At 71.7% G+C, this 56,433-nt stretch carries 52 protein-coding genes and 2 riboswitches (2 of these 54 cut by a window edge); of the genes, 31 read left to right on the top strand and 21 right to left on the bottom strand.

Features of this window, described 5'->3' with window-relative positions:
* The 5 genes from AB2U05_RS11635 to AB2U05_RS11655 form a co-directional block, all read left to right on the top strand.
* On the top strand, positions 1-1,801 hold the end of the coding sequence (locus AB2U05_RS11635) for a multifunctional oxoglutarate decarboxylase/oxoglutarate dehydrogenase thiamine pyrophosphate-binding subunit/dihydrolipoyllysine-residue succinyltransferase subunit (RefSeq protein ID WP_369183160.1). It extends 1,952 nt beyond the left edge of the window; only the last 1,801 of its 3,753 coding nucleotides appear in the window; its start codon lies beyond the left edge, outside the window; its stop codon occupies positions 1,799-1,801.
* Positions 1,802-2,061: 260 nt separating this feature from the next.
* Entirely contained in the window at positions 2,062-4,014 is a 1,953-nt protein-coding gene (locus AB2U05_RS11640; protein WP_369183161.1) for a protein kinase, read from the top strand.
* Between the two features lie 46 nt (positions 4,015-4,060).
* Entirely contained in the window at positions 4,061-4,240 is a 180-nt protein-coding gene (locus AB2U05_RS11645; RefSeq protein WP_030235677.1) for a DUF6104 family protein, read from the top strand.
* 209 nt (positions 4,241-4,449) lie between these two features.
* Positions 4,450-5,367: a DUF4097 family beta strand repeat-containing protein gene (locus tag AB2U05_RS11650; protein ID WP_045699905.1), complete on the top strand. Its 918-nt coding sequence runs from the start codon at positions 4,450-4,452 to the stop codon at positions 5,365-5,367.
* 1 nt (position 5,368) lies between these two features.
* Positions 5,369-6,397 (top strand): helix-turn-helix transcriptional regulator, encoded by a 1,029-nt coding sequence (locus AB2U05_RS11655; RefSeq protein ID WP_369183162.1) that lies wholly within the window; start codon positions 5,369-5,371, stop codon positions 6,395-6,397.
* A 69-nt stretch (positions 6,398-6,466) separates the two neighbouring features.
* Here the strand turns inward: AB2U05_RS11655 and AB2U05_RS11660 are convergent, their stop codons facing one another.
* Entirely contained in the window at positions 6,467-7,429 is a 963-nt protein-coding gene (locus AB2U05_RS11660; protein ID WP_045699903.1) for a quinone oxidoreductase, read from the bottom strand.
* Positions 7,430-7,534: 105 nt separating this feature from the next.
* The gene (locus AB2U05_RS11665; protein WP_045699902.1) at positions 7,535-8,731 is read right to left on the bottom strand and encodes an NADP-dependent malic enzyme; all 1,197 of its coding nucleotides are present in this window, start codon (positions 8,729-8,731) and stop codon (positions 7,535-7,537) included.
* 897 nt (positions 8,732-9,628) lie between these two features.
* On the opposite strand from AB2U05_RS11665, the gene AB2U05_RS11670 reads away from it, so the two are divergent.
* From AB2U05_RS11670 to AB2U05_RS11685, 4 genes are all read left to right on the top strand, one after another.
* Complete coding sequence (locus tag AB2U05_RS11670; RefSeq protein WP_369183163.1) at positions 9,629-10,567, top strand: ABC transporter substrate-binding protein; 939 nt, start codon at positions 9,629-9,631, stop codon at positions 10,565-10,567.
* Positions 10,568-10,603: 36 nt separating this feature from the next.
* Positions 10,604-11,575: an amino acid ABC transporter permease gene (locus tag AB2U05_RS11675; RefSeq protein WP_369183164.1), complete on the top strand. Its 972-nt coding sequence runs from the start codon at positions 10,604-10,606 to the stop codon at positions 11,573-11,575.
* Entirely contained in the window at positions 11,572-12,375 is an 804-nt protein-coding gene (locus AB2U05_RS11680) for an amino acid ABC transporter ATP-binding protein (protein ID WP_369183165.1), read from the top strand. The genes AB2U05_RS11675 and AB2U05_RS11680 overlap by 4 nt, the downstream gene beginning before the upstream one ends.
* Before the next feature lie 124 nt (positions 12,376-12,499).
* Positions 12,500-13,087, top strand: coding sequence for a CGNR zinc finger domain-containing protein (locus AB2U05_RS11685; RefSeq protein WP_045699896.1), 588 nt, complete (start codon positions 12,500-12,502; stop codon positions 13,085-13,087).
* On the opposite strand, the gene sodX is transcribed toward AB2U05_RS11685, so the two are convergent.
* Positions 13,084-13,536 (bottom strand): nickel-type superoxide dismutase maturation protease, encoded by a 453-nt coding sequence (gene sodX, locus AB2U05_RS11690; protein WP_045699894.1) that lies wholly within the window; start codon positions 13,534-13,536, stop codon positions 13,084-13,086. The genes AB2U05_RS11685 and sodX overlap by 4 nt on opposite strands.
* 177 nt (positions 13,537-13,713) lie before the next feature.
* Here sodX and sodN point away from each other — a divergent pair, with 177 nt between their 5' ends.
* The 7 genes from sodN to AB2U05_RS11725 all read left to right on the top strand — a co-directional run bounded on the left by sodN (position 13,714) and on the right by AB2U05_RS11725 (position 19,654).
* A complete protein-coding gene (gene sodN / locus AB2U05_RS11695; RefSeq protein ID WP_045699892.1) occupies positions 13,714-14,109 on the top strand; it encodes a superoxide dismutase, Ni in 396 nt (131 codons plus the stop codon).
* A gap of 86 nt (positions 14,110-14,195) precedes the next feature.
* A riboswitch (cobalamin riboswitch) is annotated at positions 14,196-14,344 on the top strand.
* 98 nt (positions 14,345-14,442) lie between these two features.
* Positions 14,443-15,519 (top strand): iron ABC transporter permease, encoded by a 1,077-nt coding sequence (locus tag AB2U05_RS11700; RefSeq protein WP_045699890.1) that lies wholly within the window; start codon positions 14,443-14,445, stop codon positions 15,517-15,519.
* Positions 15,519-16,298, top strand: a complete 780-nt coding sequence (locus AB2U05_RS11705) for an ABC transporter ATP-binding protein (protein WP_369183166.1) — start codon at positions 15,519-15,521, stop codon at positions 16,296-16,298. Before AB2U05_RS11700 ends, AB2U05_RS11705 begins: the two co-directional genes overlap by 1 nt.
* Positions 16,299-16,315: 17 nt before the next feature.
* Positions 16,316-17,308, top strand: a complete 993-nt coding sequence (locus tag AB2U05_RS11710) for an ABC transporter substrate-binding protein (RefSeq protein ID WP_369183167.1) — start codon at positions 16,316-16,318, stop codon at positions 17,306-17,308.
* 67 nt (positions 17,309-17,375) lie between these two features.
* On the top strand, positions 17,376-17,855 hold the full coding sequence (locus AB2U05_RS11715) for a GNAT family N-acetyltransferase (protein ID WP_045699885.1): 480 nt from the start codon (positions 17,376-17,378) through the stop codon (positions 17,853-17,855).
* Positions 17,856-18,085: 230 nt separating this feature from the next.
* Positions 18,086-18,496, top strand: a complete 411-nt coding sequence (locus AB2U05_RS11720; protein WP_045699882.1) for an anti-sigma regulatory factor — start codon at positions 18,086-18,088, stop codon at positions 18,494-18,496.
* Between the two features lie 165 nt (positions 18,497-18,661).
* Positions 18,662-19,654 carry an RNA polymerase sigma factor SigF gene (locus tag AB2U05_RS11725; protein ID WP_244178898.1) on the top strand — a complete coding sequence of 331 codons (993 nt, stop codon included), beginning with the start codon at positions 18,662-18,664 and terminating at the stop codon, positions 19,652-19,654.
* Positions 19,655-19,726: 72 nt separating this feature from the next.
* Here AB2U05_RS11725 and AB2U05_RS11730 read toward each other — a convergent pair whose 3' ends face one another.
* Positions 19,727-20,140: a hypothetical protein gene (locus tag AB2U05_RS11730; RefSeq protein WP_045699880.1), complete on the bottom strand. Its 414-nt coding sequence runs from the start codon at positions 20,138-20,140 to the stop codon at positions 19,727-19,729.
* 50 nt (positions 20,141-20,190) lie between these two features.
* Between AB2U05_RS11730 and AB2U05_RS11735 the strand changes: the two genes are divergently transcribed.
* Positions 20,191-21,162: a diacylglycerol kinase family protein gene (locus tag AB2U05_RS11735; protein WP_045699878.1), complete on the top strand. Its 972-nt coding sequence runs from the start codon at positions 20,191-20,193 to the stop codon at positions 21,160-21,162.
* Positions 21,163-21,526: 364 nt separating this feature from the next.
* On the top strand, positions 21,527-21,778 hold the full coding sequence (locus AB2U05_RS11740; RefSeq protein ID WP_014138019.1) for a WhiB family transcriptional regulator: 252 nt from the start codon (positions 21,527-21,529) through the stop codon (positions 21,776-21,778).
* Between the two features lie 424 nt (positions 21,779-22,202).
* Here the strand turns inward: AB2U05_RS11740 and AB2U05_RS11745 are convergent, their stop codons facing one another.
* The 7 genes from AB2U05_RS11745 to AB2U05_RS11775 form a co-directional block, all read right to left on the bottom strand.
* Positions 22,203-23,723: a sensor histidine kinase gene (locus AB2U05_RS11745; RefSeq protein ID WP_208615514.1), complete on the bottom strand. Its 1,521-nt coding sequence runs from the start codon at positions 23,721-23,723 to the stop codon at positions 22,203-22,205.
* Positions 23,724-24,204: 481 nt separating this feature from the next.
* Positions 24,205-25,257 carry an SIS domain-containing protein gene (locus AB2U05_RS11750; RefSeq protein WP_045699869.1) on the bottom strand — a complete coding sequence of 351 codons (1,053 nt, stop codon included), beginning with the start codon at positions 25,255-25,257 and terminating at the stop codon, positions 24,205-24,207.
* Positions 25,258-25,405: 148 nt separating this feature from the next.
* A complete protein-coding gene (locus tag AB2U05_RS11755) occupies positions 25,406-26,713 on the bottom strand; it encodes an extracellular solute-binding protein (RefSeq protein WP_045699866.1) in 1,308 nt (435 codons plus the stop codon).
* A 363-nt stretch (positions 26,714-27,076) separates the two neighbouring features.
* A complete protein-coding gene (locus AB2U05_RS11760) occupies positions 27,077-28,630 on the bottom strand; it encodes a glycoside hydrolase family 3 protein (protein WP_045699864.1) in 1,554 nt (517 codons plus the stop codon).
* Positions 28,631-28,636: 6 nt separating this feature from the next.
* A complete protein-coding gene (locus tag AB2U05_RS11765) occupies positions 28,637-29,467 on the bottom strand; it encodes a carbohydrate ABC transporter permease (RefSeq protein WP_045699862.1) in 831 nt (276 codons plus the stop codon).
* Positions 29,464-30,489 (bottom strand): carbohydrate ABC transporter permease, encoded by a 1,026-nt coding sequence (locus AB2U05_RS11770; protein WP_369183168.1) that lies wholly within the window; start codon positions 30,487-30,489, stop codon positions 29,464-29,466. Before AB2U05_RS11770 ends, AB2U05_RS11765 begins: the two co-directional genes overlap by 4 nt.
* Positions 30,490-30,579: 90 nt before the next feature.
* Positions 30,580-31,860 carry an extracellular solute-binding protein gene (locus AB2U05_RS11775; protein WP_369183169.1) on the bottom strand — a complete coding sequence of 427 codons (1,281 nt, stop codon included), beginning with the start codon at positions 31,858-31,860 and terminating at the stop codon, positions 30,580-30,582.
* Between the two features lie 338 nt (positions 31,861-32,198).
* Here AB2U05_RS11775 and AB2U05_RS11780 point away from each other — a divergent pair, with 338 nt between their 5' ends.
* The 5 genes from AB2U05_RS11780 (at position 32,199) to AB2U05_RS11800 (ending at position 36,764) form a co-directional block, all read left to right on the top strand.
* A complete protein-coding gene (locus AB2U05_RS11780) occupies positions 32,199-32,990 on the top strand; it encodes a GntR family transcriptional regulator (protein WP_078860363.1) in 792 nt (263 codons plus the stop codon).
* Between the two features lie 275 nt (positions 32,991-33,265).
* The gene (locus AB2U05_RS11785; protein WP_045699923.1) at positions 33,266-33,559 is read left to right on the top strand and encodes a DUF3311 domain-containing protein; all 294 of its coding nucleotides are present in this window, start codon (positions 33,266-33,268) and stop codon (positions 33,557-33,559) included.
* A complete protein-coding gene (mctP, locus tag AB2U05_RS11790) occupies positions 33,556-35,172 on the top strand; it encodes a monocarboxylate uptake permease MctP (RefSeq protein ID WP_369183170.1) in 1,617 nt (538 codons plus the stop codon). The genes AB2U05_RS11785 and mctP overlap by 4 nt, the downstream gene beginning before the upstream one ends.
* A gap of 156 nt (positions 35,173-35,328) precedes the next feature.
* Positions 35,329-36,186 (top strand): histidine phosphatase family protein, encoded by an 858-nt coding sequence (locus AB2U05_RS11795; RefSeq protein WP_369183171.1) that lies wholly within the window; start codon positions 35,329-35,331, stop codon positions 36,184-36,186.
* Positions 36,187-36,272: 86 nt separating this feature from the next.
* Positions 36,273-36,764, top strand: a complete 492-nt coding sequence (locus tag AB2U05_RS11800; protein ID WP_045699853.1) for a GNAT family N-acetyltransferase — start codon at positions 36,273-36,275, stop codon at positions 36,762-36,764.
* A gap of 7 nt (positions 36,765-36,771) precedes the next feature.
* On the opposite strand, the gene AB2U05_RS11805 is transcribed toward AB2U05_RS11800, so the two are convergent.
* The 3 genes from AB2U05_RS11805 to AB2U05_RS11815 form a co-directional block, all read right to left on the bottom strand.
* Positions 36,772-38,448, bottom strand: coding sequence for an ArnT family glycosyltransferase (locus AB2U05_RS11805; protein ID WP_369183172.1), 1,677 nt, complete (start codon positions 38,446-38,448; stop codon positions 36,772-36,774).
* 129 nt (positions 38,449-38,577) lie between these two features.
* Positions 38,578-39,951: a LamG-like jellyroll fold domain-containing protein gene (locus AB2U05_RS11810; protein WP_369183173.1), complete on the bottom strand. Its 1,374-nt coding sequence runs from the start codon at positions 39,949-39,951 to the stop codon at positions 38,578-38,580.
* Positions 39,952-40,069: 118 nt separating this feature from the next.
* On the bottom strand, positions 40,070-41,287 hold the full coding sequence (locus tag AB2U05_RS11815; RefSeq protein ID WP_369183174.1) for a ricin-type beta-trefoil lectin domain protein: 1,218 nt from the start codon (positions 41,285-41,287) through the stop codon (positions 40,070-40,072).
* Positions 41,288-41,744: 457 nt separating this feature from the next.
* Here AB2U05_RS11815 and AB2U05_RS11820 point away from each other — a divergent pair, with 457 nt between their 5' ends.
* From AB2U05_RS11820 to AB2U05_RS11840, 5 genes are all read left to right on the top strand, one after another.
* Positions 41,745-43,163, top strand: coding sequence for a glycosyltransferase family 2 protein (locus AB2U05_RS11820; protein ID WP_369185939.1), 1,419 nt, complete (start codon positions 41,745-41,747; stop codon positions 43,161-43,163).
* 5 nt (positions 43,164-43,168) lie between these two features.
* A complete protein-coding gene (locus AB2U05_RS11825; RefSeq protein ID WP_369183175.1) occupies positions 43,169-44,242 on the top strand; it encodes a glycoside hydrolase family 26 protein in 1,074 nt (357 codons plus the stop codon).
* The gene (locus AB2U05_RS11830) at positions 44,242-45,870 is read left to right on the top strand and encodes a glycosyltransferase family 39 protein (RefSeq protein ID WP_369183176.1); all 1,629 of its coding nucleotides are present in this window, start codon (positions 44,242-44,244) and stop codon (positions 45,868-45,870) included. The genes AB2U05_RS11825 and AB2U05_RS11830 overlap by 1 nt, the downstream gene beginning before the upstream one ends.
* Before the next feature lie 72 nt (positions 45,871-45,942).
* Positions 45,943-46,076: riboswitch (cobalamin riboswitch) on the top strand.
* 190 nt (positions 46,077-46,266) lie between these two features.
* Positions 46,267-48,666, top strand: a complete 2,400-nt coding sequence (locus AB2U05_RS11835) for a ribonucleoside-diphosphate reductase subunit alpha (RefSeq protein ID WP_045699917.1) — start codon at positions 46,267-46,269, stop codon at positions 48,664-48,666.
* Positions 48,666-49,682 carry a ribonucleotide-diphosphate reductase subunit beta gene (locus tag AB2U05_RS11840; protein WP_045699842.1) on the top strand — a complete coding sequence of 339 codons (1,017 nt, stop codon included), beginning with the start codon at positions 48,666-48,668 and terminating at the stop codon, positions 49,680-49,682. The genes AB2U05_RS11835 and AB2U05_RS11840 overlap by 1 nt, the downstream gene beginning before the upstream one ends.
* Before the next feature lie 58 nt (positions 49,683-49,740).
* Here AB2U05_RS11840 and AB2U05_RS11845 read toward each other — a convergent pair whose 3' ends face one another.
* Together AB2U05_RS11845 and AB2U05_RS11850 are read right to left on the bottom strand one after the other, a co-directional pair.
* The gene (locus AB2U05_RS11845; RefSeq protein WP_369183177.1) at positions 49,741-49,929 is read right to left on the bottom strand and encodes a DUF397 domain-containing protein; all 189 of its coding nucleotides are present in this window, start codon (positions 49,927-49,929) and stop codon (positions 49,741-49,743) included.
* A gap of 17 nt (positions 49,930-49,946) precedes the next feature.
* Positions 49,947-50,804: a helix-turn-helix transcriptional regulator gene (locus AB2U05_RS11850; RefSeq protein ID WP_369183178.1), complete on the bottom strand. Its 858-nt coding sequence runs from the start codon at positions 50,802-50,804 to the stop codon at positions 49,947-49,949.
* A 216-nt stretch (positions 50,805-51,020) separates the two neighbouring features.
* Here AB2U05_RS11850 and AB2U05_RS11855 point away from each other — a divergent pair, with 216 nt between their 5' ends.
* Positions 51,021-51,467 carry an ATP-binding protein gene (locus tag AB2U05_RS11855; RefSeq protein WP_369183179.1) on the top strand — a complete coding sequence of 149 codons (447 nt, stop codon included), beginning with the start codon at positions 51,021-51,023 and terminating at the stop codon, positions 51,465-51,467.
* Complete coding sequence (locus AB2U05_RS11860; protein ID WP_045699835.1) at positions 51,464-51,736, top strand: hypothetical protein; 273 nt, start codon at positions 51,464-51,466, stop codon at positions 51,734-51,736. The genes AB2U05_RS11855 and AB2U05_RS11860 overlap by 4 nt, the downstream gene beginning before the upstream one ends.
* A 379-nt stretch (positions 51,737-52,115) precedes the next feature.
* On the opposite strand, the gene AB2U05_RS11865 is transcribed toward AB2U05_RS11860, so the two are convergent.
* The 3 genes from AB2U05_RS11865 to AB2U05_RS11875 form a co-directional block, all read right to left on the bottom strand.
* Positions 52,116-53,192 carry a hypothetical protein gene (locus AB2U05_RS11865; RefSeq protein ID WP_369183180.1) on the bottom strand — a complete coding sequence of 359 codons (1,077 nt, stop codon included), beginning with the start codon at positions 53,190-53,192 and terminating at the stop codon, positions 52,116-52,118.
* A 106-nt stretch (positions 53,193-53,298) separates the two neighbouring features.
* The gene (locus AB2U05_RS11870; RefSeq protein WP_369185940.1) at positions 53,299-53,748 is read right to left on the bottom strand and encodes a carboxymuconolactone decarboxylase family protein; all 450 of its coding nucleotides are present in this window, start codon (positions 53,746-53,748) and stop codon (positions 53,299-53,301) included.
* 129 nt (positions 53,749-53,877) lie between these two features.
* Positions 53,878-54,495 carry a TetR/AcrR family transcriptional regulator gene (locus AB2U05_RS11875; protein WP_369183181.1) on the bottom strand — a complete coding sequence of 206 codons (618 nt, stop codon included), beginning with the start codon at positions 54,493-54,495 and terminating at the stop codon, positions 53,878-53,880.
* Positions 54,496-54,601: 106 nt separating this feature from the next.
* Between AB2U05_RS11875 and AB2U05_RS11880 the strand changes: the two genes are divergently transcribed.
* A complete protein-coding gene (locus AB2U05_RS11880; RefSeq protein WP_369183182.1) occupies positions 54,602-55,186 on the top strand; it encodes an ester cyclase in 585 nt (194 codons plus the stop codon).
* A 6-nt stretch (positions 55,187-55,192) separates the two neighbouring features.
* Here the strand turns inward: AB2U05_RS11880 and AB2U05_RS11885 are convergent, their stop codons facing one another.
* A complete protein-coding gene (locus AB2U05_RS11885; RefSeq protein WP_369183183.1) occupies positions 55,193-56,110 on the bottom strand; it encodes a hypothetical protein in 918 nt (305 codons plus the stop codon).
* Positions 56,111-56,239: 129 nt separating this feature from the next.
* A protein-coding gene (locus tag AB2U05_RS11890) for a VOC family protein (RefSeq protein ID WP_045699824.1) crosses the window boundary here: on the bottom strand, positions 56,240-56,433 show its 3' end. The gene runs 196 nt beyond the window's last position; 194 of the gene's 390 nt are visible here — the last part of the coding sequence; the start codon falls outside the window, past its right edge; its stop codon occupies positions 56,240-56,242.

Genomic DNA, 56,433 nt, shown 5'->3' on the forward strand with positions numbered 1-56,433 from the left:
CAAGCAGGACGTCCTGGACCAGGGCGGCACCACCTTCCCGGTGCTCCCGATCCAGGTCCACGGCGACGCGGCCTTCGCCGGCCAGGGCGTCGTCGCGGAGACCCTGAACATGTCGCAGCTGCGCGGCTACCGCACCGGCGGCACGATCCACCTCGTGGTGAACAACCAGGTCGGCTTCACCGCCGCCCCGGCGTCCTCGCGCTCGTCGATGTACTGCACCGACGTGGCCCGCATGATCGAGGCGCCGATCTTCCACGTCAACGGCGACGACCCGGAGGCCGTGGTCCGCGTCGCGCGGCTCGCCTTCGAGTTCCGCCAGGCGTTCCACAAGGACGTCGTCATCGACCTCATCTGCTACCGCCGCCGCGGTCACAACGAGGCCGACAACCCGTCGTTCACCCAGCCGCTGATGTACGACCTGATCGACAAGAAGCGCTCGGTGCGCAAGCTGTACACCGAGGGCCTGATCGGTCGCGGCGACATCACCATGGAAGAGGCGGAGCAGGCGCTCCAGGACTTCCAGGGCCAGCTGGAGAAGGTCTTCGCCGAGGTCCGCGACGCGGCCCAGGCGCCGGCCGACGCCACCGCCGGCAAGCCGGTCGCCGACTTCCCGGTCTCCATCCAGACCGGCATCTCCCAGGAGATGGTCAAGCGGATCGCCGCCTCGCAGGTCAACCTGCCGGACTGGCTGACCGTCCACCCGCGCCTGCTGCCGCAGCTGCAGCGCCGCGCCGCCTCGGTCGAGGACAACACCATCGACTGGGCGATGGGCGAGACCCTCGCCATCGGCTCGCTGCTCATGGAGGGCCACCCGGTCCGCCTGGCCGGCCAGGACAGCCGCCGCGGCACCTTCGGCCAGCGGCACGCCGTCCTGATCGACCGCAACACCGGCGAGGACTACACCCCGCTGCAGTACCTCACCGAGGACCAGGCCCGCTACACCGTCTACGACAGCCTGCTGTCGGAGTACGCGGCCATGGGCTTCGAGTACGGCTACTCGCTGACCCGCCCGAACGCGCTGGTCATGTGGGAGGCGCAGTTCGGCGACTTCGTCAACGGCGCGCAGACCATGGTGGACGAGTACATCGCCTCCGCCGAGCAGAAGTGGGGCCAGCACTCCGGCGTCACCCTGCTGCTGCCGCACGGCTACGAGGGCCAGGGGCCGGACCACTCGTCCGCCCGCCCGGAGCGCTTCCTCCAGCTGTGCGCGCAGGACAACATGACGGTCGCCATGCCGACCCTGCCGTCGAACTACTTCCACCTGCTGCGCTGGCAGGCGCACAACCCGCACCACAAGCCGCTCGTCGTCTTCACCCCGAAGTCGATGCTGCGCCTGAAGGCCGCGGCGAGTGCGACCGAGGAGTTCCTGTCCGGCTCGTTCCGCCCGGTCATCGGCGACACCACCGTCGACCCGGCGCAGGTCCGCAAGGTCGTCATCACCGCCGGCAAGTTCTACTACGACCTCGAGGCGGCCCGGACGGAGCGCGGCATCACCGACACCGCCATCGTCCGGATGGAGCGGCTCTACCCGCTGCCGGTGGCCGAGCTCCAGGAGGAGCTGGCCCGCTACGGCGACGACGTCCAGTTCATCTGGGCGCAGGAGGAGCCGGCCAACCAGGGTGCCTGGCCGTTCATCGCGATGAACCTGGTCGACCACCTGCAGGTCGTGATCGGCCGCACCGGCGGCGACGCCCGTCTGCGCCGCGTCGCCCGCACGGCCTCCTCGGCCCCCGCGGTCGGCTCGGCCAAGCGCCACGCCGCCGAGCAGGCGGCCCTGGTGGACGAGGTCTTCGCGCTCTGAGCACGCCGAGAGCTCCGGGACACCGGCTCTGACGCCCGCGGCCCCCGTCCTCCCGATCCGGGAGGACGGGGGCCGCGGGCGTTCGCGGTTGACGGGTCCGCGTCCGCGCTGTTCACGGTTGTGCAACCAATGCGCACCCACGGTGCGCGGGATCCTGACGGATCGATAGGTTATGCCTCGCCGGACCGCCGCCCCGCGCCCGTCACCGCGCGCCGCCCGCGGTCCCGGCCGACCTCACCGCTCAACCAGGGGGATCCCACATGACCGCCGACAGCCCCTCCGACGCCGGCAACCTCCCACCGGTCTTCCAGCCGCTCCTCCCGGACGACCCCCGGGAGGTCGGCGGCTACCGGCTGTACGCCCGGCTCGGCGCCGGCGGCATGGGCCGGGTCTACCTCTCGTACACCCCGGGCGGGCGCCCGGTCGCGCTCAAGGTGGTGCGCCCGGAGTTCGCCGAGGACGGCGAGTTCCGCCGCCGCTTCGCCCAGGAGGTCAGCAACGCCCAGCGCATCCACGGCCTCTACACCGCCCAGGTGATCGACTCCGGCGGCCTGGACTCGGACGCCCCCTGGCTGGTCACCGCGTACGTCCCCGGCCCGTCGCTGCAGCAGGTGGTGCGCGAGCACGGCGCCCTGCCGGTGCGCACCGTGCTGCTGCTGATGGGCGGCATCGCCGAGGCGCTGCAGGCCATCCACAGCGTCGAGGTGGTCCACCGCGACCTGAAGCCCGCCAACGTGCTGGTCGCCGGGGACGGCCCGCGGGTGATCGACTTCGGCATCGCCCGGGCCGCCGACGCCACCGCGCTGACCGGCACCGGCTACCGGATCGGCTCCCCCGCCTTCATGGCCCCCGAGCAGGCCCAGGGCCGGGCCGTCACCCCGGCCACCGACGTCTTCGCGCTCGGCGCGCTGGCCGCCTACGTGGCCGGCGGCAGCGCGCCGTTCGGCGACGGGCCGGACACCGCGGTGCTCTACCGGGTGGTGCACGAGGAGGCGGACCTGACGGCCGTCCCGGCCGACCTGCGCGAGCTGATCCAGCGCTGCCTGGCGAAGTCCCCCGAGGACCGCCCGAAGCCCGCCGAGATCATCCAGGTGGCCCGCAACCACCCGGAGGTCGGCGGCCAGCTGCGGTTCGGCGAGGACTGGCTGCCTCGCCAGGTCAACACCGAGATCACCCGCCGCTCGGACCTGCCGCAGCGACAATCCCTTCAGGCGCTCCCCACCCCGGCGCCCGCCGCCCCCGCGGCGCCGCCCGCCCCGGCCGTGCCGCCCCCGCCGGCCGCCGCGCCGACCCACCCGGCCACCGTGGCCGCCGCGCCGCAGCAGCCCGCCAGCCCGCCGCCGGGCTTCACGCCGCCGCCGCTCGGCGCGTACGGCGCCCCGCAGCCGGCTACCGAGGCGCCCACCGCGCCGGTGCTGCCCGCGCCGCCGACCGTCCAGCTGCGGCCCGAGCCGCCGGCCTTCGACACGCCCCCGCCGGGCCCGGTGGTCACCGGCACCCCGGAGCCGGAGCCCAAGGCCAGGAAGGGCGGGGTCTCCTGGAAGGTGCTGCTCACGGTCGCCCTGGTGATGGCGGTCGGCGGTACGGCCGGCGGCGTCGCCCTGATGAAGTCGCTGGACGACGGCAAGAAGAGCGACGACAAGCCGGCCGCCGCGGCCACCACGTCCGAGAGTCCGCGCCCGGCCCCGGACCGGACGACCTCCTCCCCCGCCCCCACCGGGTCCTCGACCGGCTCGGTGACGGCCGGACCGTCGAAATCCGGCCAGAGCACCGTCTCGGCCCCCGCCCGGCCGACCGGCTACGCGCCGATCCTGGACAAGAAGTCGCTGTCGATCCCGGGCGCCGAGTACAGCAGCGACACCTACCGGATCGACCTGGACTCGGGCACCGTGGTGCCGCACTCCGGCGACCTCAAGTGGGGCCTCGGGGTGGCCAACAACAGCAACGGCAGCAAGGCCAACTCCTTCGCCAGCTACGGGGACGACAAGTCGGACTTCGCGGTGATCACCGAGCCGACCGTCACCGCCGAGCAGTGCGCCGCCGCGATCGACTCCCGGCCGGACACCGACCTCTCGTACAACCGGGTCGCCCCCGGCCGTCTGCTGTGCGTCCGCGACCGGGTCACCCGCAACATCGCCATCGCGGTGATCGAGCAGGCCGACCCGACCACCGGGGCCGCCAAGGCCACCATCAGCACCTGGCGGGCCAGCTGACCGGACTATCCTGACCAGGTCAACCCCCATCCGACCGGAGCGAACCGTGTACTTCACCGACCGAGGCATCGAGGAGCTGGAGAGCCGGCGCGGCGACGAGGAGGTCACCTTCGAGTGGCTGGCCGAGCGCTTGCGCGAGTTCGTCGACCTCAACCCGGACTTCGAGATCCCGGTCGAGCGGCTGGCCACCTGGCTGGCCCGGCTCGACGACGAGGACGACGAGTGACCCGGTGACGGCCGTACGAAGGGCCCGGGAGGCAGCCGCCTCCCGGGCCCTTCGCGTGCCCCGCGCGGGTGGCGCCCCTTAGGGGGGCACCTCGGGGTCGGGTCCGGGCCGGTTTCAGGGGCGGAACCGCTTGCTTTTCCCGGCACGCGATATATCGTCTCTTACAGAGAACGCGATACATCGCGATCCGACAGCGGGAGGCGGCAGACATGAGCCAGTGGACGATCGAGGGGCCGGGCAGGACCACCTTCGAGGACGCGGTCCGCGAACTGCACGTGCGCGTCATCGACGGCACCGTGAACGTGGTCGCGGCCGAGGGCCCGGCCCGCATGGAGGTCACCGAGCTCCGGGGCGAGCCGCTGCACGTGACGCTCGTGGACGGCGTGCTGACGGTCACCTACAAGGACATCAACAGCTGGGGCGAGTTCGGCGAGCAGCTCAGGTCGGTCGCCTCGGTCAAGTCCTTCCTCGGCAGCTTCAAGCGCAAGCGGACGGTCGGCGTCACCCTGACCGTCCCGGTCGACGCCGCGGTCAAGGTCGGCACCGTCTCGGCCGGCGCCACCGTCACCGGCATCGACGGCCACGTCTCGGTGCAGAGCGCCAGCGGCGACGCCACCCTCGCCAAGGTGACCGGCCGCATCGACGCCGCCACCGTCACCGGCGACGTGGACGCCCAGGCGGTGGGCGGCGAGCTCAAGGTCAACACCGTCTCCGGGCAGCTCACCGTGATCGCCGGCACCGCCGACCGGGTCCAGGCCAACTCCGTCACCGGCGCCGTCACCCTGGACCTCGACGTGGCCGGCGAGACCGACGTCAAGGTCAACACCGTCAGCGGGCCGGTCGTCGTCCGCATCCCCTCGCTGGCCGACGCCACCGTCGAGGCCGGCTCCACCACCGGCGACGTCTCCAGCACCTTCGAGCAGCTCAAGATGAGCAGCACCTGGGGCGCCAAGAAGATCTCCGGGCAGCTCGGCGAGGGCCGCGGCAGCCTGAACGTCACCACCGTCTCCGGCGCCGTCACCGTGCTGCGCCGCCCCGACGCCGAGGACGACGCCCCGGCCCGGGAGCTCCCGGCCGGCCCCGACCTCACCAAGCCCGCCGGGCCCGACCTGACCAAGGAGGCCTGAGATGACCCCCGTGTTCGGCCACGGCCGGCTCCGGCTCTACCTGCTGAAGCTGCTGGACGAGTCCCCCCGGCACGGCTACGAGGTGATCCGCCTGCTGGAGGAGCGCTTCCAGGGCCTGTACGCGCCCTCCGCCGGCACCGTCTACCCGCGCCTGGCCAAGCTGGAGCAGGAGGGCCTGGTCAGCCACAGCACCGAGGGCGGCCGCAAGGTGTACCGGCTGACCGATGCCGGCCGCGCCGAACTCGAAGCCCGACAGGTCGAGTTGGACGAGCTGGAGGGCGAGATCCGGGACTCCGTGGCGCAGCTGGCCGGGGCGATCCGGGAGGACGTCCGGGACAGCGCCAAGGACCTGCGCGAGGAGCTGTGGAAGGCCGCCCGGCAGGCCCCGCGGCCGGCCCCCGCCGAGGGCGGCGGCGACCCGTGGTCCGGGCCGTGGGGCGACAACGAGTCCTGGCAGCGCGCCAAGGAGGAGTTCGCCCAGTTCAAGCGGCAGGCCAAGGAGCAGGCCAAGCGCGCCCGGGAGCAGGAGAAGGCCGCCAAGGCCAAGGCGAAGGCCGCCGAGGAGGAGGCCCGCCGGCTGCGCGAGCAGGCCAAGGCCTCGCGCACCGCGGCGCAGCAGGAGGCGCTGCGGATCAAGCGCCGGGTCGAGCAGCAGGTGCGCGAGCACGCGGCGCAGGGCGACTGGCCGAAGGGGCTGGCCGAGGGCCTGTCCGAGCTGACCAAGGGCCTGGCCGGGCTCGCCGACGCGGCCCGCTGGGGCCACCCGGCGGAGGAGCCGGGCGAGCAGGTCACCGTCACCCGGATCGACCTGGACAAGTCCGGGGCCTCCGCGACCCCGGCCGACCTGCCGGCGTGGGCCCGCACCGACCCGGCCGGGGAGCCGGCCCGGGAGCTGGAGCGGCTGCTCGACCGCTTCCGCGACCAGGTCCGCGACGCGGCCCGGGACGGCGGCGTGAGCGCCGATCAGCTGGCCGAGGCCCGGACGGCGCTGGGCACGGTCGGCGAGCGGCTGAAGCGGCTGCTCGGCTGACCGGCCGTCGCGCGGACGGTCCGGCACCTCCGGGGGGAGGGTGCCGGGCCGTTCGCGTGTGCGCGCGCCTCAGGGAGTGAGCACGATCTTCCCGAAGAGGTCGCCCTTGGCCAGCCGGGCGAAGCCCTCCCGGGCCTCGGCCAGCGGCAGCACCGAGTCGATCACCGGCCGCACCCCGGTGTTGGCGCACAGCGCCAGCAGCCCGGCCAGCTCCTCCTTGGAGCCCATGGTCGAGCCGACCACCTTCAGCTCCAGGAAGAAGATCCGGTTCAGCTCGGTGGCACTCGGGTTCGGGCCCGAGGTGGCGCCGGAGATCACGATGGTGCCGCCCGGGCGCAGCGACTTCACCGAGTGCGACCAGGTGGCGGCGCCGACCGTCTCCATCACGGCGTCCACCCGCTCGGGCAGCCGGGCGCCGCTCTCGAAGGCGGCGTCCGCGCCGAGGCCGATCGCCCGCTGCCGCTTGGCCTCGTCCCGGCCGGTGACCCACACCCGCAGGCCGGCCGCCTTGCCGAGCACGATCAGCGCGGTCGCCACCCCGCCGCCGGCGCCCTGCACCAGCACGGTGTCGCCGGGCTTGACCCCGGCGTTGGTGAACAGCATCCGGTAGGCCGTCAGCCAGGCGGTGGGCAGGCAGGCGGCCTGCTCGAAGCTCAGCTCGGCGGGCTTGGGCAGCAGGTTCCAGGTGGGCACCGCGACCCGCTGGGCGAAGGTGCCCTGGTAGCGCTCGGTCAGGATGGACCGGGGCTCGTCCGGGCCGACGCCGTGGCCGCTCTGGCCGATCACCGAGTGGATGACCACCTCGTTGCCGTGCTCGTCGATCCCGGCGGCGTCGCAGCCGAGGATCATCGGCAGCCTCCCGGCGGGCAGGCCGACCCCGCGCAGCGACCACAGGTCGTGGTGGTTGAGGCTGGCGGCCTTGACTGTGACCACGCTCCACCCGGGACGGGCCTGCGGCTCGGGGAGTTCGCCCAACTCCAGCCCGCTCAGCGGGTCGTCGGCGTCGATACGTGCGGCGTAGGCAGCAAACATGTCCCGGACGATAGCCGGGTACGGCCGAGGCCGGAACAACGCGTGGGTGTGACGCGCGTCCCGGCCTCGACTGCTCCCCCGCGCGCGGGGGAACCCGTCAGATCGTCAGATCCGCGCCACGCCCTCGGCGCGGGCGGCGTCGGCCACGGCCTTGGTGACCGCCGGGGCGACCCGCTCGTCGAACGGCGAGGGGATGACCTTCTGCGGCGTCAGCTCGTCCGCCACCACGCCCGCCAGCGCCTTGGCGGCGGCCAGCTTCATGCCCTCGGTGATCCGGGAGGCCCGCACCTGCAGCGCGCCGGCGAAGATGCCCGGGAAGGCCAGCACGTTGTTGATCTGGTTCGGGAAGTCGCTGCGCCCGGTGGCGACGACGGCCGCGTACTTGTGCGCGACCTCGGGGTGGATCTCCGGGTTGGGGTTGGCCATCGCGAAGATGAACGCGCCCTCGGCCATGGTCGCGACGACCTCCTCCGGCACGGTGCCGCCGGAGACGCCGATGAACACGTCGGCGCCGTTCAGCGCGTCGGCCAGCGAGCCCTTCACGCCGGTGCGGTTGGTCAGCGCGGCGATCTCGGCCTTGACGTCGGTGAGGTCGCCGCGGCCCTCGTACACCACGCCCTTGCGGTCGCACACGGCCACGTCGCCGATGCCCGCCGCCACCAGCATCTTGGCGATCGCGATGCCGGCCGCGCCGGCGCCGGAGATGACGGCCCGCAGCGAACCGATCTCGCGGTCCGTCACCTTCGCGGCGTTCCACAGCGCGGCGGTGGTGACGATCGCGGTGCCGTGCTGGTCGTCGTGGAAGACCGGGATGTCCAGGGCGTCCTGGAGCCGGCGCTCGATCTCGAAGCAGCGCGGGGCCGAGATGTCCTCCAGGTTGACGCCGCCGAAGGACGGCGCCAGCCGCACCACGGTCTCGACGATCTCGTCGACCCCGGTGCAGGCGAGCGCGATCGGCACCGCGTCCACGCCGCCGAACTGCTTGAACAGGATGGCCTTGCCCTCCATCACCGGGAGCGAGGCCTCCGGGCCGATGTCGCCCAGACCGAGCACCGCGGTCCCGTCGGTGACCACCGCGACGGTGTTGGACTTCCAGGTGTAGTCGTTGACCAGCTCCGGCTGCTCCGCGATGGCCGTGCAGACGCGGGCGACACCGGGGGTGTAGGCGAGGGACAGGTCGTCCGCGTCGCGCACCGGCACGGTCGCCCGGATCTCCATCTTGCCGCCGCGGTGCAGCGCGAAGACGGCGTCGACCGGATCGTCGGTGTCCTGGGTGCTGCTGTGCATGATCTCCGCTGCCACGATGACCTCTTCGTCATTGAATTGGCGAGGTGCGCGGCCGACGGACTGGGCGACCCGCCGGAAACCGGAACCCGGGTACGCCGAAGCGGACCCGGGGGGCGGGGTCGGGGCGCTGCCGCCGGGCGGCGCCCTCGGATGAGGGTTTTATGGGGTCTTGTTGTCCGTGCTGTGCTTCCGGGCCGAGCGTAGGTCGGACGTCGGCATCGCACCTATGCCTTTTCGTCCTCGTCGCGCGCTGTTCATCGCCGCGCCGTCGCGTCGGGCGCCCGGCGTCACGGGAGCCGGTGTCCGGCACAGGCAACGGCGAAAAACGCACGCTTACCCGCAGGAGTGAACGCAGACCAGGAGGAGCCGGTGCCCGGGATACGGAGCCGCGTGAGGACTTCCGTTCCCTGACACCCCGAGCCTGTCAGGACTCGTCGGTCTGGTTCGAGCGTTCGGGGGTCACCCGGGCTACGAATTCTGACACACCCGCCCGCGGGCCCGGCGGCGGGCCTCCGGGCCGGTGGCCCGGGGATCTGCATACTTATACGGAGGGTGACAGGGGCACTGATATCGTCCGGATAGCGGACACCGTGCGCCCTCGTTATCCGATTTTGATCTGGATGAGGGTCACCTGACCGTCCTCAGATGGCAGGATTCCCCCCATCTCGGATCGAGCCGACCACTGGTCGAGGCGGTTCGGTCAACGTCCACCTCGGCGGAGGGTGGCGGAAGCGGTACCCGTACGACCCTGTGCGCCCCCGCGCCCAGGCCCGCACCACCCGGCCCCGCACGTACGACGACGTACAGCAGAACACACCACCCTCCGTACGGCGCCGTACGGCCTGCTGAACCGGTGCGCCGCTCCCGCGGCGCGCTCCGCCCGACCTCTCTCCCGAGAAGGAGATCCCCCTCATGACCGCCCGTACCCAGCGCACCCGGCTCCTCGCGGCCTGCGCGGTTGCCGCCTCCGTCTCGCTCGTGCTGACCGGCTGCGGCAGCAGCAAGTCGTCCTCCGGTTCGTCCGCCGGCGCCGGCACCAACCCGAGCGCCACGGTCGGCGCCGTGACGGCCGACCCGACGCTGGCCGCCCTCGTCCCGGCCGACGTCAAGTCCTCCGGCAAGCTCGTGGTCGCCGCGGACGCCTCGTACGCGCCCAACGAGTTCAAGGACGAGAAGGGCAACGTCGTCGGCATGGACGTCGACCTCGCCGACGCGATCGCCAAGAAGCTGGGCCTGACCGCCGACGTCCAGAACGCGGACTTCACCTCGATCATCCCGGGCATCGCGGCGAAGAAGTACCAGCTCGGCATGAGCTCCTTCACCGACACCAAGGAGCGCGAGGCGACCGTCGACATGGTCACCTACTTCACCGCCGGCAGCGCCATCGCGGTGAAGAAGGGCAACCCCGACAAGATCGACCCCAAGGACCTCTGCGGCAAGAAGGTCGCCGTCCAGACCGGCACCACCCAGGCCGACGAGATCAAGGACACCCGCAACCCGGACTGCACCAAGGCCGGCAAGCCGACCATCCCGAACGACGGCGACAAGTTCCCGCTGCAGACGGACGTCACCCAGTCCCTGATCGCCGGACGCGACCAGGCCATGATGGCCGACTCGCCGGTCATCGACTACGCCCTCAAGCAGACCAACGGCCAGCTGGAGAAGCTCGGCGACACCTACGACAGCGCGCCCTACGGCGTGGTCGTCGACAAGAACTCGCCGCTCACCAAGGCCGTCCAGGGCGCCGTCCAGTCGCTGATCGCGGACGGCACCTACAAGCAGATCCTGACGAAGTGGGGCGTCGCGGCCGGCGCGATCGACAAGTCCGAGATCAACGCCGCCAAGAGCTGACCCTCCGCACCACCACACCCCCTGAGGCCACCCACTGTGAATCCTTCAGACCAGGGGCTGACGAAGCCGGGACGGCCTGAGCCCATCAAGGCCGTCCCGGTCCGCCACCCCGGACGCTGGGCCGGAGCCATCGTCGTCGTCGTCCTCGCGGCGATGCTGCTCCACGCCCTGATCTACAACCCCGCGTTTCAGTGGGACGTCGTCCGCGACACCATGCAGGACGACACGATCATCAGCGGTATCGGGACCACTCTCGAACTCACCGTGCTCTCCATGCTCATGGGCGTGGTCGGCGGTGTGATCCTCGCGGTCATGCGGCTCTCGCCGAACCCGCTGCTGTCCGGAACGGCCTGGTTCTACATCTGGGTTTTCCGCGGCACCCCGGTGCTGGTCCAGCTGGTGTTCTGGAACTTCCTGGGCACGCTCTGGCAGAACCTCTCGATCGGCATCCCGTTCGGCCCGGAGTTCTGGTCGGAGAACACCAACACCCTCATCCCGACCTTCACCGCCGCGCTGCTCGGCCTCGGCCTCAACGAGGCCGCGTACATGGCGGAGATCGTCCGCGGCGGCATCCAGTCCGTCGACGAGGGCCAGACCGAGGCCGCGCACGCGCTGGGCATGAGCCGTACGGCCACCCTGCGCCGGATCGTCCTGCCGCAGGCGATGCGGGTGATCGTCCCGCCGACCGGCAACGAGACCATCTCGATGCTGAAGACCACCTCGCTGGTCCAGGTCATCTCGCTGTCCGAGCTGTTCACCGCCGGCCACGACATCTACTCGCGCACCTTCCAGACCATCCCGGTCCTGGTCGCGGTCAGCATCTACTACCTGATCATGACCTCGATCCTCACCGTGGGGCAGTACTACATCGAGCGGTACTACGCTCGTGGTGCGAACCGAACGCTGCCGCCGACGCCGCTCCAGCGGCTGCGCAGGCTGTTCGCCGGAAAGCCCGCCCCGAAGGAGCACGACGTCGTCCCGGGGCTCGAGGGAGGTGGTCACGTATGACCGATCTGACCAAGTCCCCCCAGGACGCCCGGCCGGGCGCCGAGCCGATGGTCAGGGCCGAGGGCGTGCACAAGTCGTACGGCCTGGTCGAGGTCCTCAAGGGCATCGACCTGGAGGTCAAGCAGAGCGAGGTGTTCTGCCTGGTCGGCCCGTCCGGCTCCGGGAAGTCGACCTTCCTGCGGTGCATCAACCACCTGGAGAAGATAAACGGCGGCCGCCTCTGGGTGGACGGCCAACTGGTCGGCTACCAGCAGAAGGGCGACAGGCTCTACGAGCTCAAGGACCGCGAGGTCGCCCTGAAGCGCCGGGACATCGGCATGGTCTTCCAGCGCTTCAACCTGTTCCCGCACATGACGGCCGTCGAGAACGTCATGGAGGCCCCGGTCCAGGTCAAGAAGGAGAACAAGGCCGCCGCCCGGGAACAGGCGATGGCCCTGCTGGAGCGGGTCGGCCTCGCCGACAAGGCGAAGAACTACCCGTCCCAGCTCTCCGGCGGCCAGCAGCAGCGCGTGGCGATCGCCCGCGCGCTGGCCATGAAGCCCAAGCTGATGCTCTTCGACGAGCCCACCTCGGCGCTCGACCCGGAGCTGGTCGGCGAGGTGCTGGACGTCATGCGCGGGCTGGCCGAGGAGGGGATGACCATGATCGTCGTCACCCACGAGATGGGCTTCGCCCGCGAGGTCGGCGACGCACTGGTGTTCATGGACGGCGGCGTGGTCGTCGAGTCCGGCAGCCCCCGCGAGGTGCTCACCAACCCGCAGCACGAGCGCACCCGGGCGTTCCTCTCCAAGGTGCTCTGACCCGGTGCTCTGAGTACGCACGGTCGGCGCCCGGCAGGCGATCCTGCCGGGCGCCGACGTTTTCCCCGCACGGGTAATAGGCTGGAGGCTGTCAGCCCGTTACCGATCTTCTGGAAGGACCGCCGTGGAGCTGGCGTCGTACGCCGATCTCGCCGTTCGGCTGGTGAACACCGAGGAGCCCGAGCGCGGCACCGACACGCTGACGTCCGTGGACGCGGTGCGCGGGCTGTTCTCCGACTCCTCCCGGGCCGGCGCGCTCGCCGAGGAGGCCGACGTGCCGCGTCTGCGGGGCGTGCGGACCAGGCTGCGCGGGGTCTTCGAGGCCGCCGCCGAGGGCGACGAGGTCCGGGCCGTCGACCTGCTGAACAGCCTGCTGATGGAGTACCCCGTCAGCCCGCTGGTCTCCGGGCACGACCACCTCGACGACGCCGGGCGGCCGCGCTGGCACCTGCACCTGGCCGACAACTCGCCGACCGCCACCGCGCACTTCAGCGCCGTCGCCTGCATGGGCCTGGCCGTCCACCTCACCGAGCTGGGCGCCGACCGGCTCGGCATCTGCCAGGCCGCGCCCTGCCGCAACGCCTACCTGGACACCTCGACCAACCGCTCCCGCCGCTACTGCTCGGACCGCTGCGCCACCCGCGCCAACGTGGCCGCCTACCGGGCCCGCAAGCGCCAGGAGGCGGCGGCCGCCACCACGCAGGAGGGTTAGATCTCCTCGGCCCACACGCCGAGTCGGCGGGCCAGGCCCGGCACCCGGGCCAGCCGGGGGCCGAGCAGCAGCCGCTCCAGCCGCCGGCCCGGCGCCAGCCAGGCCGGCGAGGGGCGCAGCCGCAGCAGCACCCGGCCGAGCAGCAGTTCGTCCGGCACCGGGCCGTAGGAGCGGCTGTCGCTGTCCACCGGGCGGTTGTCGGAGAGCAGCCACCAGCCCTGCGGGCGGCGCTCGGCGGCCCGCTTCACCACCAGCAGGTCCTGCTGGAAGGGGTGCCGGAAGAGCACCACCGCGCCGGGCCGGATCGGCGCGCCGTAGCGGACCAGCAGCTGGTCGCCCTCGCGCAGGGTCGGCACCATCGACGGGCCCGCCACGTCGACCAGCCCGAACGGCAGCGCGCCGCCCGGCTCCGTCCGTTCGGCGCCCTCCGGTCCCGTGCTCCGTGCCACGACTCCTCCTCCCGCGCTGCCCGCACCCAGTCTGCCGTACGGGCCGTCACCTGTTCGATGTCCGGATTACCCCGGTTCCGGGTCCGCCTTTCGCCCTAGGCCCACCGCCCGGCCGCGAAACCGGGGGGCCGGAAGGGTAATCTCGGGCGCGGGAAGACGATCTAAGGAAGGACTCCCATGTTCTCTCGTCTGTTTGCACCGCGCGCCACCGCCCACGCCCACTGCGACCTGCCCTGCGGTGTGTACGACCCGGCCCAGGCCAAGCTGGAGGCCGAGTCGGTCAAGGCCACCCAGGAGAAGTACCAGGCCAACGAGGACCCGCACTTCCGCGCCCGCGCCATCATCATCAAGGAGCAGCGCGCCGAGGCCGTCAAGCACCACATCTCGGTGCTGTGGAGCGACTACTTCAAGGCCCCGCACTTCGAGAAGTACCCGCAGCTGCACCAGCTGATCAACGACACCCTGAAGGCCGCCTCGGCCGCCAAGGCGTCCACCGACCCGGCCACCGGCCAGGCCCTGCTGGACCTGATCGCCGAGGTCGACAAGATCTTCTGGGAGACCAAGCAGGCCTGAGCCTGACGCGTCGCCACCCGACCGCCCCCGTCCGCAGCGCCGGACGGGGGCGGTCGTGCGTTCACGTCCGGATCGCGAGGTAAGGGTCATTCAGGCTGTGCGGCTGTTATGCTGCCAGGGCGTCCGAGGGGGAAGTCCGGTGCGAATCCGGCGCTGACCCGCAACGGTGAGCGGAGCCCGTGCTGCCCGTACGGCCCCGCCAGCCCGATCGCCCCCGGCCGCTGAACTCCCGACAACTCGCCGCGGACTGCGAGGGGACGGCGCCCCGGCACACCCTCCGGCAGGCCGCCCGGCCCGGCGCACCCACGGCCCGAGGCAAGGCGCAGCCCGTCCGTGAGCACCCGTGAGACCAGCCCGAGCGGCCCGCCCGCCGCCCGCCGAATACCCGCCCTGCCACTCGCCGCGGGCCTGGCCGCCGTCCTGCTGGTCTCGCTGCTGTGCGGCGTCTCGCTGGGCGCCTCCGGGATCGGCTTCCCGCACGCCCTGCGGCTGGTCGCCGCCGGGCTGACGGGCGGTCGGCTGGACGCCGACGAGGCCTCCGCGTACGCGATCGTCTGGCAGATCCGGCTGCCGCGCACCGTGCTCGCCGCCGTGGTCGGCGCCGGGCTGGCCGCCACCGGGGTCGCCGTGCAGGCGCTGGTGCGCAACGCGCTGGCCGACCCCTTCGTCCTCGGCATCTCCTCCGGCGCCGCGGTCGGCGCCAACGCCGTCCTGCTGCTCGGCGCCTTCGCCTCGCTGGGGGTCTGGGCGATCTCGGCGTCCGCCTTCGGCTCCGCCCTGGCCGCGATGGTGCTGGTCTACCTCGCCGCCCGGACCGCGGCCGGGCTCACCCCGCTGCGGCTGGTGCTCACCGGCACTGCGCTGTCCTACGGCTTCTCCGCCGTCACCTCGCTGATGGTCTTCGCCTCCGCCCGCGGCGAGGCCGCCCGGGACGCCATGATGTGGCTGCTCGGCAGCCTCGGCGGCGCCACCTGGGGCTCGGTGCCGATCGCCGCCGCCACGGTGCTGGCCGGGCTGGCCTACCTGGCGTGCGCCGCCGGGCGGTTGGACGCGCTCGCGATGGGCGACGAGACCTCCGCCTCGCTCGGCGTCGACCCGGACCGGCTGCGCCGCGAGCTGTTCACGGTGACCGCCGCCGTCACCGGCACGGTGGTCGCGGTCAGCGGGGCGATCGGCTTCGTCGGGCTGCTGATGCCGCACCTGGCCCGGATGCTGGTCGGCGCCGGGCACCGCCGGGTGCTGCTGGTCGCGCCGCTCGCCGGGGCGGTCCTGCTGGTCTGGGTGGACATCGCCTCGCGCACCCTGCTGGCGCCCGCCGAGCTGCCGGTCGGGATCTTCACCGCGGTGCTCGGGGTGCCGGCCTTCCTGCTGCTGATGCGCCGCCGCGGCTACACCTTCGGAGGCCGCTGATGACGACCGCCACCGATCTCACCGTCGACGGGGTCTCGGTGGAGCTGGCCGGTGCCCGGCTGGTCCACGACGTGGGCCTGCGGGCCGCCGCCGGGCAGGTGGTCGGGCTGGTCGGGCCGAACGGCAGCGGCAAGTCGACCCTGCTGCGCTGCGTCTACCGGGTGCTGCGGCCCGCCGCCGGAGCCGTCCGGCTGGACGGCGACGACCTGCACGCGCTCACCGCCCGGGAGGCGGCCCGCCGGGTGGCCGCGCTGCCCCAGGAGCACTCCGCGGAGTTCGACTTCACGGTGGCCGAGGTGGTCGCGATGGGCCGGCTGCCGCACCGCCGCCCGCTGGCCGGGCCCAGCGGCGCGGACCACGAGCGGTGCGCCGGGGCGCTGCGCCGGGTCGGCGCCGGGCACCTCGCCGAGCGGGGCTTCCTGAGCCTGTCCGGCGGCGAGAAGCAGCGGGTGCTGATCGCCCGGGCGCTGGTCCAGGAGCCGCGGCTGCTGGTGCTGGACGAGCCCACCAACCACCTCGACATCGCGCACCAGTTGGAGGTGCTGGCGCTGGTCCGCGAGGCCGGCCCGACGGTGCTCACCGCGCTGCACGACCTCAACCTCGCCGCCGGCCACTGCGACCTGCTGTACGTGCTGCGGGCCGGCCGGATCGTCGCCTCCGGGCCGCCCGCGGAGGTGCTCGAACCGGGCCTGCTGGCCGAGGTGTTCGGCGTCCGGGCCACCCCCGTCCGGCACCCGGTGACCGGCGCCCTCCAGCTGCTGTTCGACCGACTCCCCTGAACCCCCGAGGAAATCCTTTGCGCACCAAGGCCGTTGCCGCCGCCCTGCTCGCCCTCGGGCTCACCGCCTGCGGCGCCGAGATCGCCCCGAGCGGCGGGCCCACCACCGCCTCCGCCCACTACCCGGTGACCGTGGACAACTGCGGCACCCCGCTGACCTTCCGGCAGAAGCCCGCCCGCGCCGTCACCAACGACGTCGGCATCACCGAGCTGATGCTCTCCCTCGGCCTCGCCGACCGGATGGCCGGCTACGTGATGCCCGACGACAAGGGCCGGGTCGACCGGGTGCCGTGGAAGGACGGCTACCAGCAGACCGCGTGGCTCTCCAAGCAGCAGATCACCAAGGAGATCGCGCTGGACGCCAAGGCCGACCTGGTCTTCGCCGGCTGGCACTACGGCTTCGACGAGGGCCGTGGCGTCACCCCGCAGGCGTTCCGGGCGCTCGGCATCGACTCGTACGTGCTCACCGAGTCCTGCCGCAGCGGCAAGGGCGCCGAGCGCGGGGTGATGGGGCCGCTGGACGCGCTCTACACCGACCTGGCCAACCTCGGCGAGATCTTCGACGTGCGCGAGCGCGCCGACCGGCTGATCGCCGACTTCAAGGCCCGGATCGCCGCCGTCCCCCAGCCGGAGCGCCGCCCGTCCGTCTTCCTGTACGACAGCGGGCGGGACAAGCCGTACACCGCCGGGAAGTTCGCCGCCGCCGACGAGATCATCACCAGGGCCGGCGGGACGAACGTCATGGGCGACCTCGCCGACTCCTGGGTGACGACGGGCTGGGAGAGCGTCGTCGAGCGCGACCCGGAGGTGATCGTGATCAACAACTACGGGGAGGTCGGCGCCGAGGAGAAGCGGGCGTTCCTCAAGTCCCTCCCGGCGCTGGCCGGGGTCTCGGCGATCAGGAACGACCGGATCGTCGTGCTGGACTACGTCGACCTGGTCGAGAGCCCGCGCAACCCGGCCGCGATCAGCACGCTCGCCGAACAGCTGCGGGCCGCCCCGGCCCGCTGAGGCCCGGGCCCGAAGTCGGGCCCTTCACCCCTGGGAGGAACCGGGCCCGGTCGGTAGGCTCGGTGGCATGATCCGCACCGCCGTCGCCAGCGACGTCCCCGTCATCCGGGAATTCATCCGCGAGCTCGCGGAGTACGAGAAGGAACCGCAGGAGGCCGTGGCCACCGACGAGCAGCTGCACACCGCGCTGTTCGGCCCCGACCCGGCGCTGTTCGGCCTGATCGCCGAGGACGACGCCACCGGCGAGCCGGTCGGCTTCGCGGTCTGGTTCCGCAACTTCTCGACCTGGCGCGGCACCCACGGGGTCTACCTGGAGGACCTGTACGTCCGCCCGGAGGCCCGCGGCGGCGGCCACGGCAAGGCGCTGCTGCTGGAACTGGCGCGGATCGCCGTCGAGCGCGGCTACTCCCGGGTGGAGTGGTCGGTGCTGGACTGGAACCGTCCCTCGATCGACTTCTACGAGTCGCTCGGGGCGGTGCCGATGACCGGCTGGACCGTCTACCGGCTGACCGGCGACGCGCTCGCCGCCGCGGGCGCCCGCACCTGAGCGGGCACCCGGACGCCGTGCGGATTCTCCGGGGCCCGCGCGGTGTTGTAGGGAGACCGGCGGAATCCCGCGGAGTCGGGAAAGGCCCTGCCACCCTGCGTCGCAATGCCTTACCATGAGTAACCCTCGCACCAGGGTGCCGAGGGCGTTGAGAGCGATGGCGGATTCCCGGCATCGAGCCCCCGTCCGGGGGTACCTAGGAAGCACAGCACGCCACCCAGGAGGCAAGGGTGTCCCAGATCGACGACGATCTCGGAGTTCAGGACTTCGTGGAGGTACGGCTGCCCGCGGCGGGGGCCTACCTCTCCGTGCTGCGGACTGCGACGGCCGGGCTCGCGGCCCGGCTGGACTTCACCCTCGACGAGATCGAGGACCTGCGGATCGCGGTGGACGAGGCCTGCGCCATCCTGCTCCAGCAGGCGGTGCCCGGCTCCGTGCTGTCCTGCGAGTTCCGCCTGGTCGGCGACTCGCTGAAGGTCACGGTGTCCGCCCCGACGACCGACGGCAAGGCCCCCGAGCGGGACACCTTCGCCTGGACGGTGCTCTCCGCGCTGGCCGGCGAGGTGGACTCCTCGGTCGGCGAGGACAACACCGTGTCCATCAGCCTGCACAAGAAGCGCGGCGGCTCCGCCGCCCACTAGCCAGCGCGCCGCCCAGCAGCAACACCCTGCACGGGCCGTCCGCCGCTCCCCCACCGGGGGCCGGGCGGGCGGCTCCCGGTACCGCCCCACCACGCGGTACGACCAACGAGACGACTTCCGGGGCCAGCGGCCCCGGTGCTCCCGGAACGGAACGGGGGAATGGCCGTGAGTGATCTGGACCGTACCGGCCTCGCGACGGCGGGCCCTGCCGTACCGACCCAGGCGAGCGTTCCCGGCCTCGCCGCCAACGACGAAGCGCACCCGAAGGACGCCCACCGGATGAGCCAGCCGACCGAGCCGACGTCTGATCCGTCGCACGACTCCCCGAACCCGCCCGATCCGGCGGGCGAGGCCGGGGACCTGCACGGCGCGGTGCCCGCCCAGGGCTCGCACCGCACCGGCGCGCCGGACCGGGAGGCGGCCCGCGCGCTGTTCGTCCGGCTGTCCGCGCTGCCCGAGGGCTCCCCGGAGCGCGTCGAGCTGCGCAACCAGCTGGTCCGGATGCACATCCCGCTGGTCGAGCACCTGGCCAGACGGTTCCGCAACCGCGGCGAGCCGCTGGACGACCTGACCCAGGTCGCCACCATCGGCCTGATCAAGTCGGTGGACCGCTTCGACCACGAGCGCGGGGTCGAGTTCTCCACCTACGCAACGCCGACCATCGTCGGCGAGATCAAGCGGCACTTCCGCGACAAGGGCTGGGCGGTGCGCGTCCCGCGCCGCCTGCAGGAGCTGCGGCTGTCGCTCACCACGGCGACCAGCGAGCTCTCCCAGCGGCACGGCCGCTCCCCCACGGTGCACGAGCTGGCCGAGCACCTGGGGATCTCCGAGGAGGACGTGCTGGAGGGCCTGGAGTCCGCCAACGCGTACTCCACGCTGTCCCTGGACGTCCCGGACAGCGACGACGAGTCGCCGGCCGTGGCGGACACCCTGGGCGCCACCGACGAGGCGCTGGAGGGCGTCGAGTACCGCGAGTCGCTGAAGCCGCTGCTGGCCCAACTGCCGCCCCGCGAGCAGAAGATCCTGGTGCTGCGGTTCTTCCGGAACATGACCCAGTCGCAGATCGCCGCCGAGGTGGGGATCTCCCAGATGCACGTGTCCCGGCTGCTCGCCCGGACGCTGGCCCAGCTGCGCGAGAAGCTGCTGGTGGAGGAGTAGGGCCGGTCGGACCGGCCCCGGGGCTGACGGCCGCTCAGCGGCCGTCAGCCGTACGTCGGCGGCCCTGTGCGCTCAGCCCTGCTGGGTGTACAGGGCCGCCGTCGACTTCGGGTTCAGCAGCGCCCCGATGCCGACCAGCCCGAGCAGGCCGGTCAGCCCGCCGACCACGACCATCGCGCCGCCGCTCTCGACCATGTAGTAGGCGACCGGCAGGCACAGGGAGTTGGTCAGCACCGCCGGGCTGCGGCCCCAGCGGCGCTCCTTGAGCAGCGCCCGGGCGGCCAGCACGGGCAGCACGCCGAGCAGCACGATGACCACGCCGCCGAACTCGTTCAGGGCCAGCTGCTTGGTCTGGCCGGACAGCGCGGAGACCATGTCCCAGACGCCGACGACGGCCAGTGCGGCGCCCTCCAGGGCGGTGATGGCGGCGCCCAGGGTGAGCGAAACCGGGCGAGTGGGTACGGGTGCGGAGGTTTCTGCGGTCACTCCAGCAGGGTAGCCGCCGGTCGGTCCGTACCGACCCGTAGGCTTTCCCCATGCGCGCACTCCTGGTCGTGAACCACAAGGCCACCACCACCAGTGGCCGGACCAGGGACGTACTGATCCACGCGCTGCGCAGCGACCTCAAGCTGGACGTCGCCGAGACGCAGTACCGGGGCCACGCCCGTGACCTGGCCCGGGAGGCCGCCCAGGACGGCTCGGTGGACCTGGTGGTGGCGCTGGGCGGCGACGGCACCGTCAACGAGGTGGTGAACGGGCTGCTGACCCACGGCCCGGGCGAGAAGGTCCCGCGACTGGCCGTGGTGCCGGGCGGTTCGACCAACGTGTTCGCCCGCGCGCTGGGCCTGCCCAACGACCCGGTGGAGGCCACCGGCGTCCTGCTGAACGCGCTGGACCACGGGCGCGAGCGCCCGATCGGGCTGGGCAAGGCGATGACCGAGGGGTTGCCGGACCGCTGGTTCACCTTCACCGCCGGGTACGGCTTCGACGCCGGGGTGGTCGGTCGGGTCGAGGCCCAGCGCAACGCCGGGCGCAAGTCCACCCACGCCCTGTACGTCGGGCAGGCGATCCGGCACTACTTCACCCAGCGTGAGCAGCGCCGGTCGGGGCCGGTGGCCCTGGAGCTGCCGGGCCACGAGCGGGTGCCGGGCCTGGTGATGGCCATAGTCAGCAACACCTCGCCGTGGACCTTCCTGGGCAACCGCCCGGTCTACCCCTCGCCGCTCGCCTCCTTCGACACCGACCTCGACGTCTTCGGGATCACCCGGATGACGGCGTTCGGTACCGCTCGAACGATCCGTCAGATCCTGCGGTCGCACACGCCTTCGGCCGACGGCGCACCGCCGGCCGGCCCGTCCGGGAAGCACGTCGTCTCCTATCACGACGTCAGGCACTTCACCTTGGTTTCAGAGGAACCCGCACCGTTCCAGGTGGACGGGGACCATCTTGGAGACCGGAGTCGGGTCAGTTTCACAGGCGTACGACGGGCACTGCGTGTGATTGTGTGACCGGAAGAGGGGTTCGCCCTTCTTCTCGAACGCACAAGCCCCCTTCACTCCATCGAAGTACTGGCTGTGAGCTAAGCGACACCGAAGAATCAAAAATTCCTCCCCGAAGGGGGTTGTATCCGAGCCCGAGGTTTGCGAACCTCTACATGGCGATCGGGACACATCGCAGCGACGGCGACCAGCACCACAGGGAAGCTGACCGCGAGGTGCCCCTCGAATCGCCGAATCCCCCCCAGCACAGACCACCCGGGCCCGGTAGGCCTTTGGTCTCTTTTGCTGTTGTGGGATTCGTGAAAGCGTTCACATTCACAAGCCATTCGATTATGCCGGTGCCACCCCCGCCGGCAGGAGGAGTTGGACGACCATGGACTGGCGCCACCGCGCTGTCTGCCGCGAAGAGGACCCGGAGCTGTTCTTCCCGATCGGGAACACCGGTCCTGCTCTGCTGCAGATCGAGGAAGCCAAGGCCGTGTGCCGCCGCTGCCCGGTGATGGAGCAGTGCCTGCAGTGGGCGCTCGAGACCGGTCAGGACGCCGGCGTCTGGGGCGGCATGAGCGAGGACGAGCGTCGCGCCATGAAGCGCCGCGCCGCCCGCAACCGCGCCCGCACCGCCTGATCACACGCAGTGACACAGGCGGCGACGCCGAACCGGTGGCAACACCAGCAGTAACCGCAGTACCGATCGACTCATGATCAAAGGCTTCCCTGCACTTCCTGGTGAAGCCTTCCGAACAAAGGGCCTTGCCCGGCAAGGTCCCGCGACACCAGTCCGTCCAGCCACTTGATACTGTTCACTTAGAGCAATATTGTGGAGCTGAGGCGCTCACCGTGTGCAACGCACCGGCCGGGTGTCGCACCACCCAGAGCCCCCGTTCCGGCCGACTCCCCCCGACGGCCGGAACGGGTTGAGAGGCCCTGTCGACCCACCCCCCCCCGGTCGACAGGGCCTCGTTTCTGTTTCCGCGCAGCCCGTCCCTCTTCGGGTGGGCGCACGGAGCGTGCACCCGGCGCTTCCGCCGCCTGCACGCCCCCTGCACACCTCAGCGCACCGGGATCTCCAGGACGACCTTCGTCCCGCCGTTCGGGCCGGCCACCATGTCGAAGGTGCCGCCCAGCTCCCCGGTGGCCAGCGTCCGGACGATCTGCAGTCCGAGGTTGCCGGCCGTCTTCGGGTCGAAGCCCTCCGGCATCCCGCGGCCGTCGTCCTGCACCGTGATCAGCAGGTACTCCTCCGGCTTGGCGCCGCCGTTCCAGCTGTCCGACCAGCCCATGCCGGTCGCCGGGGCCCGCCCGCGCAGCGCGCTCACCTCCAGGTTGCCGGAGGCGGTCGGACCGAAGGCATGTTCGAGGGCGTTCTGCAGCAGTTCGGTCAGCACCATCGACAGCGGGGTGGCCACCTCGGCGGACAGGATGCCGAAGCTGCCGGTGCGGCGGGTCGCCACCCGGCCGTCCTGGGACAGCTCCATCACCATCGCCAGCACCCGGTCGGCGATCTCGTCGAAGGCCACCTGCTCGTCCAGCGCCTGGGACAGCGTCTCGTGCACGATCGCGATCGAGCCGACCCGGCGCACCGCCTCGTCCAGCGCCGCCCGGCCGGCCTCGGACTCCATCCGGCGGGACTGCAGCCGCAGCAGGGCGGCGACGGTCTGCAGGTTGTTCTTCACCCGGTGGTGGATCTCCCGGATGGTGGCGTCCTTGGTCATCAGCTCGCGATCGCGGCGGCGCAGCTCGGTGACGTCGCGGCAGAGCACCAGCGAGCCGGTCAGGGTGCCCTTGGGCTTGAGCGGGATCGCGCGCAGCGTCACCACTCCCCCCTGGGCCTCGACCTCGGTCTGCCGGGGGGCCCAGCCGCTGGCCAGCTTCACCAGCGCCTCGTGCACGGCCGAGCGGGACGGCGGGGCGAGCTCGGCGGTGGCCCGGCCGAGGTGGCTGCCGACCAGGTCGGTGGTGAGGCCCAGGCGGTGGTAGGCGGAGAGCGCGTTGGGGCTGGCGTAGGTGACGATGCCGTCCGCGTCCACCCGGATCAGGCCGTCGCCGACCCGGGGGGCCGCGTCCATGTCGGCCTGCTCGACGCCGGGGAACGGGAAGCTGCCGGCGGCGATCATCTGGGCCAGGTCGGAGGCGCTCTGCAGGTAGGTGAGTTCGAGTCGGCTGGGGGTGCGGACGGTCAGCAGGTTGGTGTTGCGGGCGATCACCCCGAGCACCTTGCCCTCGCGCCGGACCGGGATCGACTCGACCCGCACCGGCACCTCCTCGCGCCACTCCGGGTCGCCCTCGCGCACGATCCGGCCCTCGTCGAAGGCGGCGTCCAGCAGCGGGCGGCGCCCGCGCGGGACGAGGTGACCGACCATGTCGTCCTGGTAGGAGGTGGGGCCCGTGTTGGGCCGCATCTGGGCGACCGACACGTACCGGATGCCGTCCCAGGTGGGGATCCACAGCACCAGGTCGGCGAAGGAGAGGTCGGAGAGCAGCTGCCACTCCGAGACCAGGTTGTGGAGCCATTCCACGTCGGCCCCGGTGAGGGTGGTGTGGCGGCGGACGAGTTCGTTCAGCGAGGGCACATGGCGAGGGTAGCGCCGCCGGTCGCGGCGGGGCGCGGCGGACCAGGAGGCGGACCCGGGGGGCGGCGCCCGGACCGCCCCCCGGACCGCCCCGAGTTGTTTAGACCAATTTGCCGCCCGCCCTGGACAACCCCGATTGGTCTAGTCCACAATGAAAGGGCACCAAGGAGAGGCCCACCGCGCAACTGCCCTGACCGCGCGAGGCCGCTCCTCGGTCGGACACCGCCGAACGAGGACCCCGCACAGTCCTCGATCGTCACCGGTGGCCGACGACAGCTCCGGGCTGCGGTGCCGCACGGGTTGAGGGTCCCGTGTCGGCGCCGTGGCCCGTAGTGCTTTCCGGACCCGCTGGGCTTTCCGGACCCGCCGGGCTTTCCGGCCCCGGCCCCGGAGGGCACTCCCCCGGCCACCTTCCGCCGCTCAGCGGATCGGGCCCCGTCCACGGTCGGTGGACGGGGCCCGGCCCGCGCGGGTCCGGACGTCAGCGCGTCTCGGTCACCTTGGCCAGCGCGCGCGGGGCGTCCGGGTCCTGGCCGCGGGCGATGGTGACCTCGTACGCCAGCAGCTGCAGCGGCAGGATCTCCAGGACCGGCTGGACCTCCTCCGGCACGCCCGGCGGCAGCGCGAAGCCGGCCGAGGCGGCGTCCACCTGCGCCTGCTGGCCGACCACCACCAGGTCCGCGCCGCGCCCGCGCAGCCGGTCCAGCACCGGCTGCAGCGCCTCGCCGCCCTTGCCGTCCGGGACGATCGCGATGACCGGCGAGACGTTGTCGACCATGGCCAGCGGACCGTGCAGCAGGTCGGCGCCGGAGAACGGGGTGGCCGGGATGTAGGTGGTCTCCATCAGCTTCAGCGCCGCCTCGCGGGCGGTCGGGTAGCCGTAGCCGCGCGAGGTGATCACCAGCCGCTGGGCGAAGCGGTAGCGCTCGGCGAGCGCCTTCACCTCGGGCTGGCGGGCCAGGATCCCGGCGGCCAGGCCCGGCAGCACCCGGGCCCGCTCGCCGTCGCCGCCGCGCAGCCCCTCGACCAGCAGGTAGAGCGCGAGCAGTTCGGCGGTGTAGGTCTTGGTGGCCGGCAGCGCCTTCTCCGGGCCGGCCAGCACGTCGATGTGGAACTCGGAGACCTCGGCCAGCGGCGAGGCCGCGTTGTTGGTGACGGCCAGGGTGATCGCGCCGGCCTCGCGGGCGGCCTTGGTGGAGGCGACCAGGTCGGGCGAGCCGCCGGACTGACTGACGGTGACGACCAGCACGTCGGTGAGGTCCGGCTTGGCGCCGTACGCGGTGGTGGTGGACATCGAGGTCAGGCCGGCCGGCTTGCCGAGCAGGATCTCGATCAGGTACTTGGCGTACAGCGCGGCGTTGTCGGAGGTGCCGCGTGCGGTCAGCAGGACGAAGCGCGGCTTGCGGGCGGCGATCTCGCCCGCGATCTCGCGGATCCTCGGAGCGCCCTCGTCGAGGATGCGCTGGAGGACGGCCGGCTGCTCGGCCATCTCCGCCGCCATGATCCGGCCGGGAACGGTCTGCGGGTCGGACATCTGGGTGTGCCTCCGATGAGATGGGTCGACCCGCGCGGGCGGGCGCCCGGCGGGGGCCTCTGCGTCGGCGAGTCCGCACACTCGCTGCGGCAATCCTACGAGCGGGCCCGCCGGGCAGCACCTCCGAAGTGCCGCCCGGCACGGCCGGTCAGGACGGCTTGTTGATCAGCTGGTCGATCGCCGCGTCGGCCTCCTTGGTGGCCTGGTCGACGGACTTGCCCTTGAGGATCGCGGCCAGCATGTCGGGCAGGATCCTCTGCTTCTCGACCGCGCCCCAGCCGGGTGCCAGCGGGGTGAACCAGGCGTCCGGCACGGCGTTGGCCGCGGCGGCGGTGGTCGGCCTGCTCTTCAGCGGGGCCAGCTGGGTGAGGTTGTTCGGCAGGATGTCCTTGTCGGCCAGCGCCTGCTGGGACTTGGTGCCGGTGAACATCCGGATCCAGTCGGCGGCCAGTGCCGACTGCGCGGACTTGGCGGTGACCGCGAGGTCGGAGCCGCCGATGAAGGTGGGCAGCGGCTTGCCGTCCGGGCCGGGCATGGTGGCGAGCCTGACGGAGTCCTTGAGGCTCGGGTCGCCGGTGCCGGGCGCGGTGACGCTGGCCGCCTCGTAGCCGTTGCCGTAGAAGGCGGCGGCGTGCCCGCGCGCCATCGCCTCGTATTGGTTCTGCTCGTTGACCGTCTGGTCGCCCTTGTTGTACTTGCGGACCAGGTCGACGAAGTGGCTGATCCCCTGTTGGGACTTGGGGTCGTGCAGGGTGCCGTGCCAGTTGCCGGAGGAGTCGAACTTGGCGATGCTGCCGCCGTACGCGGCCACGTAGCTCATCGCCGCGTACCAGTACGGGCCCGGCAGGTAGAGCGGGGAGAAGGACCGGTCGGACCTGTTCTTCTCGGCGATCCGGTCCAGCGCCGCCAGCAGGTCGGTCTCGGTCTTCGGGAACTCCGCGCTGCCGGTGGCCTGTTGGAAGGCGGCGGACTGGTAGATCGCGACCCGGGCGCCGGCGTAGTAGGGCACGCACCAGAGCTTGTCCTGGTAGGTGCAGGTGTTGGCGAGCGCCTTGATCCAGGCGTCGGAGTTGTCGAAGCTGCTGCGGTCCACCGGGGCGAGCGCGCCGGAGAGCACGTACTTCATGGTCTCGGTGTTGCCGAGCTCGACCACGTCCGGGGCGCTGCCGTCGGCGATGGCCTTGTCGAGCTTGCCGACCTTGTCGGCCCAGCCCTGGTACGAGAGCTTGAGGGTGACGTTCGGGTACTTCGCCGCGAACTCGTCGTTGACCCGCTGGACCAGGTCGGGCCAGTTCTTCTGGGCGTCGTCCATCAGCCAGACGGTGACGGTGCCGCGGGCCGCCTTCGGATCGGCGGCGGCGCTCCCGTCGCCCGCCGGGGGCGAGCCGGTCGAGGAGCAGGCCGTGAGCCCGACCGCCAGGGCGATTCCGAGCGCGGACATGAGCTGACGCTTCATTACGCCATTCTCCGAGGTGCTAGAGCCAAGGGTGGTGCTGCAGGGATGGAGTGGACTTTGGCCTAGACCAAATGCGATGTCAACGGCCAACACCCCTTGCCACCACGGCCGTTGCAGAGCCGTTGTCACCGCATGGCGATCCGTCGCCGGGTCATCACCCTCGGTGGGAATTCCGGCGGATTCCGGATCGGTTTGATGGAGCACGGTCATTCCGGAAATCCACGGATCGAATTCCGGGAAAAGGCCGGGAAAAGCAAAGGGCCCGTCATGCGCGTAGCGCACGACGGGCCCTGGGCCCGGTTCTCGGAAGATCGAGCCTCGGGCGATCGAGCCTCGGGCGATCGAGCCTCGGGTGATCGCGTCTCAGGCGACCGCCCCGTACTGCCCGGTGAGCACCTCCACGGCGGCCAGCCCGCAGACCCGGGCCGCGCCGTGGGTGGCGATGTGGAGCGCGCCGACCGGCTCGGACTGGGGCAGCCCCATCTCGACCACGGCGGCGTCCGGCCGGGCCGCGACCAGGCGGGCCAGCGCGGCGGACATCCAGGCGTGCCGGTGCGCGTCCCGGACCACCAGCACCAGGCGGCGGCCCTCGGCGGCGCCCACCAGCTCGGCGACGAGGGCGTCCAGCAGCTCCGGGGCGGCGTCGGCGGCCGACACCTCGCGGGTGCGGGTGCCCGGGAAGCGGTCGGCCAGCATGCCGGCCACGCCCCACGGGGTGACGTCGCCGACCGCGATGTTCGGCTCGTCCGAGAACGAGGCCACGAACGGGCGCTCGGTCACCGGCAGCACCTCGCGGCCCGGCGCGCGGACCACCTTCAGCGCCCGGCGGGCGGCCCGCAGGCCGACCGCGAGGTCCGGCTCGAAGCGCTCGCCCTGGGCCGCGATCCGGCCCCAGCTGCCCAGCGAGCGGACCCGCTCGGCGGCGTCCGCCAGCCGCTCCTCGGTCAGCCGGCCGGCCCGCACGCCCGCCACGATGGCGTCGCGCAGCATCAGCACGGTGTCCTCGTCGGCCAGCCCGCCGCCGACGCAGATCGCGTCCGCGCCGGCCGCCAGGGCCAGCACGGTGCCCTCGCCCATGCCGAAGGTGTCGGCGATGGCGCCCATCTCGATCGCGTCGCTGACGATCAGGCCCTGGTAGCCGAGGCCGCCGTCCTCGGGCGCGGCCCGCAGCAGGTCGCGAAGCACGGTCGGGCTCAGGGTGGCCGGCAGCTTCGGGTCCAGCGCCGGGATCATGATGTGGGCGGTCATCACGGCCTTGGTGCCGGCCGCGATGGCGGCCTGGAACGGCACCAGGTCGCGGGCGCGCAGCACGTCCAGGTCCACGTCGATGACGGGCAGGCCGTGGTGCGAGTCCACCGCGGTGTCGCCGTGGCCGGGGAAGTGCTTGGAGCAGGCGGCCACGCCGGCCGACTGCAGGCCCTCGACCCAGGCGGCGGTGTGCCGGGCGCACAGCTCCGGGTCGGCACCGAAGGAGCGGACGCCGATGACCGGGTTGCGCGGGTTGGAGTTGACGTCCGCGGTGGGCGCCCAGTTGTAGTTGACGCCGGCCTCGGCCAGCGCCCGGCCCAGCTCGCGGGCGACGTCCCGGGTCAGCCCCGGGTCGTCGATCGCGCCGAGCGCGAGGTTGCCCGGCCAGGAGGAGCCGGAGCCGGCCTCCAGGCGGGTGACGTCGCCGCTCTCCTCGTCGATGGCGATCAGGAGGTCGGGGTTCTCGGCGCGCAGCGCGCCGGTCAGCGCCGAGAGCTGGTCGAGGTCGACCACGTTGCGGTCGAACAGCGCGACCGAGCCGAGCCCGGCGGCGAGGTGGCGCAGCAGCCACGCCGGCGGCTCGGTGCCGACGAAGCCGGGCTGCAGGACGGTCAGCGCGTCCCGGTGGAGCTGGTCGCTGTCCGGGGTGGTGGGGACGAGGATGCTCACGTTGGCTCAGCCCTTCACGGCGCCGTCGGTCAGACCGCCGACCGCCTTGCGCTGCAGGAAGATGAACAGGATCAGGATCGGGACCGCGAAGAGGGTCGAGGCGGCCATGGTCGCGCCCCAGTCGGTGCCGAAGTTGGTCTGGAAGGACGACAGCCACAGCGGCAGGGTCTGGCTGTCGGGCTTCTTGTTCAGCCACAGGACGAGCGGGAACTCGTTCCACGCGGTGACGAAGCCGAACAGCGAGGTCGACATCAGGCCGGGGGCGAGCAGCGGGAAGATCACCTTCAGGAAGGCCTGGGTGCGGGTGCAGCCGTCCACCATGGCCGACTCCTCCAGCTCCTTGGGCACCGCGGCGATGAAGCCGCGCAGCGTCCAGATGGTGAAGGGCAGGACCATCATCATGTAGAAGGCGGTGAGCGGGACGATGCTGTTCAGCAGGTCGTTGTCGCGCGAGATCATGTAGACGCCGATGGTCATGACCTCCCACGGCGCCATCTGGGCCACCATGATGACCAGCACGAAGGCCTTGCGGCCGCGGAACTTCATCCGGGCCACGGCGAAGGACGCCAGGGTGGCGATGACCAGCGAGACGAGCACCGCGCCGACGGTCACCGTGAGGCTGTTGGTGACGTACGTCCAGAAGTTGTCGGCGTGGACGGCCTTGTCGAAGTGGTCGAGGGTGGCGTCCAGCGGGAGGAAGACCGGGGTCCGGCTGATGATGTCCTTGTCCTGCTTGAAGGACGTGGAGATCATCCAGTAGACCGGGAAGACGAAGAAGACGAGCAGGACGACCGCGATCGCGTTCGGCCAGGTACGTCCGATGAGCGAGCGCCTCACAGCTCGTCCTCCTGCTTCAGGATGATGCGGAAGTAGTACGACATCAGCGCGGCCAGCATCAGGATGGTGAGCACCGCGATCGCGGAGCCCGCGCCGAAGCGCTGGGCGCCGATGCCTTCCAGGAAGGCGTGCACCGGCAGCGTGCGGGTGAGCCCGTCCGGCCCGCCGTGGTTGATCAGGTAGACCTGGGTGAACGCCTTGAAGACCCAGATGATCTCCAGGAAGGTCGTGGCCAGGAAGAACGGCTTCAGGCTGGGGAAGACCACCGCGGTGAAGGTCTTGACGGGGCCGGCGCCGTCCATCCGGGCGGCCTCGTAGAGCTCCTTGGGGATGGTGGTCAGCGCGGCGTACATGTTGATCGCCACGAACGGGATCGACATCCACACGATCAGCAGCACGATCACGAAGAAGGTCGAGTACTCGCCGCTGTACCAGTTGAAGTGGGCCATCGAGTGCCAGCCCAGCTTGTCCAGGAACCAGTTGACGACGCCGAAGTTCTGGTCGAAGAGCCAGGTGTAGACGGTGGTCGCGGCGACCACCGGCATCGCCCAGGCGAGGACCAGCGCCACCGACAGCGCCAGCCGCATCCACTTCCCGAGGCGGTTGAGCAGCAGGCCGATCAGGGTGCCGCCGAGCATGATCAGCAGCACGTTGACGGCCGTGAAGGCGACCGTGCGGCCGGTGACCGTCCAGAACTCCGAATCGGTCAGCTGCTCCTTGTAGTTGTCGAAGCCGTTCCACTCGGTCAGGTGCTGGATGAACTGCCGCTTGTTGAGGTTCTGGAACGACAGCAGGATCGTCTTGAGCAGCGGCCAGCCCAGCAGGCCGATGGTCACCACGGTGGCCGGCAGCAGGAGCAGGTACGGCGCGACGCGGGCGCCGAATCCCGGTTCGCCGGTCGCTCTGCCGGTCTTCCTCGGAGCGCGTCCGGCACCGCCTCCGGCGATCACGCCAGGGGTGCGCACGGCGGCCTTCCCTGTGCCCGGGGACTGTGTCCGCACCGGGTCCGAATGCACGGCCATCGTTCTCTCTTCCTCACAACCTGACCACGACGGACAGGCGCCGCCCACCGGCCCCCCGCCGGGGGCCGGTGAGCGACGCCGCTCGACTGCCTACTGCTTGCTGTTGAGCCGCTTCGCGATCTCGTCGTCGGCCTTCTTGGCCGCGGCGGCGTAGTCGCCGGTGAGCGCCGCGGTCAGGAAGTCCTTGACCGGGTTCGGCTCGTTCTCGACGTTGCTCCACGTCGCGACGTTCGGGGTGACCGCGCCGTTGGCGGAGGCCGGCAGGGCGGCCTTGGCGAAGTCGCCGGCGACCTTGCTGTTGAGCGAGGTCTTGTTCGGGATGGAGCCGGCCGCGGCGAACAGGCCCTCGTTCTTGTCGCTGAGGGCGATCTTCAGGAAGCCCTTGGCGAGCTCGGGGTTCTTGGTCTGCTGGGCGATCGCCAGGTTCGAGCCGCCGAGGAAGACGCTGGACGGCTTGTCCGCGGTGGCGCCGGGGAGCGGGAAGTAGCCGATCTTGTCGGCGGCCATCTCCTCGGGCTTCGGGACCTCCCAGCCGAGGCCGATGATGGCGCCGATGTCACCCTTGGCGAAGACGTCCTTCTGCTGCGGGGTGGCCTCGTCCTTGTCCTTGGGGGCGGTGGCCGAGTGGCTCTGCAGCTTCTTGAAGGTCTCGAAGGCCTTCTGGGCCTCGGGCGAGGAGAGGCCGCCGACCCACTTGTCGCCGTCCTTCTTGGCGAGCTTGCCGCCCTCGCTGGTCAGCAGGCCGAAGTAGGTGTACCACTCCTGGCCCGGCATGTAGAGCGGGTCGGTGACGCCCGGGACGGCCTTGACCTTGTCCAGGTCGGCGGAGAACTCGTCCAGGGTCTTCGGCGGGGTGGTGATGCCGGCCTTGGTCCAGAGGTCCTTGTTGTACGTCACCACGCGGTTGGTGAAGTACCACGGGGCGGCGTACTGCTTGCCGTCCATGATCGAGGACTCGTTCAGGTTGGCGGCCCAGTCCGCGCCGCCCAGGTCGGTCTTGTCCTTGGTGATGTCGAGCAGACCGCCGGTGGCGGCGTAGCCCGCGGTCTGGGTGTTGCCGATCTCCAGGACGTCGACCGAGCCCTCGGAGAGCGCGGCGGTGACCTTCTGGCCGATGCCGTTCCACTTCTGGGTCTGGATGTCGAGCTTGGCGCCCGGGTAGGCGGCGGTGAAGTCGGCCTTGACGCTGTCCTCCCAGCCCTTGGGGGCGGAGCCGTCCATCAGCCACACGGTGAGGGTCTTGCCGTCGAAGTTCTTGGCCGCCGAGGACGAGCCGCTCTTCGCGTCGTCCTTCTTGCCGTCCGAACCGCACGCCGCCACGCCGACGACCATTGCTGCGACGCCGACCGCCGCGATGAGCTGACGCTTCACGCCATCCTCCTGAGGGATGCCTGGGTTGCCCCACGTCGGACGGTAGCGGCAGACCCGCGCGAAGCGGGAGGAATGGTGCCGCGGACCCCTTCGATCGGGTGGGGGGATTCATCGGAACCGGCCTAGTGGTGTAGACCAGATGCCTGGAGCTTGGCCTAGACCAATGGGCCTGTCAACGGGAGTTCGACGGATCCCGACCACCCGTTATCAAGCCGACACCGCACATCGTTCATCGCGTGATGAGGTATTCGTTCCGTAGCCATACATGCAACGATGTGGTCCGTTAACGATGTGGCGGGGCCGGAAAAGGCCTTGCGAGAAGCGGGAGAACAGGTCCGATGAGCAGCGACGGGGGAACCACCGCCCAGGCCGACGACCCCGAGGTGAAGAACCTCCCGACCCAGGCCGGCACCGACCCGACCGCGCGCGTCCCCAAGTACTACGGACTCAAGCGCCACCTGCTGCAGCTCACCGAGACCCAGCCCGCCGGCACGCCCGTCCCGCCCGAGCGGGCGCTCGCCGCGCAGTTCGACACCTCCCGCACCACCGTGCGCCAGGCCCTGCAGGAGCTGGTGGTCGAGGGCAGACTGGAGCGCATCCAGGGCAAGGGCACCTTCGTCGCCAAGCCCAAGGTCGCCCAGGCCCTCCAGCTCACCTCCTACACCGAGGACATGCGCGCCCAGGGCCTGGAGCCCACCTCCCGGCTGATCGAGATCGGCTACATCACCGCCGACGACCGGCTCGCGCCGCTGCTCGACATCAAGCCCGGCGGCCGGGTGCTGCGGATCGAGCGGCTGCGGCTCGCCAACGGCGACCCGATGGCCATCGAGGTCGCCCACCTGTCCGCCAAGCGCTTCCCGGCGCTGCGCAAGAACCTCGCCAAGCACAACTCGCTGTACGCGGCGCTGCGCGAGGTCTACGGGGTCACCGTGGCCGAGGCCGAGGAGACCATCGAGACCACCCTGGCCAACCCGCGCGAGGCGGGCCTGCTCGGCTCCGACCTCGGGCTGCCGATGCTGCAGCTCTCCCGGCACTCCTTCGACGCCGAGGGCGCCCCGGTCGAGTGGGTGCGCTCGATCTACCGCGGGGACCGCTACAAGTTCATCACCCGCCTGAAGCGGCCCGAGTAGGCCCGCCCCCAGGACCTCCCGCATCCGGGCACCGGCGCGCGCGACCCGCGCACCGGTGCCCGTTCGCGTCCGTGCGCGGGCGCGTGCTCCCGACGCGCCCGCCCGGGATGTGAGAAGTTCCGTCAATTCCGGTGACATGGGTCACGTCATGCTCTAAATTGCGCAGCCGTACTGACTGTCGATCACCGATGGTGCTGCTCGGCGGGCTCGCGGGGGCGCAGGACGTCCTCCCGGGCTGCGGCGCCGACGGGGAACCCTCCGGAGCGGAGCCGAAGATGCCCTCTGATCCCGATCCCACCGACACCGGCGCGCCCGGTCCCGGGGCGGCCGTCCCGGCCGTGACCCCCGAGCGGGTCCTGGCCGCCCTCGCCCTGCTCGTGCCGATCGTCGCGATGCTCTGGGTGCCCTCGTACAACAAGAACGACCCGGCGCTGGCCGGCATCCCCTTCTTCTACTGGTACCAGCTGCTGTGGGTGCCGGCCTCGGCGGTCTTCACCGTCGCCGCCTACCTGTTGATCAACCGGGACGAGAAGGCCCGCAAGGCGGCCCGGAACGGAGGTGCGCGATGAAGGACGTCAACGTGCCGGCCCTCGTGGTCTTCGTGCTGTTCTTCGCCCTGGTCACCGTGATGGGCTTCCTGGCCTCGCGCTGGCGCCGCGCGGGCGACGCCGCGCACCTGGACGAGTGGGGCCTGGGCGGCCGCAGCTTCGGGACCTGGGTGACCTGGTTCCTGCTCGGCGGCGACCTCTACACCGCGTACACCTTCATCGCCGTCCCGGCGCTGGTGTACGCGACCGGCGCGGGCGGCTTCTTCGCCGTCCCGTACACGATCATCGCCTACCCGCTGGTGTTCCTGTTCCTGCCCCGGCTCTGGTCGGTCTCCCGGGTGCACGGCTACGTCACCCCGGCCGACTTCGTCCGCGGCCGGTACGGCTCGCGGCCGCTGTCCCTGGTGATCGCGCTGACCGGCATCCTCGCCACCATGCCCTACATCGCCCTGCAGCTGGTCGGCATCCAGGCGGTGCTGGACGTGCTCGGGGTCGGCGGCGGGGAGAACGCCAACTGGTTCGTCAAGGACCTGCCGCTGTTCATCGCCTTCGGCGTGCTCGCGGCCTACACCTACTCCTCCGGCCTGCGCGCCCCGGCGCTGATCGCCTTCGTCAAGGACGCGCTGGTCTACATCGTGATCATCGTCGCGGTGATCTACATCCCGATCCGCCTCGGCGGCTACGGGCACATCTTCGACGCGGTCTCCGAGCACTTCAAGCAGGCCCCCAAGGCCGGCGGGATGACCCTCACCGACGACAACAAGAAGTGGACCTACGCGACGCTGGGGCTCGGCTCGGCGATGGCGCTGTTCATGTACCCGCACTCGGTGACCGGCGTGCTGGCCTCCAAGTCCCGCAACACCGTGCGCCGCAACATGGCGATCATGCCCGCGTACTCGCTGATGCTCGGCCTGCTGGCGCTGCTCGGCTTCATGGCCCTCGCGGCCGGCATCGGCAAGGGCGACAAGGGCTTCAACCCCCAGCTGTCGGTGCCGCAGCTGTTCGCGAACATGTTCCCGGACTGGTTCACCGGCGTCGCCTTCGCCGCGATCGGCATCGGCGCCCTGGTGCCGGCCGCCATCATGTCCATCGCGGCGGCCAACCTGTTCACCCGCAACGTCTACAAGGAGTGGCTCAAGCCCGCCGCCACCTCCGCCGACGAGACCCGCGTCGCCAAGCTGGTCTCGCTGCTGGTCAAGGTCGGCGCGCTGGTCTTCGTGCTCGGCATGGACAAGCAGGCCGCGATCAACCTGCAGCTGCTCGGCGGCCTGTGGATCCTGCAGACCTTCGTGGCGATCGTCGCCGGCCTGTTCACCCGCTGGTTCCACCACTGGGCGCTGTTCGCCGGCTGGGCGGCCGGCATGGTCTACGGCACCTGGCAGGCGTACAACATCTCCAACCCGAAGACCACGCACTTCGGCGGCAACGCGGCCGAGATCCCCGGCATCGGCCACCTCGGCTACATCGGCCTGACCGCCTTCGCGCTCAACCTGGTCGTCGCGGTGGCGCTCACCCTGGTGCTGCGGGCGGTCAAGGCGCCGGTCGGCCCGGACGAGACCCGGCCCGCCGACTACAGCGCCGAAGCCGGCGACGACGAGCTGAAGAACGCGCCGGAGCCCGTAGCGGCGCACTGATTCGCGCCGCGCGCGCCCTGTGATCGCGCCGCCTTCTCCGTCAACACTGGAGGAGGCGGCGCGATCACGAGGGTGAGAGGACGCGCACGCCGGGCACCACCAAGTCCGGACCGGCATCCGGCCGGGACCTGATCGACCAACGGGGAGCTCGCGGCCATGGCAGAACTCGGCACCACACTCAACGGCCAGCACCAACCCGCCCCGCACCCGGGCACGCAGCACCAGGGCACCCAGCACCCGGGCACCCAGCACCCGGGCACGCAGGGGCAGCACCATCTCGTCGCCCCGCACCGGACGGCCGCCGGAAGACTGCCGTCCGTGCTGATCGCCACCCGGCACGGCGAGTCCACCGCCAACGTCGAGTTCCAGCTCGCCGAGGCCTCCGGCGCGCTCAGCGTCCCGATCAGCTGCCGCGACGCCGACATCCCGCTCTCGCTGCGCGGCCGGCAGCAGGCCCAGGCGCTCGGCCGCTGGTGGGCCGGCCTGCCCGCCGCCGACCGCCCGCGCAGCGTCTGGTGCTCGCCGTACGAGCGCACCGCCGAGACCGCCCGGATCGCGCTCGCCCAGGCCGCCGGGCTCGGCGCCGTCCCGGTCTCGCTCGCGGTGCGCTACGACGAGCGGCTGCGCGACCGCGAACTCGGCGTCCTGGAGATGCTGCCCAAGGCCGCCATCGAGGCCAAGCACCCCGAGGAGGCCGCCCGCCGGCGCAAGATGGGCGAGCTGTACTACCGGCCGCCCGGCGGCGAGTCCTGGGCCGACGTCGCGCTGCGGGTGCGCAGCCTGCTGCGCGACCTCGGCGAGGAGGAGGCCGGCCGGCCCGTGCTGCTGGTCGCCCACGACTGCACCGTGCTGATGCTGCGCTACGCGCTGGACCGGCTGAGCGAGCAGCAGCTCACCGCGCTCGGGCCGGTGCACAACTGCTCGGCGAGCCTGTGGCGCGGCCAGGACGGGCGGCTGCGGCCGGAGCGCTGGAACAGCGTCGAGCACCTGACCGGCGACGGCGAGGCCGGCTGACGGGCGGCCCGGGCGTCTCGGGCGGCACGGCCGGTTCGTTCGACCCCGTACCTCACCGCCGAACCCGGCTCCGGCACACTGGCCCGATGGACTACCTCATCCGCCGGGCCCTGCCGCAGGACCTCGACGCAGCCGGCCGCCTCACCGTCGACGTCTTCGTCGGCGACGGCTTCACCGCGCCCACCAGCCAGTACGTCGAGCACCTGCGCGACGCCGAGCGCCGGGCCCGCGAAGCCGAACTGCTGGTCGCCGTCGACGCCGACGACCAGGTCCTCGGCTGCGTGACCTTCGCGGTCGGCGGCACCGAGTGGGCCGACATCGCCGAGCCGCACGAGGGCGAGATCCGGATGCTCGCCACCGCCGCCGCCGCGCGCGGCCGGGGCGTCGGCGCGGCCCTGGTCCGGGCCTCCATCACCCGCAGCCGCGACCTCGGCCTGGCCGGCATGGCGTTCTCCACCCGCCCCGAGATGACCACCGCCCACCGCATCTACGAGCGCCTCGGCTTCCGCCGCACCCCCGCCCGGGACTGGGCGCCGTACCCGGGCATGGACCTGATGGTCTACACCATGGTGTTCTGAGCGGCTGTCACGGCTTCCGGTCGTACCCCGGCGCCACGTAGACGGTGTACTGGCCGTGCTTCCCGCTCTTCACCACGGTGACCACTCGGTACCCGGCCGCCTTCAAGGTCGGCTGGATCTCCTTGTCGATGGCGCCGGTCTGGGTGAAGTCCAGCACGACGACCTTCCACTCGTGCGCCAGGATCCCGGCCTGGATGGCGGGCGCCCCGTTCTGCATCCGGCCGGTGGCCGGGTCCCGGCGGAAGACCGCCACCAGGTCGTGCCACTGCTGCCAGTTCGCCCGCTCACGCAGGTAGTACGCGGGCACGTTGTAGTTCTCGACCAGATAGCGGTCCTCGCCCTTGGCGATGTACGGCTCAAGCGCGGCGACGAACTCCTTCGAGTTCGACCATTCGCCGAACATCTCCCGGCCCTGCGCCGACCCCTCCCAGGCCAGCGGCCCGACCACCAGCGCGGCGGCCGCCACCCCGGCCACCAGGTGGAAGCGCCCGCGCAGCCACAGCACCGCACGGGCCAGGATCACGCCCGCCACGATGCAGGAGAACCAGGCCCCGAAGTCCACGTGCTTCTGCAGCGACAGCCAGGTGTGGATGCGGATCTGGTTCACCGGCGCCATCAGCCCGGCCGCCAGCAGCAACGCGGCCAGCCAGAACTCCGTCCAGGCCGCGCCGCCGCGCCGCCGCGCCCGCACCAGCTGCGCCACCGTCCCGAGCAGCGCCACCACCAGCAGCGGGCCGACCCAGCGGGCGGCCTCCGAGGCCACGTAGGAGTACGAGTCGTGGCCGGGGGCGCGCTTGAGCGTGGTGTGGTTGAAGCCGTCGACGTACCGCTCGCCGGCCACCAGGGCGGTCACGCCGACCGCCGTCGCGAAGGTGAGCAGCACGGCCAGCCCGCGCCGCCAGCGCGCCCAGTCGCGCAGCGAGCCGCCCGGCCCGGCCAGCACCGCCATGCCGCACACCACCGGCACCCACAGCAGCGCGGCGTACTTGGTGACACCGGCCAGCGCCAGCAGCAGCCCGGAGGCGACCAGGCCGGGGAATCCGCCGCCGGTGGTCGACCGCACCGCGAAGTACCCGGCCCAGGCGAGGATCGCCAGCGCCATCGCGTCGTAGGTGGCGAGTCCCCCCAGGAACTGGGTGGGGCCGAGCGCCGCGAAGGCCGCGGCCGCGCAGAACGCGGCGAGCGAGCCGTACAGCCGCCGGGTGGCCAGGTGGACGGCCACCGTGGCGGAGAGCATGAAGGCCAGGCTCAGCAGCCGGGCCGCGTTCAGCCCGCCGGCGAAGTCCGCCAGGGCCACCACGACCGGGTAGACCAGCGGGGAGCCGGAGAAGAAGGTCTCGTACGTCGACACCGGGGTGCCGTGCCGCAGGTGCGCGATCTCCTGGTAGCCGGCGTAGATGTACGTGCCCTCGTCGATGAACGCGGTGTTGCTGAGGATCAGGTGGTACGACAGCGCGCCCTGCACCAGCAGCACCGCCAGCAGCGGCAGCCAGTCCGCCCGCAGCACCGGCCGAGCCGGATGCGGCACCCGGGGCAGCCGGCGGCGCCGGTCGACCGACACCGACTGCGGCGCCACCGTGGCGCGCTCGTCCAGTCCGACGCCACCGCCCGGCCTGGCCCCGGTGGGGCCCAGGATGGGCTTGCGGGTGGACTCGGGCCGGATCCAGCGGCCGTCCGCGCTCATCAGTACTGCTCCTCATCGGGGACTCCGCGCCCGGACACGCCCGGACGGGCGCACGCTCCGGGGCGCGTTTCGGCCGCCGCCCCACGATTTCGGGGCGACGGCCGGACGTGCAGGACGGCCTGCGACTGCTCAGCCGGTGAGCCAGGCACCCGCCGGCGGGACGGACGGCGGCGAGCTCGGACCGGCCGCGATCTTGACGATGTCGGCCTCAGGCAGTGTCTGGTTCCACACCTGGATGTCGGCGACCGCGCCGTGCCAGGGGTCGGCCCACACTGAGTTGGAGCTCAGCCGCCCGATCTGCAGCGCGTTGGTGCCGCTCGGCTGCACCCCGGCCGACTTGGCCGAGGACTGGGGAACGCCGTTGACGTACAGGGTGAGCTGGCCGGACGGGTCGTCGTACACGCCGGTCAGCAGCACCCACTGGTTGACCGTCGCGTCGCCCTTGGACCAGGCGATCGCCGAACCGCCGCCGGGCACCTGGACCTTGAAGTACCACTGGTCGTGCCCGTTGTTGTTCGCCCGGCCCAGCGAGTACGCGTAGTACTGGCCGTCGCCCTGGCTGATCGCGCTGCGGTTGCCGTTGGGCAGGTCGACCAGCACCCGCGCGGAGACGGTGAAGCTCTTGCTCACGTCGACGACCGGGCTGGAGGTCGAGGCGAAGGAGTCCTGGCCGCTGGGCAGTTTGAGGACCTGTCCGGAGAAGCCGGCCATCGTCCCCGGCTTGGCGTCGGCGCCCAGGTTCAGCGCGGCCTGACCGGTCTTGGCGGGCAGGGTGCCGACGGTCGGCGGGCTGTCGATGCCCTTGACCGGCGGTGCGGGTGGCGTGGAGGACGGGCCGGGAGCCGTCGGGCTCGCCGAGGTCTGATTCGCAGTCGTGTCGTCCTTGCCGTGCCGGTAGAACCAGAAGCCGGCACCGACCGCGGCCACCACCACGACGGCGGTCACCGCGCCGATCAGCTTGAGGCGGCGGCCGCGCTTGGCGGACTTCTCGTTCTGCTCCGCCAGCGCCTCCCAGTCCGGTGTCTCGGCCGAGGAGGCGGGCGGCGGGAAGCCGCCCTGCTGCTGCCACTGCGGTGCGGGCTGGGCCGGCTGGACCGGCTGCGCCACCGGCGGGAAGGCCTGCGGGACGGGCTGCGGCGCTGCCGGCTGGACGGGCTGCGCCGCGGGCGGGAAGGCCTGCGCGACCGGCTGTGGAACCGGTTGGGGCGCGGGCGGCTGGACAGGCTGCGCCTGCTGCGGCGCCACCGGCCCGGTCACCACCGGGCCGGGACCGCCCGGCTGCGGCACCGGCGGCACCGGCTGCGCGGTCGGATGCGGCGTCATCTGCTGGGGCTGCTGCGCAGGCACGCCGGGCGGCGGCCCGTAGCCGGAGGCGGGTCCGAAGGCGCCGCTCGGGGACTGCGGTGGCACACCGGCGGCCGGAGCGGTCCCCCCGGCCGGTGCCTGCTGCGGCGGCGTCACGGGCTGCCCCGGTTCGCCGCTCGGTACCGGTCGATCGCTCATGGCCGGAATGCTAGGGCATCGGCCCGGGCACGCCCATGGGGGGTGCGCGGACGAAACGTCGATCCGGTGGTCCGCCCACCGCGCGGCGCCGTACCGCGTGACTCCGTCCGGTGCCGGCTCAGGCGACCCCGTTGTACGGCAGCTTCCAGCTCTGCGAGACCGAGTCCGCGCACGGCCGCAGAGCCGCCGCCGTTCCGTCCGCCGGCAGCCCGCTCGCGGTGCCCAGGCACAGCCCCGAGTCCGCGTTCCGCAGCCGTCCCCCGGCGCTGGGCGTCCAGCGCTGCGCGGGGCCGCCGGTGCAGTCGGCCAGCGTCACCGAGCCGCGCTCCGCCGGCGCCAGGCAGGCCGCTCCCCCGCGCAGCGAACCGTCGTTGCCCACCGTCCAGCCGGTCGACACCCCCGGGTCGCCGCAGAGGCCGACGGTCACCGGCGTTCCGGAGAGCCCGCCGCCGCCGTGCCGCAGGCAGATCCCGGGCGTGCCCGCCGGAACCTCGCCGGCCGGCAGTCCGACCCGGTTGTGGAAGGCGAAGGACTCGCTGCGCAGGCCGGTGCCGCCGCTCCACACCTCGAAGCCCGCCTGCACCCGGCACAGGTAGGAGTTCTTGGGGACGTACCCGCGCGCCATCGCGTCGGCGGTGAACAGCCGCAGGTTCAGGCCCCGGGTGGTGTGGGTCGGCGCCGTGCGCACGTAGCTGATCACGCTGTGCGGGCCGGTGATCGGCGCCTGGTAGACGTGGTAGCTCGCGTCCCCGAACGGCTGGGAGTCGGCCACCTTGTCCCCGGCCGGGCGGACGCTGTCGGTGGCGTCCAGCCAGACCATCAGCTCGGCGCTGTCCCCCGGCAGGCAGTTGTCCGGGCTGGAGCCGTACCAGAGGTCGAAGGAGAGGTTGAAGGAGCCGTTCACCCGGCCGTTGGCGTCCCAGTCGGCGGTCGCGTCGCCCAGCGCGCTGACCGGGACGGGCAGTCCGCTCGCCCCCGGGGCGGTGGACACGTTGGGGTAGGCGCCAGGGGCGAGCGGGTTCTTCGGGACGAAGTCGCGGATCCCGGACACCGTGAATCCGGTCTCCCCGACCGGGTCCACGCAGACCGTGCCCGCGGTGTTCCACGGGTTCGGTTCGAGGATCTTCGACCCGCCGTCCAGCGCCAGCTTGGGGAAGGGCTCCTGCGCGGTCGAGCACAGGCCCGGCCCCGACGCCGACGCCGTGGTGGCCGGCGGCTGCTCCGCCGCCCCGACCTCGCCGCTGCACCCGGCCAGCAGCACGGCGACGGCGCCGAACGCGGCCGCCGCCCGCAGACCTCGCACCGCGCGCCCGGCCGTGCCGTCCTCGATGATCATCACTCTTCCCCGAACCGTCCTCGCCCGCTGGGCGGCCAACCGTACACAAGCGCTCCGCCCGCATCTCCGTTCACATCACGACCGGAGCCCGGCAGCGGTTCCGGCCCGGGGCCGGCAGCGGTGGCCGATGGCCGGTGAGCGAGGGCGAAGAGAACTCACCGCAATCGGTCCCGTACGATCCTGGCGTCCCCCGAGACCCGACCGGCAACGGCCGTCGGCGGGGACGGATCAGACCGCACACGGTTCCGGGGGAGTAGAGCACGTGACCGTCACCGAGAGCACGCGACTCGCGGACAGCGGCCAGCCGCCCGTCTCACGCCGCCGCAACCGCCGCGACCCGGGTGCCCGCAACCGCTGGGGACTGCTGCCGCAGCCGCCGGACAACACCGAGAAGTACCTGTACGCCCGCACCAACCTGTGGGTGCTGACCTGCTTCTCCCTCATCAGCTTCGCCTGCATGGTGACCAGCGAGATCGGCCTGCTGAGCGCGACGCCGTGGTTCCTCGTGTTCGTCCCGCCGCTCGCCTTCACCATCGTCTACTACCTGATCTCCCGGTGGGTGCACGGCGTCAACCGGACCTTCGACCTCACCGCGCACCGCGCCCTGGTCAAGTCCTGGCAGCCCGAGCGCTACCCCACCGTCGACATCTTCCTGCCCGTCGCCGGCGAGCCGATCGAGGTGCTGCACAACACCTGGACCCACGTCGCCCGGCTGCGCGACCAGTACCCGGGCGAGGTCACCCCGTACGTCCTGGACGACAGCAACAGCCCGCAACTCGCGCAGATGGCCGTCGACTTCGAGTTCGTCTACGGCACCCGCGACAAGCTCGGCTGGTTCAAGAAGGCGGGCAACCTGCAGTTCGGCTTCCGCAACTCCGACAGCGACTACATCCTCATCCTGGACGCCGACTTCGCGCCGCGACCGGACCTGCTGAACGAGATGCTCCCCTACCTGGAGACCAACCCCCGCCTCGGCATCGTCCAGTCCCCGCAGTTCTTCCGCATCCTGGACTCGCAGAACTGGATCGAACGCGGCGCCGGCGCCGTCCAGGAGCTCTTCTACCGGACCGTCCAGGTCTCCCGGCAGAGCAACGACGGCGCCATCTGCGTCGGCAGCTGCGCGATATACCGGCGCGCCGCGCTGGAGCAGAACGGCGGCACCACGCTGATCGGCCACTCCGAGGACGTGCACACCGGCTTCGACCTGCGCCGCCTCGGCTGGGACCTGCAGTACATACCCGTCGCCCTGGCCACTGGGGTCTGCCCCGACAACGTCGGCGGCTTCTTCAACCAGCAGTACCGCTGGTGCACCGGCTCGATGAGCCTGCTCGGCAGCAAGAAGTTCTGGCAGACCAAGCTGCGGCCCGTCACCCGCGCCTGCTACCTGTCCGGGTTCTTCTACTACATCCACACGGCGCTGTTCACCGTCGTCTCGCCGCTCATCCCCATCGTCCTGCTGCTCGCCCGGCCCGACCTGATCCGCTGGCAGAACACCGCGCTCGTGCTGCCGGGCCTGATCTACGCGACGATCGTCTTCCCGCTCTGGCACCGCAACCCGTACCGGCTGGAGGCCTGGGCCGCCCGCATGATGTACGGCTGGGCGCACGTCTTCGCGATCTGGGACATCCTGCGCCGCAACCGGATGGCCTGGCAGCCAACGGGCTCCAGCGGCGCCAAGAAGAACCGGACCCGCCGGTTCTGGATCGGCGTCATCGTCTGGGGCGGCGGCACCGCCCTGCTCTGGGTCGGCGCCAGCATCTGGCGGATGCTCACCATGGGCCCGCTCAACTTCGCCCTCGTGCTCGCCTCCGGCCTCTTCTACGCCACCATCGTCGGCCGGGTCCTGGTCCAGCCGCGCCCCACGGAAGCAGTGTGATCACCATGACTGCCCACCCCCGGCGGAGCGGCCGGCTCCGTCGCCGGCTGGCGCTCCCGCTGCTGACCGCCGGGCTGCTGCTCCTCACGGCCTGCGGGCCCGAGGACCCGGGCTTCGCGCTGCAGGACGACCTCGCGGCCCAGCCCGCTCCCACGACGGCCGGCCACGGCGCGACCCCGGCCGCGTCGGCGCCCGCCAGGCCCAGGACGCTGCCGACCGGCGTCCCGTACGACGTCACGCCACTGCTCAAGCCGGCCCACAAGTACCTCGGCGCCGCCCTGCCCGACGTCCCCGCCAACCTGGACGCGCTCGCGCCGTACAGCGCCGCGATCGGCAAGCAGCCCAACATCCTGGAGTTCTACGCCTATTGGAAGGGCGGTTTCGACACCGCGGGCGCACGCCGGATCCACGACGCCGGGGCGCTGCCGTTCATGGCCTGGGAGCCGCACGACCGCTCGCTGGCCTCGATCGGCGCCGGCGAGACCGACGACTACGTGCGGAACGTGGCCAAGGCGGTGGCCAGGTTCAACCTGCCGATCGCCATCAGCATCGCCCACGAGATGAACGGCGACTGGTACCCCTGGGGCCGCCAGGCCGCCAGCCCCGAGGACTTCGTCGCCGCCTGGCGCCACGTCCACGACATCTTCGACCAGGCCGGCGCGACCAACGTGATCTGGGTCTGGAGCCCCAACATCACCGACCCCGCTCCCAACACCCGCCTCGCGCCGTACTACCCCGGCGACGCCTACGTCGACTGGGACGGCATGACCGGCTACTTCACCAAGTACGGCCCCAAGACCTTCGAGACCCTGTACGGGCCGACGATGGCCGAGATCCGCACCTTCAGCCGGAAGCCCTTCTTCATCAGCGAGACCGCCTCCGAGCAGGGCAAACGCCAACGCGCGGACATCGACCAGCTGTTCTCCGGGCTGGAGGCGCACGACGACGTCGTCGGCTTCGTCTGGTTCAACCTCGTCAAGCGGGCGGACTGGCGGATCGAGGCCGTCCCGGACAGCCTCGCCGCCTTCAAGCAGCACGCGTCCGACCCCCGCTACGGCTTCGACATCCGGAACCCCTGATGAGCACAGACCCCGAGACCTCCGTCCCGCCCAGCCGCACCGGCGCGCGGCCGCAGCCACGCACCGCCGTGGCCAACCCGGACGGCATCGAGCTGGCCCCGTACACCATCCCGCAGGTCCCCGCGATCGGCTGGGACCCGGCCTCCAGCCCCCGCCGCCGCTGGATCGCCCGCGCCCTGCTCGGCGCCGTCCTCGCCATCCAGGCCGCGCTCTCGCTGCGGCTGCTCGCCGCCGCGCACCCCGACGAGGCCGCCGCCATGGTCGCCGGCCGTCAGCAGCTCGCCCACCTGCTGCACGGCACCCCGGTCACCACCGACCTCGTCGACCGGATCCCCGGCTCGCCCTGGCTCTACCCGCCGCTGGCCGGCGCCGCCGCCGACGCCAACGGCATCTGGGGCGCCCGGCTGCTCAGCCTCGGCTTCGGGCTCCTCACCACGGTGCTGCTGTTCTCCCTGACCCGGCGGCTGTTCAACGAGCGCGTCGCGATCTGCGCCATCGCCGTCTACGCCGTCCTGCAGTCCACCGTCGTGGTCGGCTTCTACGCCGCCCCCGAGTCGCTCGCCGTCCTGCTGGTCGCCCTCGCGGCCTGGGCAACGATGTTCACCGCCCGCCGCCATCCGGCCCTGGTCCTGCTCGCCGCCCCGGCCGCCGCCCTGGCCTGCGCCGTCGCCTACTCGGCGGTCTTCGCGATACCCGCCCTCGTCGTGCTGGCCCTGGCCACCGCCTGGCCGCACCGGCCGATCGGCCCGGCCGCCCTGCGCGCCCTGCTGCTGGCCGCCGGCACCGCCGTCCTGCTGCTGCCGTACGGCACGCTCGGCAAGGCCGCCGGATTCTCCCCCGCCCACGGCCACGCGCCCGGCTCGGCCGGCTCCATCCTGCTCGGCACCGTCCAGTGGGGCGGCCTGTTCACCGTCCTCGCGGTGGCCGGCACGATCGCCTACGCGCGCCGCGAGCAGATGAACGAGCACGACGCGCCGGACCGGGACGCCACCCCCACCTCCCGCGCCCAACGCGCCCTGCTCGGCACCACCCTGACCGCCACCGCCCTGCTGGTCCCCGCCGCCCACCTGTGGACGGGTACCTCCGGGGCGCTCTTCCGCCACCTCGGCTACGGCATGCTGCTCGCCGCCCCGCTCGCCGGGGTCGGCCTGACCCGACTGGTCGGCGCCCACTTCCGCCACCCCCAGCTGGGCATCCTGGTATGGGTCGCCGTGCTCGCCCTCGGCATGGAGCAGTCCGCGCTGCGCTACCAGAACGGGCCCGACTCCGGCCGCCTGCTGACCGTCCTGCGGGTGCACGCGACGCCGGACGGCCGCTACCTCACCGAGGTCGACGGGCTCGCCGAGTACTACCTGGGCAGCGTCAGCAGACCCGAGCAGTGGGTCTCCGCCCGCGCCGGAACGGACTACCGCGACGCCGCCGGAGCACAGCACCACGGCGACGACGGCAGCGTGGCCGCGATCCGGGACGGCTGGTTCACCATGGTCGTCCTCGACAGCACCGCGCCAGGGCCCACCGACCGGGCCCTGAGCGCCGCCCTGGACACCAGCGGGCACTACCGGCTGATCGCCCAATTCACCTCGCCGACCGGCGATTCGGGTACGTACAAGGTCTATCTCAGACACTGACGGACCGCCTCGCCCGCCCGCACCCGCGACACGACAGGCACAACATATGGTGCCGCCGCAAGCCAGCAGCACTACATGTATGCTCGTCCCTGCTGTCGACGCAGGGGAACCCGGTGCGATTCCGGGACTGCCCCGCAGCGGTGTGCGGGCGCTCACACGAGCCGGGCCCGCAAGTCCGAGTACCTGCCGGCGGCGTGCGCCACGGCCCTCCCGCAGGGGCCGCGCGAGCACCAGCACCACCTTTCCGGGCCTCGCGGGCGGGCCGGGGAGACACCGTCGCGCGACGCCGCCCGCGTTCGCGCCGTGCTCCCCTGCCCCGAACGGTCCGGCGCCACCCGATCACGCCGCCGATCGCCGCCAGGAGAGAGCGCCTTGACCACCGCTGCCTCAGCCACCCTGCCCGCCCAGGGAACCGGTACCGCCTTCACCGACCAGACGGTCACCGACCCCGGCGGTGCCCTGCTGCGGCTGCTCACCGACCGCAGCGCCGACCTCACCGAGGTCGACCCCGGCCACGTCGCCGCCGCCGCACTGCGCGGGCGCCACGCCGGCTCGGACTTCGCCGAGCTGCGCGGCCTGGCCGTCGACGCCGCCGCGTCGATGATCGCCGAGGACCCCCAGTACTCGAAGCTGGCCGCCCGCCTGCTCGCCCTGGAGATCGTCGACGAGGCCAACAGCCAGGGCTCGGTGTCCTTCTCCGCCTCCATCGCGGTCGGCCACGCCGAGGGCCTGATCGGCGACACCACCGCCGACTTCGTCGCCAAGCACGCCGCCGCCCTCGACGCCCTGATCGACGCCCACGGCGACGACCGCTTCGAGTACTTCGGCCTGCGCACCGTCCAGTCCCGCTACCTGCTGCGCCACCCGATCACCCGCAAGGTCATCGAGACCCCGCAGCACTTCCTGCTCCGCGTCGCCTGCGGCCTGGCGGTCGGCGACACCGAGCAGTCCGTGCGCGAGGTCGCCGAGCTGTACGGCCTGATGAGCCGCCTGGAGTACCTGACCTCCTCGCCGACGCTCTTCAACTCCGGCACCCGGCACCCGCAGATGAGCAGCTGCTACCTGCTCGACTCCCCGCTGGACAACCTGGACTCGATCTACAACCGCTACGCGCAGATCGCCCGCCTGTCCAAGCACGCCGGCGGCATCGGCCTGTCCTACTCGCGCATCCGCTCGCGCGGCAGCCTCATCCGCGGCACCAACGGCAAGTCCAACGGCATCGTGCCGTTCCTGCGCACCCTCGACTCCTCCGTCGCCGCCGTCAACCAGGGCGGCCGGCGCAAGGGCGCGGCCTGCGTCTACCTGGAGACCTGGCACGCCGACATCGAGGAGTTCCTGGAGCTCCGCGACAACACCGGCGAGGAAGCCCGCCGCACCCACAACCTCAACCTGGCGCACTGGATCCCGGACGAGTTCATGCGCCGCGTGAACGCCAACGAGGACTGGTCGCTGTTCTCCCCGGCCGACGTCCCCGAGCTGGTCGACCTGTGGGGCGCCGACTTCGACGAGGCCTACCGCAAGGCCGAGCTGGCCGGCAAGGCCGTCCGCACCATCCCGGCGCAGACCCTGTACGCCCGCATGATGCGCACCCTGGCCCAGACCGGCAACGGCTGGATGACCTTCAAGGACGCCTCCAACCGGGCCGCCAACCAGACCGCGCTGCCGGGCCGCACGGTGCACTCGTCCAACCTGTGCACCGAGATCCTGGAGGTCACGGACGACTCCGAGACCGCCGTCTGCAACCTGGGGTCGGTCAACCTCGGTGCGCACGTGGCCCTCGACGCCCGCGCCGACGACCTGATCAACGCCATGGACTGGGAGCGCCTGGACGCCACCGTGCGTACGGCCGTGACCTTCCTCGACCGCGTGGTGGACATCAACTTCTACCCGACCGTCGAAGCGGGCACCTCCAACTCGCGCTGGCGGCCGGTGGGCCTGGGCGTGATGGGCCTGCAGGACGTCTTCTTCAAGCTGCGGATCGACTTCGACTCGGCCGAGGCGAAGCAGCTGTCCACGCTGATCGCCGAGCGCATCATGCTCACCGCGTACGAGCGCTCCGCCGACCTGGCCGAACAGCTGGGCCGCCACGAGGCGTACGGCGAGACCCGCGCCGCGCGCGGTGAGCTGCACATCGACCACTTCCCGAGCGCCGCCCCGCAGTGGGCCTCGCGCTGGACGGCGCTGCGGGCGCGGATCGCCGAGACCGGCCTGCGCAACTCGCTGCTGCTGGCGATCGCGCCGACCGCGACGATCGCCTCGATCGCCGGCGTGTACGAGTGCATCGAGCCGCAGGTGTCCAACCTGTTCAAGCGCGAGACGCTCAGCGGCGAGTTCCTGCAGGTCAACCCGTACCTGGTGCGCGAGCTCAAGGAGCTCGGCGTCTGGGACCAGCAGACCCGCGACGCGCTGCGCGACGCCAACGGCTCCGTGCAGGAGTTCAACTGGCTGCCGGAGGAGGTGCGGTCGCTGTACCGCACGGCCTGGGAGCTGCCGCAGCGCGCCCTCATCGACCTGGCCGCGGCCCGCATGCCGTACCTGGACCAGAGCCAGTCGCTGAACCTGTTCATGGCGGCGCCGACCATCGGCAAGCTCAGCTCGATGTACGCGTACGCGTGGAAGGTCGGTCTCAAGACCACCTACTACCTGCGCTCGCGCCCGGCTACCCGCATCGCCCAGGCCGCGTCCGGTGCCGCGCGTACGGCCGCGCCGCTGCCGACCCCCACCATGACCCAGGCCGAGCAGGACGCCATCGCCTGCTCCCTGGAGAACCCCGAGTCCTGCGAGGCCTGCCAGTAATGACTGCCGACGACCGCAAGATGCTGCTCGACCCCGGCTTCGAGCTGACACTGCGCCCGATGCGCTACCCGTCGTTCTACGACCGGTACCGGGACGCGATCAAGAACACCTGGACCGTGGAGGAGGTGGACCTGCACTCGGATGTTGCCGACCTGGCGAAGCTCAGCGAGGGCGAGCGCCACCTCATCGGGCGGCTGGTAGCGTTCTTCGCGACCGGTGACTCGATCGTCGCGAACAACGTGGTGCTGAGCCTCTACAAGCACATCAACTCCCCGGAGGCGCGGCTGTACCTGAGCCGGCAGCTGTTCGAGGAGGCCGTGCACGTCCAGTTCTACCTGACGCTGCTCGACACCTACCTTCCGGACCCGGAGGACCGCAACGCGGCCTTCGCCGCGGTGGAGAACATCCCCTCCATCCACCAGAAGGCCCAGTTCTGCTTCAAGTACATGAACGCGGTCGACCACATCGAGTCGCTGCAGACGAAGGAGGATCGGCGGGCGTTCCTGCTCAACCTGATCTGCTTCGCGGCGTGTGTTGAGGGCCTGTTCTTCTACGGCGCGTTCGCGTACGTGTACTGGTTCCGGAGCCGGGGCCTGCTGCACGGTCTCGCGACCGGCACCAACTGGGTGTTCCGCGACGAGTCCATGCACATGGACTTCGCGTTCTCGGTCGTGGATACGGTCCGCGAGGAGGAGCCCGACCTCTTCGACGACGAGATGGCCAAGCAGGTCACCGAGATGCTGGAGGAGGCCGTCGCGGCCGAGCTCCAGTTCGCCCAGGACCTCTGCGGCGACGGTCTGACCGGCATGAACACCGAGTCGATGCGCCAGTACCTGGAGGCTGTTGCCGACCAGCGCCTCGCGCGGCTCGGCATGCCGATCCGGTACGGCTCGACGAACCCGTTCGGCTTCATGGAGCTCCAGAACGTCCAGGAGCTGACCAACTTCTTCGAGCGCCGGGTGTCCGCGTACCAGGTGGCGGTCGAGGGCTCGGTCTCCTTCGACGACGACTTCTAAGAAGACGACATAGAGGTGCCCCGCACGGCCACAGCCCGTGCGGGGCACCTCTGTTGGTTCAGGAGGTAGGGAACTCCCCACCCTTGACCCCAGCAACGAAGGACGACCACGCCTCAACGGGGAAGACCAGAGCCGGCCCGTCCGGATCCTTCGAGTCACGAACCGGGACAAGGCCGATCACGTCATCGGCCACCTCAACGCAATCGCCGCCCTGCCCGCTGTAACTGCTCTTACGCCACACCAACATGCTTACCTCCCTACTGCTTAGTGGTACAGCTCCTGCCGCACCCGAGCGATCATGTCGAGACTGTCAGCCGGGCTCAAGGCGATCGAGCGAAGCGAATCGAAGATCAGCGTGTAGTCCTCGGTCTCCGCTGGCGTCTCCATGTAAAGCGTCCCCGTTCGATGTTCGACACACACGACGTCCGAGTATGTCGACACGGGAAAGCTGAACAGTACGAACGACCCCATGAGCCCCGCATGAGCTCCGGCCCGATCCGGCAGTATCTGCAGTTCGATGTTGGGCCGCTCCGCCATCGCCAAGAGCCGGTCGAGCTGCTGACTCATGACCTTCACTCCACCCACCTGGACTCGCAGCGCCGCTTCCCCTTCGATCACGCAGACACGCGGCGGGTCGGCACGGTTCAACACCTCCTGCCGCGCGATCCGAGCAGTCACAAGGGTCTCCACCTCGTCCTTGCTCAGCGTGGACGGTCGCGCCTGGAGCACAGCTCGGGCATAGTCCGGAGTCTGCAGTAGGCCTGCCACCAGCACGTTCTGGAACGACCGAATGTAGTCAGCCGTCTCCTCATAGCCGATGAAGTCCGAGTACGACGGCCTGGCCAAGCTCGCACGCTGCACCCAGCCCGGCTCTCGACCGCGCCGAGCCATAGCCACCATGTCATCGACGTACGCCTGATCATCAACGCCGTAGAAGGTCAGCAGATCCCGCAGCTCGCCAAGCGAGATTCCCAATCTGGCGTTCTCGATCCGGCTGATTTTGGTCCGGTGACAACCGATCCGCTGAGCCGCCTCCTCGGGAGTCTTCCCCGCCTCGTCTCGCAGCTTGACCAGCGCGGCAGCCAGCCTTCGACGGCGCACAGTCGGTCGCACATCGCTCATTTGACGCCCTTTCATGCCTGGATCGTCACCAGCGTACCGCCGCATCCGAATCTTGGAACGAGTTCCAAAGTCTCAGTTGCGAATGGAACACGAGCGGATGCAAGCTACTAAATGTAGTCGCCTACTCACCACAGAGTGATCATGGCGGCCCATCGCCCGGGCATTCCCATGCCTTCTTCAGTGCTCTCGCCCACACTCACCGGAGGTGGCCCCGCCATGCCTGAAACCGACTCGCCCTGCCCCGTCCCCAACCCCGCCGAGCGCTCCTGCTGGTTGCCGCGCTGCCGCACGTCGCCCCGTGCCGCCCGGCAGGAACTGCGTTCCTTCCTCCTCCCGCACCCCTCCGGTGAAGTCCTCCTCCCCACCGGCGAGTTGCTGGTCAGCGAGCTCGTCACCAACGCGATCCGGCACGCCCGCACCCCGCTCGACCGGCTGATCCTCGTCCGCTACCGGCTCTCCCCCGACCCCGACACCCTCCGGATCGAGGTCCACGACGCCGACTCCGAAAAGCCAACCCTCCGCAACACCTCGGACTCCGACGAGGCCGGCCGAGGGCTGCTCCTCGTCCACGAGCTCGCCACCCACTGGGGCTGCTCCCCCCGGCCGCACGGCATCGGCAAGTTCGTCTGGTGCCACATCTCCCCCGAGCTGGCCGCCGCGTGAGCGCCGTCCTCGCCGGGATCTCCGGCCTCATGGCGCCCACGCTGTTCCCCAGCCTCGACCACGCCCTCCCCGTCCTCTGGGAGAACGTCCGCGACCTGCCCGTCCGCGAGGCCCACCGCGACCTGATCCGCCTCTGCATCGGCCCGGCGGGCGGCGAGGGCGTCGCCAACTGCCTCGCCCGACACGGCAGCTGGAGCATCACCCTCTACATCGGCAGCATGACCAGCTGGACCGCCCACCCCATCACCATCTCCACCCACCGCCCCTGAACCCCCGCGACCCCGCCCGGATCACCGGGCGGGGTCGCTTGGCCATGCCATTCACCCGAACGGGAGAACCGCGGTGCTGCGCCGGGACAGGGCCCGCGAGTAATCGGCAGCATCACCCGTCAGGGCACGGTAGTTGAGCACGGGATCACCCGCGCTCACCAAGGTGGTCGCACATCCCCCGCACCACGGCCGGGTCGGCTCGACGTCCAGGTCCTCGATGGCCGCCTCGGCAGTGCGGCACTCCGCGCAGATCGGCATGCTGCCGGCCCTCCTCGCCCGTCGCTGTCCGGCAGGTTACCGCGCGCCGGGCCGATGCCGGCGCGGCCGGCTCCGCCCTGCGCAGGAAGTCGGCCCCGCCGACTTCCTGCGCAGGGCGGAATCAGCCGTGGTCCTCCCAGTCCTCCGCGCAGAAGCGGGCCCCGCTGATCACGGCGTCCCCGGCGCGGTCGGCCCGGACGAAGATGTTGGTCCCGTCCGGCCCCAGGTCCCCGGCGCAGCCGACGCGCAGGCCGATGCCGCTGTCCTCGACGTACCGGTTGACGGCCGCGTCGACCTCGGTGACCGGCCTGCCGATCAGCGGGATGCCCTCGAACTCGACCCGGGGGCCGGTGCGCCCGTCCACGGTCACGGCCGCCAGCGTGGGGAAGCCGTCCCGGTACCAGTAGTGGGCCGTCACCCCGGCCTCGTCGAAGCGGTCCTGCTCCAGCTCCCACTGCTCGGCCCCGTACCCCTCCCAGGTGAACCACCCCCGGCGCTCGGCCGGCGGTTCGCCGCCCAGGGCGGCCGCGACCTCGCGCGGGTTCATCCCGAACCGCAGCGGGCCGACGCCCTCCAGCGGCGTGCAGCCCCACCGCGGCCGGTCCCCCTCGGCCCGCACCGGCCACTCCCCGGAGTGGGCGCCCCGCTCCTCCCGGACCTTGCACCACTGCCTGACCGGCTCGGTCCCGTACGGGTCCTCGGCGAGCTCGGGGCCGGCGCACAGCGCGTCCGTGACCATCCGGTCCGTCCGCTCCGCGTACCCCTCGGGCGACAGCGCCCATCCCGGCCTGGCGCCCATGGACAGGCCCCAGGCCGCCGCCTCCGGGTCCCCGCTCCGGTTGACCCGGACCGACGCCCCTTCCCGACCGGCGAGTTCGAGGAGGTCCGCCCGCACCTCGGACGGCGCCCGGTCGATCAGCTCGACGCCCCGCAGCCGCACCAGCGGGCCGGACCGCCCGTCGAGCGCCACCGCGGCCAGCCGCGGCCCCGGGCCGTAGATCGCGGTCACCTCGACCTCGTGGAACGTCTGCCAGGCCAGGCGGTCTTCCGTCCCCTGCGACACGTAGGCGATGGCGCCGTCCAGGGCTGCCTGGACCTGCTCCGGACTCATCCCGAACCGCAGCGGCCCGACGCCCACCAGCGGGTCGAGCTCCCACCGCGCCCGCTCGTCCTCCGGCTTCCTGCTCCACCAAGCCACCAGCAAACCCCCATGCCTCGCGCCGCACGCCCCCGGCACGGAGCTGCCGGTGATCTTGCCCGGCACCCTAGGCGCCCCCGCCGACAAGCCCCCGATCGGGTCCGGCTCAGTTCCAGCTGGCGCCGGCCGGCTCCTCGATGGTGGTGTTGATCCGGTTGAAGAAGTTGGTCAGGCTGATCATCAGGATGATCGCGGAGAGCTGCTCCTCACTGAAGTGGTCGGCGGCCGCGTCCCAGACCTCGTCCGGGACGGCCTTGCCGGAGCGGTCCGCGATCCGGGTGGCGGCCTCGGTGAGGGCGAGCGCGGCGCGCTCCTCGTCCGTGAAGAACGGGGCCTCGCGCCAGGCGACCAGCGCGTGCAGCTGCTCGTCGGCCACGCCGTGCTTCTTCGCGCCCTCGACGCCGGCGAACACGCAGGCGCTGCAGCCGTTGATCTGGCTGGCGCGCAGGTGGACCAGCTCCAGGATCTGCGGGGCGACGCCGCCCTGGTACATGGCCTTGTAGATGGTCTGGATGCCCTTCATGGCGTCCGGCAGGACGAGCGCCGGGTTCTTCATGCGGGCGGTGGTGGTGATGCGGGCGTTCAACGTGGTGTCCCTCTTCGTCGGTCGGTGTCCGTCACCGGATCGACGGATCCCGACGCGGCGATGTGACAGCGCGCGCGGAAAAGGTTGCGGATCGGCGGATCACGGCGTCCGCAGGGTGGCGAGGGCCGTACGGAGGAGGAAGGCCTCGGCCCGGTCCCAGGGCCAGCCGTTCTCGGCGACCAGGGTGCGCCAGCCGCCGGGGCCGAACCAGAACCAGAGGAGGTCCGCCGTCTCCTCCTCCGGGCCGGCCGGCTTCGCCAGCGCGTGCAGGTGGTGCGCGGCGGTGCGCAGGGCGGCGCGGTAGTCGGCGGTGGCGCGCTGCCACAGGGCCTCGCCGTCCTCGTGGGACGGCAGCGCCTTGTGGACGGCCTCGTGGACGGTGAACATGCTCTCGTTCCCGACCCGGGTGCCGTGGGCCAGCGCCCTGAGCGCCGCTTCGTGGTCCCGCTCGGCGAGTACGGCGCGCATCGTCCACTCGCTGCCGGAGGCCCGTACGGCCGTGTCGACGATCTCGTTGAGGATGTCGCTCTTGCTGCCGGCGCTCGCGAAGACGGCCTTCGAGGAGACGCCCGCCTCGGCCGCGATGTCCGCGACGGTCACCCGCCCGTAGCCGCGTTCGGCGAACAGCCGGGTCGCCGACCGGAGGATCCGCTCACGTGTCTGGGCGGCGGCTTCCTCCCGCCGGGGCGAGACGTACGTGCGCTTGGGGGTCGGCATGGGGTCAGCCTAGTCGGGGGAATGTCAGACCTATTCAATAGGTTCCCTGTAACCTGAATATCGGTCAGGGCGGCGCCCCGCCCCACGCACAGGAGGAACCGAACCGATGGGAATGTCACCCGAGGACGCGGCCCGCGGGCTCTTCACCGTCCTGGCGACCGGAGACGCAGCGCTGGCCGCGGCGGTCGTGCACCCGGACTTCACCAACCGTCAGGCGGCCGTCTCCCCCGCCGCCTGCTCGATCCCCGGGCCGGCCGGCGTACTGGCCTCGGGCGCGTGGCTGCGCGCCGCCTTCGCCGACCTGAGCTTCCCCGTCACCGACCTGGCCCACGACGGCGACCAGGTGTGGATCCGGATGCACATGCGGGGCCGGCACACCGGCCCCTTCGTCCGCTACCGCGACGGCGAGCTCGACCAGGCGATCCCGCCCACCGGGGTCGGGATCGACACCGAGCAGGTCCACATCCTGCGCCTGCGGGACGGCAAGGTCGTCCGGCACGAGGCGGTCCGCGACGACCTCGGCCTGTTCGGACAGCTCGGCGTCCTTCCCCCCGACCCCGCCACCGCCCGGCGCGTCCAGGACTGGCACACGAGCGGGGAGGCCGCCCGGGCCGCCGCCCGGATCGCCGAGGAGGCCGCGCGGGCGGCGGCCTCCGCCCACGCGCACACGCCGGGCCGGGAGGATCGCTGAGACCGGTCACACCCCCGGGCGTGTCCCCCGCGGGGCACGCCCGGGCAGCGGCGGCAGGGGGCCGCGGAAGCCGACCCGGTGGCGGCGGCGCAGCCGTACCAGTTCGATCAGCGCGGTCACCGTCACCCCGACCGGGCCGACCAGCAGCCCGGCCAGGGCCCCCGCGCCGCTCGTCGTGGCGCCCTTGGTGTCGACCAGGGTGACGTGCCCGATCAGGGTGAGCCAGACCAGCAGCACCGCGACCAGCGGCCGCACCAGCGGGTGCCCCCGCACCGCGAAGGAGTTGCGGTGGATCAGGTACACCGTGGGGAGGGTGAACGCCGGCACCCAGGTCGCCATGAGCAGCCGCAGCCCGGCCGAGTTACCGATGTACGCACCGGGGTTGGACTCCGCCATCAGCAGGAAGCCCGCGAAGGTGACCACGCCGGTGAACAGCGGCCGGGCCACCAGGCGCCCCACCCGCCGCCTCGTCCCGGCCCGGGCCAGCAGCACCAGCGACACGCAGGCGAGCAGCAGCGCGATCGGCCCGGTGACCAGCAGCACGATGCTGTCCCCGAACGAGTCCTTGAACAGCTCGTCGGCGGAGGTCCCGTTCGCCAGGCGCACCACCAGCAGGATCACGCCGAGGCCGAACAGCGCCCGGGCCCACATCAGCCGTTCCACCAGCGGGTCGAGCGTCTGCGCCACCAGCTGGGTGGCCAGCGGCTGCAGCAGCGGATCCAGCAGTTCCGCGCCCGCCACCGCCGCGACCCCGGAGGCCGACATCCGCATCATCCGGTAGGGCCCGTAGATCCGGCTCGCCAGCCGCCAGGGCAGCAGCACGTCGAGCGCCCACTCCCGCGGCGTCCGCCGCGGCTCCGGCGGCTGCCAGTAGGGCGGCCGGTCGTACGCGGCGAGGTCGCCCGGCGTCACCAACCTGCCCATGGCAGCCCCCGGTCGGTCAAAGCGCTTCGCCCCTCGAAGCGCTGACACCGTGCCAGCTTCCAGCGCCCCGCGCAATCGGATAAGCCGCATCCGCCCGGGCCCTGCCGGTGGGGCCCGGGCGGACGCGGGTCAGTTCGCGGCCGGAGTGACCCACTCGACGAGTTCGATCACCACGCCGTTGGGGTCGGCGACCTGGAACAGCCGCTCGCCCCAGGGCTCTTCGCGCAGCGGCAGGGTGATCTCGACGCCCTCCGACCGCAGCCGCTCCTGCTCGCCGGCCAGGTCGTCGACGGTGAAGACGACCAGCACGCCGGCCGCGCGCT

The sequence above is a fragment of the Streptomyces sp. Y1 genome (genome assembly GCF_041053115.1).
GTDB lineage: Bacteria > Actinomycetota > Actinomycetes > Streptomycetales > Streptomycetaceae > Kitasatospora > Kitasatospora rubellomurina.

What these genes read in the sequence shown, in the direction of transcription:
- AB2U05_RS11795 (WP_369183171.1), top strand. Translation starts at nt 35,329, where the DNA reads ATGGCAGAACTCGGCACCACACTCAACGGCCAGCACCAACCCGCCCCG.
- AB2U05_RS11735 (WP_045699878.1), top strand. Translation starts at nt 20,191, where the DNA reads ATGCGCGCACTCCTGGTCGTGAACCACAAGGCCACCACCACCAGTGGC.
- AB2U05_RS11655 (WP_369183162.1), top strand. Translation starts at nt 5,369, where the DNA reads ATGACCCCCGTGTTCGGCCACGGCCGGCTCCGGCTCTACCTGCTGAAG.
- AB2U05_RS11680 (WP_369183165.1), top strand. Translation starts at nt 11,572, where the DNA reads ATGACCGATCTGACCAAGTCCCCCCAGGACGCCCGGCCGGGCGCCGAG.
- AB2U05_RS11870 (WP_369185940.1), bottom strand. Translation starts at nt 53,748, where the DNA reads ATGAAGAACCCGGCGCTCGTCCTGCCGGACGCCATGAAGGGCATCCAG.
- AB2U05_RS11715 (WP_045699885.1), top strand. Translation starts at nt 17,376, where the DNA reads ATGATCCGCACCGCCGTCGCCAGCGACGTCCCCGTCATCCGGGAATTC.
- AB2U05_RS11755 (WP_045699866.1), bottom strand. Translation starts at nt 26,713, where the DNA reads ATGAAGCGTCAGCTCATGTCCGCGCTCGGAATCGCCCTGGCGGTCGGG.
- AB2U05_RS11770 (WP_369183168.1), bottom strand. Translation starts at nt 30,489, where the DNA reads ATGGCCGTGCATTCGGACCCGGTGCGGACACAGTCCCCGGGCACAGGG.
- AB2U05_RS11660 (WP_045699903.1), bottom strand. Translation starts at nt 7,429, where the DNA reads ATGTTTGCTGCCTACGCCGCACGTATCGACGCCGACGACCCGCTGAGC.
- AB2U05_RS11810 (WP_369183173.1), bottom strand. Translation starts at nt 39,951, where the DNA reads ATGAGCGATCGACCGGTACCGAGCGGCGAACCGGGGCAGCCCGTGACG.
- AB2U05_RS11805 (WP_369183172.1), bottom strand. Translation starts at nt 38,448, where the DNA reads ATGAGCGCGGACGGCCGCTGGATCCGGCCCGAGTCCACCCGCAAGCCC.
- AB2U05_RS11800 (WP_045699853.1), top strand. Translation starts at nt 36,273, where the DNA reads ATGGACTACCTCATCCGCCGGGCCCTGCCGCAGGACCTCGACGCAGCC.
- AB2U05_RS11840 (WP_045699842.1), top strand. Translation starts at nt 48,666, where the DNA reads ATGACTGCCGACGACCGCAAGATGCTGCTCGACCCCGGCTTCGAGCTG.
- AB2U05_RS11820 (WP_369185939.1), top strand. Translation starts at nt 41,745, where the DNA reads ATGGTGACCAGCGAGATCGGCCTGCTGAGCGCGACGCCGTGGTTCCTC.
- AB2U05_RS11740 (WP_014138019.1), top strand. Translation starts at nt 21,527, where the DNA reads ATGGACTGGCGCCACCGCGCTGTCTGCCGCGAAGAGGACCCGGAGCTG.
- AB2U05_RS11845 (WP_369183177.1), bottom strand. Translation starts at nt 49,929, where the DNA reads ATGTTGGTGTGGCGTAAGAGCAGTTACAGCGGGCAGGGCGGCGATTGC.
- mctP (WP_369183170.1), top strand. Translation starts at nt 33,556, where the DNA reads ATGAAGGACGTCAACGTGCCGGCCCTCGTGGTCTTCGTGCTGTTCTTC.
- AB2U05_RS11750 (WP_045699869.1), bottom strand. Translation starts at nt 25,257, where the DNA reads ATGTCCGACCCGCAGACCGTTCCCGGCCGGATCATGGCGGCGGAGATG.
- AB2U05_RS11830 (WP_369183176.1), top strand. Translation starts at nt 44,242, where the DNA reads ATGAGCACAGACCCCGAGACCTCCGTCCCGCCCAGCCGCACCGGCGCG.
- AB2U05_RS11880 (WP_369183182.1), top strand. Translation starts at nt 54,602, where the DNA reads ATGGGAATGTCACCCGAGGACGCGGCCCGCGGGCTCTTCACCGTCCTG.
- AB2U05_RS11785 (WP_045699923.1), top strand. Translation starts at nt 33,266, where the DNA reads ATGCCCTCTGATCCCGATCCCACCGACACCGGCGCGCCCGGTCCCGGG.
- sodN (WP_045699892.1), top strand. Translation starts at nt 13,714, where the DNA reads ATGTTCTCTCGTCTGTTTGCACCGCGCGCCACCGCCCACGCCCACTGC.
- AB2U05_RS11850 (WP_369183178.1), bottom strand. Translation starts at nt 50,804, where the DNA reads ATGAGCGATGTGCGACCGACTGTGCGCCGTCGAAGGCTGGCTGCCGCG.
- AB2U05_RS11705 (WP_369183166.1), top strand. Translation starts at nt 15,519, where the DNA reads ATGACGACCGCCACCGATCTCACCGTCGACGGGGTCTCGGTGGAGCTG.
- AB2U05_RS11640 (WP_369183161.1), top strand. Translation starts at nt 2,062, where the DNA reads ATGACCGCCGACAGCCCCTCCGACGCCGGCAACCTCCCACCGGTCTTC.
- AB2U05_RS11780 (WP_078860363.1), top strand. Translation starts at nt 32,199, where the DNA reads ATGAGCAGCGACGGGGGAACCACCGCCCAGGCCGACGACCCCGAGGTG.
- AB2U05_RS11885 (WP_369183183.1), bottom strand. Translation starts at nt 56,110, where the DNA reads ATGGGCAGGTTGGTGACGCCGGGCGACCTCGCCGCGTACGACCGGCCG.
- AB2U05_RS11815 (WP_369183174.1), bottom strand. Translation starts at nt 41,287, where the DNA reads ATGATCATCGAGGACGGCACGGCCGGGCGCGCGGTGCGAGGTCTGCGG.
- AB2U05_RS11670 (WP_369183163.1), top strand. Translation starts at nt 9,629, where the DNA reads ATGACCGCCCGTACCCAGCGCACCCGGCTCCTCGCGGCCTGCGCGGTT.
- AB2U05_RS11650 (WP_045699905.1), top strand. Translation starts at nt 4,450, where the DNA reads ATGAGCCAGTGGACGATCGAGGGGCCGGGCAGGACCACCTTCGAGGAC.
- AB2U05_RS11875 (WP_369183181.1), bottom strand. Translation starts at nt 54,495, where the DNA reads ATGCCGACCCCCAAGCGCACGTACGTCTCGCCCCGGCGGGAGGAAGCC.
- AB2U05_RS11855 (WP_369183179.1), top strand. Translation starts at nt 51,021, where the DNA reads ATGCCTGAAACCGACTCGCCCTGCCCCGTCCCCAACCCCGCCGAGCGC.
- AB2U05_RS11825 (WP_369183175.1), top strand. Translation starts at nt 43,169, where the DNA reads ATGACTGCCCACCCCCGGCGGAGCGGCCGGCTCCGTCGCCGGCTGGCG.